Source organism: Streptomyces sp. CA189 (genome assembly GCF_056428985.1).
In genome coordinates this window covers 1-55948 of the sequence record NZ_JBWJVM010000038.1, presented here as the reverse complement: position 1 = coordinate 55948, position 55948 = coordinate 1, and the positions used below count along the sequence as shown (strand labels likewise).

General features: G+C 70.8%; 55 protein-coding genes and 1 tRNA gene (1 of these 56 cut by a window edge). 40 read left to right on the top strand and 16 right to left on the bottom strand.

Going from position 1 to position 55948, the window contains the following annotated elements:
* On the bottom strand, positions 1-275 hold the 5' portion of the coding sequence (locus AC061S_RS25695; RefSeq protein ID WP_478688251.1) for a methyltransferase type 11. The gene continues 403 nt to the left of window position 1, outside the view; the window shows 275 of its 678 coding nt (coding positions 1-275); its start codon is at positions 273-275; its stop codon lies beyond the left edge, outside the window.
* 142 nt (positions 276-417) lie between these two features.
* Between AC061S_RS25695 and proS the strand changes: the two genes are divergently transcribed.
* The 18 genes from proS to AC061S_RS25605 all read left to right on the top strand — a co-directional run bounded on the left by proS (position 418) and on the right by AC061S_RS25605 (position 15080).
* Positions 418-1830, top strand: coding sequence for a proline--tRNA ligase (gene proS / locus AC061S_RS25690; protein ID WP_385433993.1), 1413 nt, complete (start codon positions 418-420; stop codon positions 1828-1830).
* Between the two features lie 223 nt (positions 1831-2053).
* A complete protein-coding gene (locus tag AC061S_RS25685) occupies positions 2054-2650 on the top strand; it encodes a hypothetical protein (protein ID WP_250743890.1) in 597 nt (198 codons plus the stop codon).
* 191 nt (positions 2651-2841) lie between these two features.
* On the top strand, positions 2842-3285 hold the full coding sequence (gene rpsP / locus AC061S_RS25680) for a 30S ribosomal protein S16 (RefSeq protein WP_243337676.1): 444 nt from the start codon (positions 2842-2844) through the stop codon (positions 3283-3285).
* Between the two features lie 2 nt (positions 3286-3287).
* On the top strand, positions 3288-3527 hold the full coding sequence (locus tag AC061S_RS25675) for an RNA-binding protein (protein WP_030011889.1): 240 nt from the start codon (positions 3288-3290) through the stop codon (positions 3525-3527).
* A 163-nt stretch (positions 3528-3690) separates the two neighbouring features.
* Entirely contained in the window at positions 3691-4296 is a 606-nt protein-coding gene (gene rimM / locus AC061S_RS25670) for a ribosome maturation factor RimM (protein ID WP_478688250.1), read from the top strand.
* Positions 4296-5117 (top strand): tRNA (guanosine(37)-N1)-methyltransferase TrmD, encoded by an 822-nt coding sequence (gene trmD, locus AC061S_RS25665; RefSeq protein ID WP_478688249.1) that lies wholly within the window; start codon positions 4296-4298, stop codon positions 5115-5117. The genes rimM and trmD overlap by 1 nt, the downstream gene beginning before the upstream one ends.
* A gap of 134 nt (positions 5118-5251) precedes the next feature.
* Positions 5252-5602, top strand: a complete 351-nt coding sequence (gene rplS / locus AC061S_RS25660; protein ID WP_214947866.1) for a 50S ribosomal protein L19 — start codon at positions 5252-5254, stop codon at positions 5600-5602.
* Positions 5603-5646: 44 nt separating this feature from the next.
* The gene (gene lepB / locus AC061S_RS25655) at positions 5647-6429 is read left to right on the top strand and encodes a signal peptidase I (RefSeq protein ID WP_478688248.1); all 783 of its coding nucleotides are present in this window, start codon (positions 5647-5649) and stop codon (positions 6427-6429) included.
* On the top strand, positions 6422-7291 hold the full coding sequence (gene lepB, locus AC061S_RS25650) for a signal peptidase I (RefSeq protein ID WP_478688247.1): 870 nt from the start codon (positions 6422-6424) through the stop codon (positions 7289-7291). Before lepB (AC061S_RS25655) ends, lepB (AC061S_RS25650) begins: the two co-directional genes overlap by 8 nt.
* 113 nt (positions 7292-7404) lie before the next feature.
* Positions 7405-8319 carry a signal peptidase I gene (gene lepB / locus AC061S_RS25645; protein WP_478688246.1) on the top strand — a complete coding sequence of 305 codons (915 nt, stop codon included), beginning with the start codon at positions 7405-7407 and terminating at the stop codon, positions 8317-8319.
* A gap of 44 nt (positions 8320-8363) precedes the next feature.
* The gene (gene lepB / locus AC061S_RS25640; RefSeq protein ID WP_478688245.1) at positions 8364-9140 is read left to right on the top strand and encodes a signal peptidase I; all 777 of its coding nucleotides are present in this window, start codon (positions 8364-8366) and stop codon (positions 9138-9140) included.
* On the top strand, positions 9130-9648 hold the full coding sequence (locus AC061S_RS25635) for an NUDIX hydrolase (RefSeq protein ID WP_478688244.1): 519 nt from the start codon (positions 9130-9132) through the stop codon (positions 9646-9648). Before lepB (AC061S_RS25640) ends, AC061S_RS25635 begins: the two co-directional genes overlap by 11 nt.
* 55 nt (positions 9649-9703) lie before the next feature.
* Complete coding sequence (locus tag AC061S_RS25630; RefSeq protein WP_005311352.1) at positions 9704-10012, top strand: DUF2469 domain-containing protein; 309 nt, start codon at positions 9704-9706, stop codon at positions 10010-10012.
* Between the two features lie 153 nt (positions 10013-10165).
* Entirely contained in the window at positions 10166-10537 is a 372-nt protein-coding gene (locus AC061S_RS25625) for a YraN family protein (RefSeq protein WP_243337661.1), read from the top strand.
* On the top strand, positions 10537-12159 hold the full coding sequence (locus tag AC061S_RS25620; protein WP_478688243.1) for a YifB family Mg chelatase-like AAA ATPase: 1623 nt from the start codon (positions 10537-10539) through the stop codon (positions 12157-12159). The genes AC061S_RS25625 and AC061S_RS25620 overlap by 1 nt, the downstream gene beginning before the upstream one ends.
* Positions 12156-13352, top strand: coding sequence for a DNA-processing protein DprA (gene dprA / locus AC061S_RS25615; protein WP_478688242.1), 1197 nt, complete (start codon positions 12156-12158; stop codon positions 13350-13352). Before AC061S_RS25620 ends, dprA begins: the two co-directional genes overlap by 4 nt.
* Before the next feature lie 239 nt (positions 13353-13591).
* Positions 13592-14425: an RNA polymerase sigma factor WhiG gene (gene whiG, locus AC061S_RS25610; protein WP_250743879.1), complete on the top strand. Its 834-nt coding sequence runs from the start codon at positions 13592-13594 to the stop codon at positions 14423-14425.
* Between the two features lie 97 nt (positions 14426-14522).
* Positions 14523-15080, top strand: a complete 558-nt coding sequence (locus tag AC061S_RS25605) for a TetR/AcrR family transcriptional regulator (protein ID WP_250743946.1) — start codon at positions 14523-14525, stop codon at positions 15078-15080.
* Between the two features lie 119 nt (positions 15081-15199).
* Here AC061S_RS25605 and AC061S_RS25600 read toward each other — a convergent pair whose 3' ends face one another.
* Complete coding sequence (locus AC061S_RS25600; RefSeq protein ID WP_478688241.1) at positions 15200-15934, bottom strand: M23 family metallopeptidase; 735 nt, start codon at positions 15932-15934, stop codon at positions 15200-15202.
* Positions 15935-16185: 251 nt separating this feature from the next.
* On the opposite strand from AC061S_RS25600, the gene rpsB reads away from it, so the two are divergent.
* The 9 genes from rpsB (at position 16186) to AC061S_RS25555 (ending at position 25981) form a co-directional block, all read left to right on the top strand.
* Positions 16186-17127, top strand: coding sequence for a 30S ribosomal protein S2 (gene rpsB / locus AC061S_RS25595; RefSeq protein WP_478688240.1), 942 nt, complete (start codon positions 16186-16188; stop codon positions 17125-17127).
* A gap of 135 nt (positions 17128-17262) precedes the next feature.
* Complete coding sequence (tsf, locus tag AC061S_RS25590; RefSeq protein ID WP_478688239.1) at positions 17263-18099, top strand: translation elongation factor Ts; 837 nt, start codon at positions 17263-17265, stop codon at positions 18097-18099.
* Positions 18100-18261: 162 nt separating this feature from the next.
* Positions 18262-19041, top strand: coding sequence for a UMP kinase (gene pyrH, locus AC061S_RS25585; RefSeq protein ID WP_243337648.1), 780 nt, complete (start codon positions 18262-18264; stop codon positions 19039-19041).
* Positions 19042-19091: 50 nt separating this feature from the next.
* Complete coding sequence (frr, locus tag AC061S_RS25580; protein ID WP_112453867.1) at positions 19092-19649, top strand: ribosome recycling factor; 558 nt, start codon at positions 19092-19094, stop codon at positions 19647-19649.
* On the top strand, positions 19649-20728 hold the full coding sequence (locus tag AC061S_RS25575; RefSeq protein WP_478688238.1) for a phosphatidate cytidylyltransferase: 1080 nt from the start codon (positions 19649-19651) through the stop codon (positions 20726-20728). The genes frr and AC061S_RS25575 overlap by 1 nt, the downstream gene beginning before the upstream one ends.
* A gap of 93 nt (positions 20729-20821) precedes the next feature.
* The gene (gene rlmN, locus AC061S_RS25570) at positions 20822-21934 is read left to right on the top strand and encodes a dual-specificity RNA methyltransferase RlmN (protein ID WP_243337645.1); all 1113 of its coding nucleotides are present in this window, start codon (positions 20822-20824) and stop codon (positions 21932-21934) included.
* A 251-nt stretch (positions 21935-22185) separates the two neighbouring features.
* Positions 22186-23283, top strand: coding sequence for a thiamine ABC transporter substrate-binding protein (locus AC061S_RS25565; protein ID WP_478688237.1), 1098 nt, complete (start codon positions 22186-22188; stop codon positions 23281-23283).
* 59 nt (positions 23284-23342) lie between these two features.
* A complete protein-coding gene (locus tag AC061S_RS25560) occupies positions 23343-24959 on the top strand; it encodes an ABC transporter permease (protein ID WP_478688266.1) in 1617 nt (538 codons plus the stop codon).
* Positions 24959-25981, top strand: a complete 1023-nt coding sequence (locus tag AC061S_RS25555; protein WP_478688236.1) for an ABC transporter ATP-binding protein — start codon at positions 24959-24961, stop codon at positions 25979-25981. Before AC061S_RS25560 ends, AC061S_RS25555 begins: the two co-directional genes overlap by 1 nt.
* A gap of 271 nt (positions 25982-26252) precedes the next feature.
* Here the strand turns inward: AC061S_RS25555 and AC061S_RS25550 are convergent, their stop codons facing one another.
* From AC061S_RS25550 to AC061S_RS25525, 6 genes are all read right to left on the bottom strand, one after another.
* A complete protein-coding gene (locus AC061S_RS25550; protein ID WP_478688235.1) occupies positions 26253-27158 on the bottom strand; it encodes a DMT family protein in 906 nt (301 codons plus the stop codon).
* 101 nt (positions 27159-27259) lie between these two features.
* Entirely contained in the window at positions 27260-28357 is a 1098-nt protein-coding gene (locus tag AC061S_RS25545; RefSeq protein ID WP_478688234.1) for an LOG family protein, read from the bottom strand.
* Positions 28358-28383: 26 nt separating this feature from the next.
* Positions 28384-29457: a hypothetical protein gene (locus AC061S_RS25540; protein WP_478688233.1), complete on the bottom strand. Its 1074-nt coding sequence runs from the start codon at positions 29455-29457 to the stop codon at positions 28384-28386.
* On the bottom strand, positions 29439-30239 hold the full coding sequence (locus AC061S_RS25535; protein ID WP_478688232.1) for an ABC transporter ATP-binding protein: 801 nt from the start codon (positions 30237-30239) through the stop codon (positions 29439-29441). The genes AC061S_RS25540 and AC061S_RS25535 overlap by 19 nt, the downstream gene beginning before the upstream one ends.
* Before the next feature lie 185 nt (positions 30240-30424).
* On the bottom strand, positions 30425-31804 hold the full coding sequence (locus AC061S_RS25530) for an aspartate aminotransferase family protein (protein WP_250743863.1): 1380 nt from the start codon (positions 31802-31804) through the stop codon (positions 30425-30427).
* The gene (locus AC061S_RS25525) at positions 31789-32292 is read right to left on the bottom strand and encodes an Lrp/AsnC family transcriptional regulator (protein WP_073910973.1); all 504 of its coding nucleotides are present in this window, start codon (positions 32290-32292) and stop codon (positions 31789-31791) included. The genes AC061S_RS25530 and AC061S_RS25525 overlap by 16 nt, the downstream gene beginning before the upstream one ends.
* 171 nt (positions 32293-32463) lie before the next feature.
* Between AC061S_RS25525 and AC061S_RS25520 the strand changes: the two genes are divergently transcribed.
* The 3 genes from AC061S_RS25520 to AC061S_RS25510 all read left to right on the top strand — a co-directional run bounded on the left by AC061S_RS25520 (position 32464) and on the right by AC061S_RS25510 (position 35797).
* Positions 32464-33903 (top strand): gamma-aminobutyraldehyde dehydrogenase, encoded by a 1440-nt coding sequence (locus AC061S_RS25520; RefSeq protein ID WP_478688231.1) that lies wholly within the window; start codon positions 32464-32466, stop codon positions 33901-33903.
* Between the two features lie 119 nt (positions 33904-34022).
* Complete coding sequence (locus AC061S_RS25515) at positions 34023-35201, top strand: ABC transporter substrate-binding protein (RefSeq protein ID WP_478688230.1); 1179 nt, start codon at positions 34023-34025, stop codon at positions 35199-35201.
* 98 nt (positions 35202-35299) lie between these two features.
* Positions 35300-35797 (top strand): hypothetical protein, encoded by a 498-nt coding sequence (locus AC061S_RS25510; protein WP_478688229.1) that lies wholly within the window; start codon positions 35300-35302, stop codon positions 35795-35797.
* On the opposite strand, the gene AC061S_RS25505 is transcribed toward AC061S_RS25510, so the two are convergent.
* Together AC061S_RS25505 and AC061S_RS25500 are read right to left on the bottom strand one after the other, a co-directional pair.
* Positions 35790-36992: a serine hydrolase domain-containing protein gene (locus tag AC061S_RS25505; RefSeq protein ID WP_478688228.1), complete on the bottom strand. Its 1203-nt coding sequence runs from the start codon at positions 36990-36992 to the stop codon at positions 35790-35792. The two genes, AC061S_RS25510 and AC061S_RS25505, sit on opposite strands and share 8 nt — an antisense overlap.
* 147 nt (positions 36993-37139) lie before the next feature.
* Entirely contained in the window at positions 37140-37829 is a 690-nt protein-coding gene (locus AC061S_RS25500; protein WP_478688227.1) for a response regulator transcription factor, read from the bottom strand.
* 159 nt (positions 37830-37988) lie between these two features.
* Here AC061S_RS25500 and AC061S_RS25495 point away from each other — a divergent pair, with 159 nt between their 5' ends.
* Positions 37989-39218 carry an RNA-guided endonuclease InsQ/TnpB family protein gene (locus AC061S_RS25495; RefSeq protein WP_478688265.1) on the top strand — a complete coding sequence of 410 codons (1230 nt, stop codon included), beginning with the start codon at positions 37989-37991 and terminating at the stop codon, positions 39216-39218.
* A 12-nt stretch (positions 39219-39230) separates the two neighbouring features.
* On the opposite strand, the gene AC061S_RS25490 is transcribed toward AC061S_RS25495, so the two are convergent.
* The 3 genes from AC061S_RS25490 to AC061S_RS25480 are packed head-to-tail and all read right to left on the bottom strand — an operon-like array spanning position 39231 to position 42180.
* A complete protein-coding gene (locus AC061S_RS25490; RefSeq protein WP_478688226.1) occupies positions 39231-40448 on the bottom strand; it encodes a sensor histidine kinase in 1218 nt (405 codons plus the stop codon).
* Entirely contained in the window at positions 40445-41134 is a 690-nt protein-coding gene (locus AC061S_RS25485) for a glycerophosphodiester phosphodiesterase (RefSeq protein ID WP_478688225.1), read from the bottom strand. Before AC061S_RS25485 ends, AC061S_RS25490 begins: the two co-directional genes overlap by 4 nt.
* Positions 41135-41154: 20 nt before the next feature.
* The gene (locus AC061S_RS25480) at positions 41155-42180 is read right to left on the bottom strand and encodes an adenosine deaminase (RefSeq protein WP_478688224.1); all 1026 of its coding nucleotides are present in this window, start codon (positions 42178-42180) and stop codon (positions 41155-41157) included.
* A 121-nt stretch (positions 42181-42301) separates the two neighbouring features.
* Here AC061S_RS25480 and AC061S_RS25475 point away from each other — a divergent pair, with 121 nt between their 5' ends.
* The gene (locus AC061S_RS25475; RefSeq protein WP_478688223.1) at positions 42302-43030 is read left to right on the top strand and encodes a DUF4190 domain-containing protein; all 729 of its coding nucleotides are present in this window, start codon (positions 42302-42304) and stop codon (positions 43028-43030) included.
* A 91-nt stretch (positions 43031-43121) separates the two neighbouring features.
* On the opposite strand, the gene AC061S_RS25470 is transcribed toward AC061S_RS25475, so the two are convergent.
* From AC061S_RS25470 to AC061S_RS25460, 3 genes are all read right to left on the bottom strand, one after another.
* The gene (locus AC061S_RS25470; RefSeq protein ID WP_478688222.1) at positions 43122-44750 is read right to left on the bottom strand and encodes a vWA domain-containing protein; all 1629 of its coding nucleotides are present in this window, start codon (positions 44748-44750) and stop codon (positions 43122-43124) included.
* A gap of 338 nt (positions 44751-45088) precedes the next feature.
* Positions 45089-45150: transfer RNA gene (locus tag AC061S_RS25465), tRNA-Ser, on the bottom strand.
* A gap of 61 nt (positions 45151-45211) precedes the next feature.
* Positions 45212-45763 (bottom strand): NADAR family protein, encoded by a 552-nt coding sequence (locus AC061S_RS25460; protein WP_478688221.1) that lies wholly within the window; start codon positions 45761-45763, stop codon positions 45212-45214.
* 194 nt (positions 45764-45957) lie between these two features.
* Between AC061S_RS25460 and AC061S_RS25455 the strand changes: the two genes are divergently transcribed.
* The 8 genes from AC061S_RS25455 to AC061S_RS25420 all read left to right on the top strand — a co-directional run bounded on the left by AC061S_RS25455 (position 45958) and on the right by AC061S_RS25420 (position 55859).
* Positions 45958-47502 carry a gamma-aminobutyraldehyde dehydrogenase gene (locus AC061S_RS25455; RefSeq protein ID WP_478688264.1) on the top strand — a complete coding sequence of 515 codons (1545 nt, stop codon included), beginning with the start codon at positions 45958-45960 and terminating at the stop codon, positions 47500-47502.
* 74 nt (positions 47503-47576) lie between these two features.
* Positions 47577-48827, top strand: coding sequence for a polyamine ABC transporter substrate-binding protein (locus AC061S_RS25450; RefSeq protein ID WP_478688220.1), 1251 nt, complete (start codon positions 47577-47579; stop codon positions 48825-48827).
* A gap of 85 nt (positions 48828-48912) precedes the next feature.
* Positions 48913-50064 carry an ABC transporter ATP-binding protein gene (locus tag AC061S_RS25445; RefSeq protein WP_478688219.1) on the top strand — a complete coding sequence of 384 codons (1152 nt, stop codon included), beginning with the start codon at positions 48913-48915 and terminating at the stop codon, positions 50062-50064.
* The gene (locus AC061S_RS25440; RefSeq protein WP_243337601.1) at positions 50061-50990 is read left to right on the top strand and encodes an ABC transporter permease; all 930 of its coding nucleotides are present in this window, start codon (positions 50061-50063) and stop codon (positions 50988-50990) included. Before AC061S_RS25445 ends, AC061S_RS25440 begins: the two co-directional genes overlap by 4 nt.
* Positions 50990-51796, top strand: coding sequence for an ABC transporter permease (locus AC061S_RS25435; protein WP_478688218.1), 807 nt, complete (start codon positions 50990-50992; stop codon positions 51794-51796). Before AC061S_RS25440 ends, AC061S_RS25435 begins: the two co-directional genes overlap by 1 nt.
* A 22-nt stretch (positions 51797-51818) precedes the next feature.
* Positions 51819-53237, top strand: a complete 1419-nt coding sequence (locus tag AC061S_RS25430; RefSeq protein WP_478688217.1) for an NAD(P)/FAD-dependent oxidoreductase — start codon at positions 51819-51821, stop codon at positions 53235-53237.
* 191 nt (positions 53238-53428) lie between these two features.
* Positions 53429-53893 carry a hypothetical protein gene (locus AC061S_RS25425; protein WP_478688216.1) on the top strand — a complete coding sequence of 155 codons (465 nt, stop codon included), beginning with the start codon at positions 53429-53431 and terminating at the stop codon, positions 53891-53893.
* A 151-nt stretch (positions 53894-54044) separates the two neighbouring features.
* A complete protein-coding gene (locus AC061S_RS25420; protein ID WP_478688263.1) occupies positions 54045-55859 on the top strand; it encodes a chitinase in 1815 nt (604 codons plus the stop codon).
* Positions 55860-55948: the final 89 nt, after the last annotated feature.

The following is a 55948-nucleotide window of genomic DNA, read 5'->3' as shown; positions in this document are numbered from 1 at the left end:
GGCACCGCGGGTGCGGGCGGAGCCGGGAGGACCTCCAGGAGGCGCTCCCGGGCCAGCGTCCGGCGTGCCGGATCCGTCTCCACACCCGTGGCCAGGGCTCCCCGGCCCGAGGCCAGCAGAAGGGCCAGTCCGGCCCCGCAGCCGAGGCCCAGCAGCCGGTCGCCCGGCCCGACCTCCAGCCGGTCGTAGACCGCCTCGTACAGCGGTACCAGCATCCGTTCCTGGATCTCCGCCCAGTCCCGCGCGACAAGCGTCGCCGTCGGCGTCGGTGTCATCGAAAGAGCGCTCCTGATTCCGTGTCGCCCCCATGCCCCCGTTGCCAGGGAACTCCCGATTCGCCCCCGCGTCCAGAGGAGCGCGCCACCCGATTCGCACCCGATTCACGTTCGGCACTCCGGGCGCCGTACCATTCGCGCCATGGCAAAGGCACCCGTTCTCACCCCTCAGGCGGAGGATTTCCCCCGCTGGTACCAGGATCTGATCAACAAGGCCGAGCTGGCCGACAACGGTCCGGTACGCGGCACCATGGTCATCCGACCGTACGGCTACGGGCTGTGGGAGCGGATGCAGCAGGAGATGGACGCGCGCATCAAGGACGCGGGCGCCCAGAACGCGTACTTCCCGCTGTTCATCCCGCAGTCCTACCTGACGCGGGAAGCGGAGCACGTCGAGGGCTTCGCCCCCGAGCTCGCGGTCGTCACGCACGGCGGCGGCAAGGAGCTGGACGAGCCGGTCGTCGTCCGCCCCACCTCCGAGACGATCGTCAACGAGTACTTCTCCAAGTGGGTCCAGAGCTACCGCGACCTGCCCCTGCTGATCAACCAGTGGGCGAACGTGGTCCGCTGGGAGATGCGCCCGCGCGTGTTCCTCCGTACGAGCGAGTTCCTCTGGCAGGAGGGCCACACGGCCCACCTCTCGTACGAGGACGCCCGCGACTACGCCGCCCGCATCCACACGGACGTGTACGGCGACTTCATGACCAACGTGCTCGGCATCGACGTCGTGCTCGGCCGCAAGACCGCCAAGGAGCGCTTCGCCGGCGCCATCAACACCCTCACCCTCGAGGGCATGATGGGCGACGGCAAGGCCCTGCAGCTCGGCACGAGCCACGAGCTCGGCACCAACTTCGCCAAGGCCTTCAACACGCAGTACCTGTCGAAGGAAGGCAAGCAGGAGCTCGTCTGGCAGACCTCGTGGGGCGTCTCCACCCGCATGGTCGGCGGCCTGATCATGTCGCACGGCGACGACAACGGCCTGCGGGTCCCGCCGCGCCTCGCGCACGTCCAGGTCGTCGTCATGGCGATCAAGGGCGACGAGGCCGTGGCGAAGGTCCGCGAGCTGGGCGCCCAGCTCAAGGCCGCGGGCCTGCGGGTGTTCGTCGACGACCGCGTCGACACCCCCTTCGGCCGCCGCGCCGTGGACTGGGAGCTCAAGGGCGTACCGGTCCGCGTCGAGATCGGCCCCCGCGACCTGGAGGCCGGCACCGCGATGCTGGCCCGCCGGATCCCGGGCGGCAAGGAGGCCGTGCAGATCTCCGACCTCGCCGCCCTGCTGCCCAAGGTGCTGGAGGAGGACCAGGAGCAGCTGCTGCGCGAGTCCCGCGAGCGCCGCATCTCCCGTACCTCCGACGTCTCGACCATCGAGGAGGCCGCCGAGGCCGCCATCGCCGGTGGCTGGGCGCGGATCCCGTGGGCCGACCTCGGCCCCGAGGGCGAGGCCAAGCTCGCCGAGCAGGCCGTCTCCGTGCGCTGCCTGATCGCCGAGGACGGGTCGGTGCCGCAGGCGGACGACGCCCCGGGCAACCTCGCGATCGTCGCGCGCTCGTACTAGCCGGTCCGGCTGACGGCTCTCACACCCCGGCGTGCGGCACTCGCCGCACGCCGGGGGCGTGCGCGTCGCCGCCGGCCGGTAGGCCGCGTTACGTACCGACTCCTCCTGAGATATGCGCACCCGTCCTCGTCGGGACGCATGAGACTGAACTGACTGGTACGTGCAAAAAATTTGGAATGGCCCGGAATCGGAACACCGGGGCACCCCGGCTCGTTGTCACGACGTGAGCACGACACCACCTGTTCTCGCCGCAGAGCTGGCGCAGGCGTGGGCCGATATTCAGCGGTACCACTCCGAGCTGCCTGACCTTGCCGCGCCCGAGTCCCTGATCGGAGAGTCCTCGTCCGCCTGCGGCGCCGAGCTCTCCTTCGAGCGACTGCTCCACGAGGCAGTCCACGGCATCGCCGCAGCCCGCGGAGTGCGTGACACTTCGCGCGCCGGCCGCTACCACAACCGCAGGTTCCTCGCGATCGCCGAGGAGATGGGGCTGGACCACACCGACGAGCCGCACGCGAGCAGCGGCTTCTCCCTGGTCTCGCTCAATCCCGAGGCGAAGAAGCGCTACCGCCCCACCATGGAGCGCCTCCAGCGCGCGCTGAAGGCCCACACGGTCGCCACGGCCGCCGACACCAAGCGCAGCTTCCGCGGTCCGGCCGCCCGGCACGGGTCCTCCGGCGGCGGCGTCCGCGTCAAGGCGGTCTGCGACTGCGGGCGCAATGTGCGCGTGGTCCCGTCCGTGCTGGCTCAGGCCCCGATCGTGTGCGGAGGCTGTATGAAGCCCTTCCGCATCCCGGACGTGGCCATCGCGGTGGCCTCCTGACCCGGCGGGCACGCTCCGCCACCTCCCGGCCGAGCGCGCCGCGGGCGTGTGGCACAATGGACAGCTGTACTCGACAGTCGCATAGGACCCCTCTCTCCTCCGGCTGACGCGTCCATCGGGCACCCGAGTACCGCAACCCCACGTGGCATCTCATGTGCCCAACCACGTCAAGTTCAGGAGACACCACTCCAGTGGCAGTCAAGATCAAGCTCAAGCGCCTCGGCAAGATTCGCCAGCCGCACTACCGCATCGTCGTCGCCGACGCCCGTACCCGTCGGGACGGTCGCGCGATCGAAGAGATCGGTATCTACCACCCGACGTACAACCCGTCGCGCATCGAGGTCAACGCCGAGCGTGCGCAGTACTGGCTGTCGGTCGGCGCCCAGCCCACCGAGGCTGTGCTCGCCATCCTGAAGCTCACCGGTGACTGGCAGGCGCACAAGGGCCTCCCGGCCCCCGCGCCGCTGCTGCAGCCGGCGACGAAGGAGAACAAGCGTCGCTCCTTCGACGAGTTCGCCAAGGCCCTCGAGGGCATCGGCGAGGGCAAGGGCGAAGCCATCACCCAGAAGGCGAAGAAGGCCGACAAGAAGGCGGACGAGGCTGAGGCCGAGACCGCCGAGTCGACCGAGGCCTGAGCATGCTCGAGGAGGCTCTTGAGCACCTCGTGAAGGGCATCGTGGACAACCCCGACGAAGTGCAGGTCGCCTCGCGCAACCTGCGCCGTGGGCAGGTGCTGGAGGTCCGGGTCCACCCCGACGACCTCGGCAAGGTGATCGGCCGCAACGGCCGCACCGCACGTGCTCTGCGTACCGTCGTGGGCGCCATCGGCGGCCGGGGGATCCGCGTCGACCTCGTCGACGTGGACCAGGTTCGCTGAGCAGTTGAATCACCGGCACGGGCCGGGGAGGGCGTTGGTTGCCCCCCCGGCCCGAGTCGTTTTTCCCACGGGTGAGAGCAACCATTAATTGAGCAACCACGACGGAGAGGTACCACCTCCGCGAGAGCGGCGGCGGTTTAGCCGCAAAAAGGGGAGAAATGCAGTGGAGCTGGTAGTCGCGCGGATCGGCCGCGCCCACGGGATCAAGGGTGAGGTCACCGTCGAGGTGCGGACCGACGAGCCCGAGCTGCGGCTCGGACCCGGCGCCGTACTCCGGACCGACCCGGCGTCGGCGGGACCGCTGACGGTCGAGACGGGACGGGTGCACAGCGGGCGGCTGATGCTGCGCTTCGCCGGGGTCAAGGACCGCACCGGCGCCGAGGCCCTGCGCAACATCCTGCTCATCGCCGACGTGGACCCGGCGGAGCTGCCGGCCGAGGACGACGAGTACTACGACCACCAGCTGATGGACCTCGACGTGGTCCTCGCGGACGGCACCGTGATCGGCCGGATCACCGAGATCTCCCACCTGCCCTCGCAGGACCTGTTCATCGTCGAGCGGCCGGACGGCACCGAGGTGATGATCCCCTTCGTCGAGGAGATCGTCGCCGAGATCGACCTCGACGAGCAGCGCTGCGTCATCACCCCGCCGCCCGGTCTCATCGACGAGCGCGAGGCGATCGTCGTCTCCACGCGGGACGAGGACGAGGACGAGGGCGCCGACGCGGATGCGGACGGGGACGCCGACACGGACGGGGAAGACGCCTGATGCGTCTCGACGTCGTCACGATCTTCCCCGAGTACCTGGAACCGCTCAACGTCTCCCTGGTCGGCAAGGCGCGGGCGCGCGGCCAGCTCGACGTACACGTCCACGACCTGCGGGACTGGACGTACGACCGGCACAACACGGTGGACGACACCCCGTACGGCGGCGGTCCCGGCATGGTCATGAAGACCGAGCCCTGGGGCGAGGCCCTGGACGCGGCGCTGGCCGACGGCTACGAGGCGGGCGCGCACGGGCCCGTCATCGTCGTCCCCACTCCCAGCGGCCGGCCGTTCACCCAGGAACTTGCCGTCGAGCTCTCCGAACGCCCCTGGCTGATCTTCACGCCGGCCCGGTACGAGGGCATCGACCGCCGGGTCATGGACGAGTACGCCACGCGCCTCCCGGTCTACGAGGTGTCCATCGGGGACTACGTCCTGGCCGGCGGCGAGGCGGCCGTCCTGGTCGTCACCGAGGCCGTGGCCCGGCTGCTGCCCGGGGTGCTCGGCAACGCCGAATCGCACCGCGACGACTCCTTCGCGCCCGGGGACATGGCCAACCTGCTGGAGGGGCCCGTCTACACCAAGCCCCCGGAGTGGCGCGGCCACGGGATCCCGGACGTGCTGGTCAGCGGCCACCACGGCAAGATCGCCCGCTGGCGCCGTGACGAGGCCTTCCGCCGCACGGCCGCCAACCGCCCGGATCTGATCGAGCGTTGCGAGGCCACCGCCTTCGACAAGAAGGACCGCGAGCTGCTGAGCATCCTCGGCTGGAAGCCGTCTCCCGACGGCCGATTTTGGCGCAGGCCCCAGACCGTGGAAGAATAGGCGGCTGCTGTGTGCTCGCGGACGCCCCTGCCACAGGGGGACCGTCGCCCGCCGAGTCCCGCAGCTCCCGAATTCTCTCCGGAAACCCCGCATCGGCGACCTGTGGCGTCATGCGAAGAAAGCAGACGAATCTCATGTCTCACCTGCTCGATGGCGTCAACGCCGCCACCCTGCGCTCGGACGTCCCGGCCTTCCGCCCGGGTGACACCGTCAACGTTCACGTCCGCGTGATCGAGGGCAACCGCTCCCGTATCCAGCAGTTCAAGGGTGTCGTCATCCGCCGCCAGGGCGCCGGCGTCTCCGAGACCTTCACGGTCCGCAAGGTCTCCTTCAGCGTCGGCGTGGAGCGTACCTTCCCGGTCCACTCCCCGATCTTCGAGAAGATCGAGCTCGTCACCCGCGGTGACGTGCGTCGCGCCAAGCTGTACTTCCTCCGTGAGCTCCGCGGCAAGGCCGCGAAGATCAAGGAGAAGCGCGACCGCTGATCTGCTCCCGGGGTTCAGGGGAAGGCCGGATAGGCTCGCCCCCGATGGACACCGAAGCACCTCACACGCAGCGCGGCCACTCTTCCCCCGACGAGGGGGAGGGGGGGTCGCGTTTCGTGCTTTCCGGAGCGGATCCTGCCCCGGGTCCCGGCCCGGGTCCTGCCCCGGGTCCCGGCCCCGACAAGGCCGGCTGGCTGACCTGGCGGCGCGTCGGGCTGATCGGCGTGGCCTGCGCCGTCTTCCTGCTGCTGTTCAGCAACTTCGTGCTCCAGCCCTTCCTGATCCCGAGCCGCTCGATGGAGCCCACGCTCGCCGTCGGGGACCGGGTGCTGGTCAACAAGCTGGCGTACCGTTTCGGCGGCGCTCCGGAGCGAGGGGACGTCGTGGTCTTCGACGGCACGGGCTCCTTCGTACGGGAGGACCCGGACGGGAATCCGATCGGCGAGGCCCTGCACGGGGCGGCCTCGGCGCTCGGGCTGGCCGAGCCCTCGGACACCGATTTCGTGAAGCGGGTCGTGGGCGTCGGCGGCGACGACGTGGTGTGCGACGAGAACGGCCGGATCGAGGTCAACGGGGTGCTGCTGGACGAGCCGTACCTCTTCCCCGGCGACTCCGGATCGAGAGTGCCGTTCCGTGTCGTCGTGCCCCTCGGGACGCTGTGGGTCATGGGTGACCACCGTTCCCAGTCCCGGGACTCCCGGGACCACCTGGGGGAGCCGGGTGGGGGGATGGTACCGGTGGAGAAGGTGATCGGGCGGGCCGACTGGATCGGCTGGCCGGTGTCGCGCTGGGGTGACGCGGGTTCCGTGGGCGGTGGCCGTGGGTAGCCGCGGGCGCCCGCCGGGCGACCGGTACGAGGACGCGGCCGCCGACCCGGAGCCGGAGCGGGACGCGGGAGCCGAGCCCCCGGAGCCCGGCGGCCGGGCCGAACGGCGTCGCCTCGCCCGCCGCGTCAAGCGCAGACGGCGTACCCGCCGCGTGGGCGAGCTGCCCCTGCTCGTGGTGGTCGCGCTGTGCATCGCCCTGATCCTCAAGACCTTCCTCGTCCAGGCCTTCTTCATCCCGTCGGGATCCATGGAGCAGACGATCCGGATCGGCGACCGGGTCCTGGTGGACAAGCTCACCCCGTGGTTCGGCTCCGAGGTCGAGCGCGGGGACGTCGTCGTGTTCAAGGACCCGGGAGGGTGGCTGGGCGGCGAAAGCGTCCAGCCCGCCGAGGACCCGGTGGGGATCAAGCAGATCAAGCAGACCCTCACCTTCATCGGCCTGCTGCCCTCGGCGAACGAACAGGACCTGATCAAGCGGGTCATCGGCGTCGGCGGGGACAGCGTGAAGTGCTGTGACTCCCGGGGCCGGGTCAGCGTCAACGGATCGCCGCTCGACGAGCCGTACGTGAACCCGGGCAACGCGCCCTCGGAGATCCGCTTCGAGGTGCAGGTGCCGGCCGGACGGATCTTCGTCATGGGCGACCACCGGGCGAACTCCGCCGACTCCCGCTACCACCTCGACGAGGCCTTCCACGGCACGATCGACGAGAAGGACGTGGTCGGCCAGGCCGTGGTGATCGCCTGGCCGTTCGGGCACTGGCACCGGCTGGAACAGCCCGCCACCTTCCGCATGGTTCCCGACCAGGCGCGCGCCGGTCGCCGCGCGCCCCGTGGGCGCCGGAGCGGCTCCTCGTTCGCATAGTGTGTCCTTGGTCTCCCGCGCCTTCGGGAACTCCCGCTCGTTAGGGGAGGGGAGGGCCCGTGCCTCATCAGGCCCGGGCGTCGATTTCCGAACGAGGAGTGGATGTGGGGGACGTGGCGGTTGGTGCACGGTCCGGACGCGACGAGGGTGGCGAGGAGCCGAACGACTCCTCCGGGCCCGATGCCGTAGAGAACGACGGCGACGCGCAGGACGGTGCCGGGGCACGCCCGCACCGTTCGTTCTGGAAGGAGCTGCCGCTCCTGGTCGGCATCGCCCTGTTGCTCGCTCTGCTGATCAAGACCTTCCTGGTGCAGGCGTTCTCGATCCCCTCCGACTCGATGCAGAACACCCTGCAGCGCGGTGACCGGGTCCTCGTGGACAAGCTGACGCCGTGGTTCGGATCCGAGCCCGAGCGCGGTGAGGTCGTGGTCTTCCACGACCCGTCGAACTGGCTGAGCGGGGAGCCCACCCCGGACCCCAACATCGCGCAGAAGGCCCTCAGCTGGATCGGCCTCATGCCGTCCGCCGAGGAGAAGGACCTGATCAAGCGGACGATCGCCATCGGCGGCGACACGATCGAGTGCAAGAAGGGGGGACCGGTCATCGTCAACGGCAAGGAGCTCGACGAGCCGTACATCTTCCCCGGCAACACCCCGTGCGACGACTTCCCCTTCGGTCCGCTCACCGTGCCCCAGGGCAAGATCTGGGTCATGGGCGACCACCGGCAGAACTCGCAGGACTCCCGCTACCACCAGCAGGACGCCACCCAGGGCTTCGTACCCGTCAGCGATGTCGTCGGACGCGCCGTGGTGGTCGCCTGGCCGATCACCCGCTGGTCCACCCTGCCGATTCCGGACACCTACGACCAGCCGGGCATCGGCACGCAGACCAAGGCCGCCGCGCTCGGCCTGGACGCCGCCGGGCTGGCGCCGGTCGGGCTCGGCCCGGCCGCGCTCGGGTTCGCCGGCGCGGTGCCGGTCGTGCTGTGGCGCAGGCGGAGGCTGACCGCGGGGCGTACCGGCAGGTAGGGTGCCGCCCAGGTCGACGATCTCCGAGTGTGGGGGCGCTTGCAATGGGCGGAACACGAGCAATACGAGCAGGTGACGGCGATGGCCGCGGTGCTCTCGGCAGCCTGCTGTCGGGAATCGCCGTGGCCATCGGCTTTGTGCTCTTCCTGGGCGGATTCGTGTGGGGAGCCGTCGTGTACCAGCCGTACACGGTGCCGACCGACTCGATGGTGCCGACCGTGAAGCCCGGAGACCGGGTGCTGGCACAGCGCATCGCCGGCGGGGACGTGCGCCGCGGGGACGTGGTGGTCTTCAAGGACGCGCAGTGGAGCGATTCGCCGATGGTCAAGCGGGTCGTCGGCATCGGCAGGGACACGGTCAAGTGCTGCGGTGACGGCGGCCGGCTCACCGTGAACGGCAAGGAGCTGGACGAGCCGTACATCGAGGCGGAGAAGCTCGATGCGGCGGGCGCTCCGGGCGGGTCCGCCTCCCGGACGGCGTTCGAGGTGACGGTGCCCGAGGGCAACCTCTTCCTGCTCGGCGACCGGCGCGGAGCCTCGCTGGACTCCCGGGCGCACCTGGAGGAGGCCGGCCAGGGGACGGTGCCCCGCACGGCGGTGAACGCCCGTGTCGACGCCCTCGCGTGGCCCGACATGGCGATGCTTGAGCGGCCCCAGGCCTACGCGGCCCTGCCCGGCGGGACCTCGACGGCGGGGCCGCTGCTGCTCCAGGTGGCCGCGGTGGTGGTCGGAGCCGCCCTGGTGGTGCTCGGAGCCGCGTACGGGCCGGTCGTACGGGTGCTCGGGCGCGGGCGGAGGCGGGAGCGGGCCGATGTCCGCTGACGCGACGGCGGGGGCGGGTGGGGCGGGTGGGCCGCGCAAGGTGGCGCGGGTGATCCTGATGGACCCCGAGGACAGGATCCTGCTGCTGCACGGCTTCGAGCCGGGCAACCCGGCGGACGACTGGTGGTTCACCCCGGGCGGCGGTCTGGAAGGGGCCGAGACCCGCGAACAGGCCGCGCTCCGCGAGCTCGCGGAGGAGACCGGGATCACCGACGTGGAACTGGGGCCGGTGCTGTGGCACCGCTACTGCTCGTTCCCCTTCGACGGGCGCCGCTGGGAGCAGGACGAGTGGTACTTCCTCGCCCGGACCACCCAGACGGCGACCGTGCTGGGAGGCCTCACCGAGCTGGAGCGCCGCAGCGTCTCGGGTACCAGGTGGTGGACCTCCGAGGAACTTCTTGCGGCCCATGAGACGGTGTACCCGACCAGACTCGCAGAGCTGCTCCGCAGGCTGCTCGACGACGGTCCCCCGGGTGCGCCCGTGAACCTGGCCCCGGAAATCGTTTAGGGGCGCACGGGCCTGGCGCACAATAGGGGGACGCACGGCTGAAGGGGAACATGCCATGAGTGCCGAGGACCTCGAGAAGTACGAGACCGAGATGGAGCTGAAGCTCTATCGCGAGTACCGCGACGTCGTCGGGCTGTTCAAGTATGTGATCGAGACCGAACGACGCTTCTACCTCACCAACGACTACGAGATGCAGGTGCACTCGGTGCAGGGGGAGGTCTTCTTCGAGGTCTCGATGGCCGATGCGTGGGTCTGGGACATGTACAGACCGGCTCGGTTCGTCAAGCAGGTGCGGGTGCTGACCTTCAAGGACGTGAACATCGAGGAGCTCAACAAGAGCGATCTCGAACTTCCGGGCAGCTGATTTCCCCGTCCGGCTCTTCGCTTGATTCCTTCGCCGGTTCTTCGCCTGATTCCCTCGCCGGGGTGACGCGGCCGTCCACATCGCCCCGACTGTCCACCAAGATCCACTAGGTGGGCGGGGACGCGGGATCGTCGGTGCCGGAGGTGGTGCCGGATGAACGCGAAGGGCGTGGCACAGCAGGCATTGGGGCGGTACGGCGAGGACCTCGCGACGCGGCGGCTCACCGAGGCCGGGATGACCGTGATCGCGAGGAACTGGCGGTGTCGCGGCGGGGAGATCGACATCGTCGCCCGGGACGGGGACGCCCTCGTCGTGTGCGAGGTCAAGACCCGGCGGGCGGGGGAGTTCGAACATCCCATGGCCGCGCTGCGGCCCGCCAAGGCGGAGCGCCTGCGCAGGCTGGCCGGGCGCTGGCTGGCCGACCACGGGGGACCACCTCCGGGCGGGGTGCGCATCGACCTCGTCGGCGTCCTCCTGCCGCGGCGCGGCGGCCCCGTGGTGGAGCACGTCAGGGGGGCGGCCTGATGGGGTTCGCACGAGCCTGCTCGGTCGCCCTCGTGGGCGTCGACGGCGTGGTGGTGGAGGTCCAGGCCGACCTGGAGCCCGGGGTGGCCACCTTCGCCCTGGTGGGCCTGCCCGACAAGACCCTGGTCGAGAGCCGGGACCGGGTCAGGGCGGCCGTGGTGAACTCCGGCGCCGCCTGGCCGCAGAAGAAGCTCACCGTCGGCCTCAGCCCGGCGTCGGTCCCGAAGTCGGGCGCCGGCTTCGACCTGGCCGTGGCCGCCGCCGTCCTGGGCGCCGCCGAAGTGGTCGACCCGAAGGTGATCGCCGATCTCGTCCTCATCGGGGAGCTGGGGCTGGACGGCCGGGTGCGTCCCGTCCGCGGGATCCTGCCGGCCGTGCTCGCCGCCGCCGAGGCCGGATACCGGCAGGTCGTGGTCCCGCAGCAGTGCGCGGCCGAGGCCATGCTCGTCCCGGACGTCTCGGTGCTCGGGGTGCGCAGTCTGCGGCAACTGATCGCGGTGCTCACCGAAGGGGAGGTCCCCGAGGAGGATCCGCCGGATCCGCCGGGGCGCCCGGACCCGATGCTCGCCGGGCTGGTCGTTCCCGGCGCCGGACTCGGCACGGGGGTGGCCCGCGACGGCGACGGGCGGGACTTCCCCGATCTCGCCGACGTCGCCGGACAGCACGCGGCGCGCCGGGCCCTGGAGGTGGCGGCCGCCGGGGGCCACCACCTCTTCCTGAGCGGGCCGCCGGGCGCGGGCAAGACGATGCTGGCCGAGCGGATCCCCTGGATCCTTCCCCCGCTCACCCGACAAGACTCCCTGGAGGTGACGGCCGTCCACTCGGTCGCGGGAATCCTGCCCCCGGGCGAACCGCTCCTCGCCCGGCCCCCGTACTGCGCCCCGCACCACTCGGCGACCATGCAGTCGCTCGTCGGGGGCGGAGCCGGTGTGGCCAGGCCCGGAGCGGTGTCCCTGGCCCACCGGGGGGTGCTGTTCCTCGACGAGGCCGCGGAGTTCAGCACCAAGGCCCTGGACGCCCTGCGGCAGCCCCTCGAGGCGGGACACGTGGTCATCGCCCGGGCCGCCGGGGTGGTACGCCTGCCGGCCCGGTTCCTGATGGTGCTCGCAGCCAACCCCTGTCCGTGCGGGCGGCACACCCTGCACGGGACCGGATGCGACTGTCCGGCCTCGGTGATCCGCCGCTACCAGGCCCGGCTGTCGGGGCCGCTGCTCGACCGGGTGGACCTGCGGGTCGAGGTCGAGCCGGTCACCCGCTCCGATCTGCTGGGGTGCGGCGGCCGCGGCGAAGCCACCGCGGTGGTCGCCGCGCGGGTCCGGGAAGCCCGGGACCGGGCGGTGGCCCGGCTCGGCGGCACACCCTGGAGGCTCAACGCTGAGGTCCCCGGCCACGAGCTGCGGACCCGCTGGCCGGCCGCCCCGGGTGCGCTGGCGCAGGCCGAGCGGGACCTGGAGCGCGGCCTGCTGACCGCGCGGGGGCTCGACCGGGTGCTCCGGGTGGCCTGGACGGTGGCCGACCTGAGGAGCCGGGACCGCCCCGACGCGCTGGACGTGGCGGTCGCCCTCGAACTGCGCACCGGAATCGCCCGCGGAGCCGGGGCGCACCTGGACGCGGCCTCATGACGGCCCCCACGTCGGCTCCCGCGTCGGCCCCGGAACCCGGCCCGGAGCCGGAGGCGGAAATGGAGGGCGAGGTGCTCGCGCGGGCCGCGCTCACCCGGGTCCTGGAGCCCGGGGAGGAGCACGGCGGGCGGTGGCTGCGGGAGTACGGGGCCGTCGGGCTGATACGGCTGCTGACCGGGCCCGCGCCGGAGCCCGGGGTGCTGACCGGGGTCGGCGGCGAGCGGCTCGCCGGATACCGGCGCCGGGCCGCGTCGGCCGCCCCCCGGCGGGACCTGGCGGTGGCCGCCGAGACCGGGTCGCGGTTCGTCTGCCCGGGGTCGGCGGAGTGGCCGAGTCAGCTGGACGACCTCGGTGACGCCCGGCCCGTCGGGCTGTGGGTGCGGGGCAGGCCGAGCCTGCGGGCCTGGGCGCTGCGCTCCGTGGCGGTGGTCGGGGCCCGCGCGTGCACCCCGTACGGGGCACACATGGCCCAGAGCCTGGCCGGTGAACTCGCCGAGCACGGCTGGGTGGTCGTCTCGGGTGCCGCCTACGGGATCGACGGCGCCGCCCACCGCGGGGCCCTCGCCGCCGGCGGAGCCACGGCCGCCGTGCTGGCCTGCGGGGTGGACGTGCCCTACCCGCGCGGGCACGCCGGACTGCTCGGCCGGATCGCCGCCCAGGGGCTGCTCCTCGGCGAGCTGCCGCCCGGCAGCCACCCCACGCCGAGCCGGTTCGTCCTGCGCAACCGCGTCATTGCCGCCCTGACCCGGGGCACGGTCGTCGTGGAGGCGGCCCACCGCAGCGGGTCCCTGGTCACCGCCCGGCGGGCCCAGGCGCTGGGGAGGATCACGATGGGCATCCCCGGCCCGGCCACCAGCGGGCTCTCGGCCGGCGTGCACGAACTGCTGCGCGGCGAGGCCTCACTGGTCACGGACGCGGCGGAGGTCATCGAGCTGGTCGGGAGAATGGGCGAGCTGGCCCCCGAGCGGCGGGGCCCCGTGATCGCCCGGGACCTGCTGGGCCCCGACACGGTCCGGGTGCTCGAAGCCCTCCCGGCGGGGCGCCTCGCCGACCTGGAGGAACTGGCCCTCGCGGCGGGCGCCGGCACTGATGAAGTCATCGGCAGACTGTACGAACTTCACTCTCTGGGGTTTGTCGAACGGCAGGGCGACGGCTGGCAGTTGACCCCGAAGTGGCCGAGAGGAGGCGCATAAAGCGGAGTCACCCGGCGAGGCGGTCGTTGACCTGGGGCGTTCCGGTGAAAGAGTGAAGCCGATGAGAGACGCGGTCTTCCCGGTGGCACCCGCCGGGACCGTGCGCCAGGCGCCGGTCCCGGGTCGCCCGCGCGAGTCGGGGCGCCTTTGCGGGCCCGCGCGATCCCGTACTCTTCGCGCACCGCGACACTTCCGTCACGCTACGCTCCCAAGGAATCCGGCTCCGGCAAAGGCGAAGCATGCCCCAGCACACCTCAGGGTCCGACCGCGCTGCGGTGCCCCCCGCTGCGCGCGGCAGCGAGCGGTCCACCGCGCCCTCGTCCCTGGAGGTGCTGTGGCGCTCGTACAAGGACTCGGGTGACGAGCGGCTGCGGGAGCAGCTGATCCTGCACTACTCGCCCCTCGTGAAGTACGTGGCGGGCCGGGTCAGCGTCGGCCTGCCGCCCAATGTGGAACAGGCCGATTTCGTCTCCTCGGGAGTCTTCGGACTGATCGACGCCATCGAGAAGTTCGACATCGAACGGTCCATCAAGTTCGAGACGTACGCGATCACGCGCATCCGCGGAGCGATGATCGACGAGTTGCGGGCGCTGGACTGGATCCCCCGCTCGGTGCGGCAGAAGGCGCGCGCCGTGGAACGGGCCTACGCCACGCTGGAGGCCCAGCTGCGGCGCACCCCGACCGAGCACGAGGTCGCCGGGGAGATGGGCATCGGCGTGGAGGATCTCCACGCCGTTTTCAGCCAGTTGTCGCTGGCCAACGTGGTCGCCCTCGAAGAGCTGCTGCACGTGGGCGGGGAGGGCGACCGCCTCTCCTTGATGGACACCCTGGAGGACACCGCCGCCGACAACCCGGTGGAGGTCGCCGAGGACCGGGAGTTGCGGCGGCTGCTGGCGCGGGCCATCAACACGCTGCCCGAGCGGGAGAAGACGGTGGTGACGCTCTATTACTACGAGGGCCTCACGCTCGCCGAGATCGGCAACGTCCTCGGGGTCACCGAGAGCCGCGTCAGCCAGATCCACACCAAGTCGGTCCTGCAGCTGCGGGCGAAGCTGGCGGACGTCGGGCGCTGATCCGGGCCACCGGGGCGTGGGGGCGGGGCCGAGAGCGTGCGACGGCCTTGCGGTACATCCGTAGAGTGGACGCGTGCCCAGGATTCGAGCGGCCTCCGTGGCCGAGCACCGGTCGATGCAGCGCGGCGCTTTGTTGGACGCCGCGCGTTCCCTGCTGTCCGAAGGGGGGACGGAAGCACTGACCTTCCCCGCCCTCGCTGAGCGGACCGGCCTCGCCCGGTCCTCCGTGTACGAGTACTTCCGGTCCCGTGCGGCCGTCGTCGAAGAGCTGTGCGCGGTGGACTTCCCCGTGTGGGCGGCCGAGATCGAGGCGGCGATGTCCGAGGCGGAGGCGCCGGAGGCGAAGATCGAGGCGTATGTGCGCAGCCAGCTCGGGCTGGTGGGGGACAAGCGGCACCGGGCGGTGGTGGCGATCTCGGCGAGCGAGCTGGACGCCGGGGCGCGCGAGAAGATCCGCGCGGCGCACGGGAGCCTGATCGCGATGATCGTGGAGGCGTTGGGCGCGCTGGGGCAGGCGGAGCCGAGGCTGGCCGCGATGCTGCTCCAGGGTGTGGTGGATGCCGCCGTCCGGCGGATCGAGGCGGGGGCGGGGGAGGATCCCGTCGTGGTCACGGACGCGGCGGTGGCGATGGCCCTGCGGGGCGTCGGGGGCTGACCCGGCCTGGCCCCGGCTCCGGCCTCGGCCCCGGTTGCCGGTTCTGGCCCCGGCCAGGGGGACCGGTTCTGTGTCGTGGCGGGCCGGTGTAGTGGTCGGCTGCCCTGCGGGGCCGTCCCCTACCCGCCCTTCCTCCGTTCCCAGGGCTCTGCCCTGACCTGGTCCTCAAGCGCCGGACGGGCTGGGAGGGGTGCCGGGCTGCGCCCGGACCCCCTGGGGCTCCGCCCCAGACCCCGGTCCTCAAACGCCGGACGGCTGGAAAGCCTCGGACCCCGGTTCTCAAGCGTCGGACGGCTGAGATGCCCCGGACCCCGGTCCTCAAGCGACGGACGGCTGAGATGCCCCGTCTGGGGCGCCGGACGGCTCAAGGGGAGGAGGCGGGGGGTCGGGTGGGGGAGGAGGGTCAGGGGGTTGAGGTAGGTCTGGGCGTGGAGGAGGCCCCAGTGGAGGCAGGGGCGGGGGCAGTGGGGGCCGTCCGTGAGGAGGGCCACGACCTGGCCCGTCGTGACCTCGGCGCCCTCCGACACCAGGGGGCGGACCGGTTCGTACGTCGTGCGCAGGCCGTTCGGGAGGGTCAGCGAGAGGACTCCGCGGCCCGCGACCGGGCCGGCGTAGTGGACCCGGCCCGGGCCGACCGCGCGGAGCTCCGCGCCCACCGGGGCCGCCAGGTCCACCCCGCGGTGGCCCGCCGCGTACGGGGTCGGGGGCGGGTCCCACCAGCGGACCACCGTCAGGGGTGACGGGAGCGGGCGTCCGCCCGGGGCCTCTGCGGTGCTCGGAGCGCGCCGCAGCTCCGGCGGTGGGGCCAGGGTGAGGCCCAGGGCGAGGATCAGGGTGAGCAGCAGCTTCGTCATGGGGGAAGGGTCCCGTTTCCGGAGCCGGTCCGTCCGGGCCTGTGGACCGGCGGGGCGGTGTGGATGACCGCGTCACCCGGCATACCACCGGGTCCCGTACACTTCTTGTGGCGATCCGGGTCACCGGGTCGACTTCGCACGCCCCAGCACCAGCCCGAAAGGGCCAGGTGACAGCGTCTCTCGGTCCCCTCTTCGGGGGCAGGGCGCGACAGGGGCGTCAGGAACCAAACCGAGAAAACAAGGAGATGGCCATGGCCGTCGTAACGATGCGGGAGCTGCTGGAAAGCGGCGTCCACTTCGGTCACCAGACCCGCCGCTGGAACCCGAAGATGAAGCGCTTCATCTTCACGGAGCGCAACGGCATCTACATCATCGACCTGCTGCAGTCGCTGTCGTACATCGACCGCGCCTACGAGTTCGTGAAGGAGACCGTCGCCCACGGCGGTTCCATCATGTTCGTCGGTACCAAGAAGCAGGCCCAGGAGGCCATCGCCGAGCAGGCGACGCGCGTTGGTATGCCCTACGTCAACCAGCGCTGGCTGGGTGGCATGCTCACCAACTTCTCCACCGTCTACAAGCGCCTTCAGCGTCTGAAGGAGCTTGAGGCGATCGACTTCGAGGACGTCGCCGCCTCGGGTCTCACCAAGAAGGAGCTCCTGGTCCTCTCTCGCGAGAAGATCAAGCTGGAGAAGACCCTCGGTGGTATCCGCGAGATGTCGAAGGTCCCCAGCGCCGTCTGGATCGTCGACACCAAGAAGGAGCACATCGCCGTCGGTGAGGCGCGCAAGCTCCACATCCCGGTCGTCGCGATCCTCGACACCAACTGCGACCCCGACGAGGTCGACTACAAGATCCCGGGCAACGACGACGCGATCCGCTCCGTCGGTCTGCTCACCCGCGTGATCGCCGACGCCGTCGCCGAGGGCCTCATCGCCCGTTCCGGTGCCGCCACTGGCGACTCGAAGCCGGGCGAGAAGGCCGCTGCCGAGCCGCTCGCCGAGTGGGAGCGCGACCTGCTCGAGGGTGAGAAGAAGGCTGACTCCGACGAGTCGGTCGAGGCCGAGGCCGCCCCGGCCGCCGAGGCTGTCGTCGACGCCCCCGCCGTCGAGGCCGAGGCCGCTCCGGCCGCCGAGGCCGAGGTTGTCGCCGAGCCCGTCGTCGAGGCTCCGGCCGCCGACGCCGAGCAGGCCTGACCCACTGAGAGCGCCCGGCGTTCATGCGCCGGGCACTCACAGCACGGACGATGACGGCGGGGGAGCCGCGCCACAAGCGCGCCTCCCCCGCCGTTCACCCGTAGATCTACGACTTCGAGAGAGAATCACAGACTCATGGCGAACTACACCGCCGCTGACGTCAAGAAGCTCCGCGAGCTCACCGGCGTCGGCATGCTGGACTGCAAGAACGCGCTGGTCGAGTCCGACGGCGACGTCGACAAGGCCGTCGAGGCGCTCCGTATCAAGGGTCAGAAGGGCGTCGCCAAGCGCGAAGGCCGTTCTGCCGAGAACGGTGCCGTCGTCTCCGTGATCGCCGACGACAACACCTCCGGTGTCATCGTCGAGCTGAAGTGCGAGACGGACTTCGTCGCCAAGGGCGAGAAGTTCCTGGCCGTCACCAACCAGCTGGCCGAGCACGTTGCCGCGACCTCCCCGGCCGACATCGAGGCGCTCCTCGCGTCCGAGATCGAGCCCGGCAAGACCGTCCAGGCGTTCGTGGACGAGGCCAACGCCAACCTCGGCGAGAAGATCGTCCTGGACCGCTTCGCGCAGTTCACCGGCGGCTACGTCTCGGCGTACATGCACCGCACGATGCCCGACCTGCCGTTCCAGATCGGCGTCCTGGTCGAGCTCGACAAGGAGAACGCCGAGGTCGCCCGCGGCGTCGCGCAGCACATCGCCGCGTTCGCGCCGAAGTGGCTCTCCAAGGACGACGTCCCCGCCGACGTCGTCGAGTCCGAGCGTCGCGTGGCCGAAGAGGTCACCCGCGCCGAGGGCAAGCCGGAGGCCGCGCTGCCGAAGATCGTCGAGGGTCGTGTCAACGGCTTCTTCCGCGACAACACGCTGCTTGGCCAGGCGTACGCCCTGGACGCCAAGAAGTCCGTCCAGAAGGTTCTGGACGAGGCCGGTGTCACCCTGGTGCGCTTCTCGCGCATCAAGGTCGGCATCTGAGTCCGTCCGTACGCGACGGACACCGGACCCCGGTAGGGTCTGAAGCAGTCGCCCGCGTTCGCGCAGGGCGACCGCAGATCTGACGAGGAGGCCATTGCCGTAGAGGGAACCGCGAGGACCCACCGGCAATGGCCTTCTTCGTATGTGCACGAGGAGATCTCCATGAATCAGGGCGTGGACACCCACACCGCTTCCGACGACAAGAGCGACCAGGACAAGAAGGGCCGCCGCTTCATGCTGAAGCTGTCGGGCGAAGCCTTCTCCGGTGGCGGAGGACTGGGCGTCGACCCCGACGTAGTCCACGCCATCGCCCGCGAGATCGCCGCGGTGGTCCGCGACGGCGCGGAGATCGCGATCGTGATCGGCGGTGGCAACTTCTTCCGCGGCGCCGAACTCCAGCAGCGCGGCATGGACCGGGCCCGGTCCGACTACATGGGCATGCTCGGCACGGTCATGAACTGCCTCGCCCTCCAGGACTTCCTGGAGAAGGAAGGCATCGACTCCCGCGTCCAGACGGCCATCACCATGGGCCAGGTCGCCGAGCCGTACATTCCGCTGCGCGCCGTGCGCCACCTGGAGAAGGGCCGCGTGGTCATCTTCGGCGCCGGCATGGGCATGCCCTACTTCTCCACCGACACCACGGCCGCCCAGCGCGCCCTGGAAATCGACGCGGAAGCCCTGCTCATGGGCAAGAACGGCGTCGACGGGGTCTACGACTCCGACCCGAAGAAGAACCCGGACGCGGTGAAGTTCGACGCGCTGGAGTACAGCGAGGTGCTGTCGCGCGACCTCAAGGTCGCCGATGCCACCGCCATCACGCTGTGCCGCGACAACAAGCTGCCCATCCTGGTCTTCGAGCTGCTCGCCGAGGGCAATATCGCGCGCGCCGTCAAGGGTGAGAAGATCGGCACGCTCGTGAGCGACCAGGGCACCCGGGCCTGAGCAGGCCCCGTCCGCCTGAACCATCCATTTCTGACATGCAGGAGCACGTGGTGACCGAAGAGATCCTCCTCGAGGCCGAGGAGAAGATGGAAAAGGCCGTCGTCGTCGCCAAGGAAGACTTCGCCGCGATTCGCACCGGTCGTGCGCACCCGGCGATGTTCAACAAGATCGTGGCGGAGTACTACGGCGCCATCACGCCCATCAACCAGCTCGCCTCCTTCTCGGTCCCCGAGCCGCGCATGGCGATCGTGACCCCGTTCGACAAGAGCGCCCTGCGCAACATCGAGACGGCCATCCGCGACTCGGACCTGGGCGTCAACCCCAGCAACGACGGCAGCATCATCCGGGTGACCTTCCCCGAGCTGACGCAGGACCGCCGCAAGGAGTACATCAAGGTCGCGCGCACCAAGGCCGAGGACTCCAAGGTGTCGATCCGCGCCATCCGCCGCAAGGCGAAGGACGCCCTCGACAAGCTCGTCAAGGACAAGGAAGCCGGCGAGGACGAGGTGCGCCGCGCCGAGAAGGAGCTCGACGACACCACCGCGAAGTACGTCGCGCAGGTGGACGAGCTGCTCAAGCACAAGGAAGCCGAGCTCCTCGAAGTCTGATGAACGACTCTTCCTGGCAGCCGGAGCCGGTTCCGGCGGGTCCCGCCTACGATGCGCTGGTGGGCCCGCACACTCGGCCCATGCCCATCGTGCCCGATGCCGCCGGCCGTGACTTCGACGACCGGGAAGCACGCGATCGGGGGGCCGCCGCTGACGGCGGCCCCCTCTTCCGCGCCGATACGCCGCCGCAGGAGCCCATGCCCAGCCCCCCGCCGACCCCGCCTTCGCCGGCACCGCAGGATGCCTCGCCACCGCCTCAGAAGAAGCGTGCCGGGCGGGACCTGCGTGCCGCCATAGGGGTCGGAGTGGGCCTCGGTGCGGTGATCTTCGCCTCGCTGCTCATCGTCAAGGCGGTCTTCGTCGGCGTCGTCGTCGTGGCGGTCGTGGTCGGCCTGTGGGAGCTCACTTCGCGGCTCCAGGAGAAGAAGGGCATCAAGGCCCCGCTGGTCCCGCTCGCGATCGGCGGTGCGGCGATGGTCATCGCCGGGTACGTCCGCGGGGCCGAGGGCGCCTGGGTGGCCATGGCGCTGACGGTGCTGGCCGTCCTCGTCTGGCGGATGACCGAGCCGCCCGAGGACTACCTCAAGGACGTCACTGCGGGTGCCTTCGCGGCGTTCTACGTGCCCTTCCTGGCCACCTTCGTCGCGATGCTGCTCACCGCCGACGACGGGCCGCAGCGGGTGATCACCTTCCTGCTCCTGACCGTGGTCAGCGACACCGGGGCGTACGCGGTCGGCTGGCGCTTCGGCAAGACCAAGCTCGCCCCGCGCATCAGCCCCGGAAAGACCCGCGAGGGGCTCTTCGGAGCGGTGGCCTTCGCGATGGGGGCCGGCGCGCTGTGCATGGAGTTCCTGATCGACGGGGGCGTCTGGTGGCAGGGCCTGGTGCTCGGCCTCGCCGTCGCGGTCAGCGCCACGCTCGGCGACCTCGGGGAATCCATGATCAAGCGGGATCTCGGGATCAAGGACATGGGCACGCTGCTGCCGGGCCACGGCGGCATCATGGACCGGCTGGACTCCCTGCTTCCGACGGCCCCGGTGGTCTGGCTGCTGCTCGCGGCCTTCGTCGGCACCGGCTGACCTGCGAAAAGGCGCCCGTACAGGCGGGGCGGTTACTCTTGGAAGGCGCGCTGCTTCTGCGGCGCGCCTTTCGTCTTACAAGGAGTACCTGCCATGGCCCGCCCAGTCCCGGGAGAGCTCACTTTCGTCGCCCCTCGTGGAGCGAAGAAGCCGCCCCGGCACCTCGCCGACCTCACCCCCGAGGAGCGCCGGGAGGCGGTCGCCGCGATCGGTGAGAAGCCCTTCCGGGCCAAGCAGCTCTCCCAGCACTACTTCGCCCGGTACGCGCACGACCCGGCCGAGTGGACCGACATCCCCGCCGGCTCCCGCGAGAAGCTCCAGCAGGAGCTGCTGCCGGACCTGATGAACGTCATCCGCCACATCTCCTGCGATGACGACACCACGCGCAAGACCCTGTGGAAGCTGCACGACGGCACGCTCGTCGAGTCCGTGCTGATGCGCTACCCGGACCGGGTCACCATGTGCATCTCCTCGCAGGCGGGCTGCGGCATGAACTGCCCGTTCTGCGCCACCGGCCAGGCCGGTCTCGACCGCAACCTGTCGACGGCCGAGATCGTGCACCAGATCGTCGACGGCATGCGCGCCCTGCGCGACGGCGAGGTCCCCGGCGGGCCCGCCCGGCTGTCGAACATCGTCTTCATGGGCATGGGCGAGCCGCTCGCCAACTACAACCGCGTCGTCGGCGCCATCCGCCGCCTCACCGACCCGGAGCCCGACGGCCTGGGCCTGTCCCAGCGCGGGATCACCGTCTCCACCGTGGGCCTGGTCCCGGCGATGCTGCGCTTCTCCGACGAGGGCTTCAAGTGCCGTCTCGCCGTCTCCCTGCACGCCCCGGACGACGAGCTGCGCGACACCCTGGTCCCCGTGAACACCCGCTGGAACGTCCGCGAGGTGCTCGGCGCGGCCTGGGAGTACGCGGAGAAGTCCGGCCGCCGGATCTCCATCGAGTACGCCCTGATCCGCGACATCAACGACCAGGCCTGGCGCGGCGACCTGCTCGGCAAGCTGCTCAAGGGCAAGCGCGTGCACGTCAACCTGATCCCGCTGAACCCGACGCCGGGCTCGAAGTGGACCGCCTCGCGGCCCGAGGACGAGAAGGCGTTCGTGGATGCCATCGCCCGTCACGGGGTGCCGGTGACCGTACGCGACACCCGTGGTCAGGAGATCGACGGCGCGTGCGGCCAGCTCGCCGCCTCGGAGCGCTGATTTCCGCCAGTTAAGGTTTGCATTCGGCCACGGGGTACCCTGTGGCCGAACCAATTTCATATTCCGACAGGGGAGCGCCACAGCGCTGAGAGTGCGGTAACCGTCACCGCAGACCCTCTGAACCTCGCCCCGGTCATTCGGGGTAGGAAGTTCGGTCACCACTCAAGCTGTTGCGCCCTGCCCGGCGTCCGCTCCACAGAGCGCCGGGCAGGGCCGCGTCTTCTCCTGGACATCCCAGGAGGAATGCACCAATGAGCACCACCAAGAAGATGGCGGGCGTCGCGCTCGTGGCCGCGCTCGGCGTCACCACGCTCAGCGCCTGCGGCGGCGGCGCCAAGGACAAGTCCGCAGGGGCGAGCGACGTCCCGAAGTCCAAGACGATCACCCTGGTCTCGCACGACTCCTTCAACGTGACCGACACGGTCCTCAAGGAGTTCGAGGCGCAGAGCGGCTACACCGTCAAGGTCCTGAAGTCGGGCGATGCGGGCGCGGCCCTGAACCAGGAGATCCTCACCAAGGGCTCCCCGCGCGGCGACGTCTTCTTCGGCGTGGACAACACGCTCCTCTCCCGGGCCCTCGACAACGGCATCTTCACGCCGTACGAGGCCAAGGGGCTGGCCGACGTGAAGCCCGAGTTCGTGCTCGACAAGGAGCACCGGGTCACCCCCGTCGACTCCGGCGACATCTGCGTGAACTACGACAAGGCCTACTTCGCCGACAAGAAGCTCGCCCCGCCGCAGACGCTGGACGACCTGATCAAGCCGGAGTACAAGAACCTGCTGGTCACCGAGAACGCCGCGACCTCCTCGCCGGGCCTCGGCTTCCTCCTCGCCACCGTCGGCAAGTACCAGGGCGAGGGCTGGAAGGACTACTGGACCAAGCTCAAGGCCAACGGCGTCGAGGTCGTCGACGGCTGGGAGCAGGCCTACAACGAGCGCTTCTCCGGCTCGGCGGGCGGCAAGAAGGCCAAGGGCGACCGCCCGCTGGTCGTCTCGTACGCCTCCAGCCCGCCGGTCGAGGTGCTCTACGGCGAGCCGCAGCCGGCCGAGGCCCCGACGGGCGTCGCGACGGGCACCTGCTTCCGGCAGACCGAGTTCGCGGGCCTGCTCAAGGGCGCGAAGAACGAGGAGGGCGGCAAGGCGCTCCTGGACTTCCTGATCTCCAAGAAGTTCCAGGAGGACATGCCGCTCCAGATGTTCGTGAACCCGGTGACCAAGGACGCGGCGCTGCCGGAGCTGTTCACCAAGCACGGCGTCGTCATCGAGAAGCCCGAGACGGTCACCCCCGAGGACATCGCCAAGAACCGCGACCAGTGGGTCAAGACGTGGACCACCCTCGTCGTGAAGTAGGACGAGTGAGCAGGGTTCCGAAGGAGAGCGGGCGGGCCACGGCCGCCAGGCTCGGTCTGATGGCCGTGCCGCTCGCCTTCTTCGGGCTGTTCTTCGCGTACCCCGTCGCCGCGATCGTCGGGCGCGGGCTCAAGACCGACGACGGCTGGCAGTTCGGCCGGATCGGCGAGGTGCTGGCCCGGCCCGACATCGGCGACGTGCTCTGGTTCACCACCTGGCAGGCGCTCGCGTCCACGGCGCTCACGCTCCTGATCGCGCTCCCCGGCGCGTACGTCTTCGCGCGCTTCGAGTTCCCCGGCAAACAACTGCTGCGGGCGCTCGTGACGGTGCCGTTCGTGCTGCCGACGGTCGTGGTCGGCACCGCGTTCCTGGCGCTCGTGGGGCGGAACGGCCTTCTTGACGAGGTGTGGGGGATCCGCCTCGACACGACCGTCTGGGCGATCCTGCTCGCGCACGTCTTCTTCAACTACGCCGTGGTCATCCGCACGGTCGGCGGACTGTGGGCGCAGCTCGATCCGCGCCAGGAGGAGGCCGCCCGGGTGCTGGGCGCCGGGCGGTTCGCCGCCTGGCGGCGGGTGACGCTGCCCGCGCTGGTCCCGGCGGTGGCCGCCGCCTCGCTGATGGTGTTCCTGTTCACGTTCTCCTCCTTCGGCGTCGTGCAGATCCTGGGCGGGCCTGCGTACTCCACCCTGGAGGTGGAGGTCTACCGGCAGACCGCGCAGCTCCTGGACCTGCCGACGGCCGCCGTGCTGACGATGGTGCAGTTCGCGGCCATCGGCGCGATCCTCGGCGTGCACGCCTGGACCGTGCGCAAGCGGGAGACCGCGCTGCGGCTCGTGGACCCGGCCCGGACCACGCACCGGGTGCGCGGCTGGGCCCAGCGCACCCTGCTCGGCGGGGTGCTGCTGACGGTGGCGCTGCTGATCGTGCTCCCGCTCGGGGTGCTCGTGGAACGCTCCCTCGACGCCCCCGGCGGCTACGGCTTCGGCTTCTACCGGGCGCTCCAGGAGGTGGGCGCCGGCGGCGGAACGTTCCTGGTGCCGCCGCTGGAGGCCATCTGGAACTCCCTGCAGTACGCGCTCGCCGCCACCGCCATCGCGCTGGTCGTCGGCGGGCTCGCGGCCGCGGCGCTGACCCGGCGCGCGGGCCGCTTCGTACGGGGCTTCGACGCGCTGCTGATGCTCCCGCTGGGGGTGTCGGCCGTGACCGTGGGCTTCGGCTTCCTCATCACCCTCGACGAGCCGCCGCTGGACCTGCGGACCTCGTGGATCCTGGTGCCGCTGGCGCAGGCGCTGGTGGGCGTTCCCTTCGTCGTACGGACCATGCTGCCGGTGCTCCGCGCGGTGGACGGGCGGCTGCGGGAGGCCGCCGCCGTGCTCGGGGCCTCACCGCTGCGGGCCTGGCGGGAGGTGGACCTGCCGATGGTGCGGCGGGCCCTGCTGATCGCGGCGGGCTTCGCCTTCGCGGTGTCCCTCGGGGAGTTCGGGGCGACCGTCTTCATCGCGCGGCCCGACCACCCGACGCTGCCGGTCGCCGTGGCCCGGCTGCTGGGGCGGGCCGGGGAGATGAACTACGGGCAGGCGATGGCCCTGAGCACGATCCTGATGCTGACGTGCGCGGTGTCCCTGCTCCTGCTGGAGCGGCTGCGACCCGACAAGACCTCCGGAGAGTTCTGATGACCCTGCTTCAGCTGGAAGGGGTGTCGGTCCGCTTCGGTGAGCGCGCGGTCGTGGACGCCGTCGACCTGGCGGTCACCGAGCACGAGATCGTGTGCGTGCTGGGCCCGAGCGGGAGCGGCAAGTCCACCCTGCTCCGGGTAGTGGCCGGGCTCCAGCCCGTCGCCGCCGGGAGGGTGCTCCTGGGCGGCGCCGACCAGGCCGCAGTGCCCGTACACCGGCGCGGGGTGGGCCTGATGTTCCAGGACCACCAGCTGTTCCCGCACCGGGACGTGGGCGGGAACGTCGCGTTCGGGCTGCGGATGCGGGGGGCTTCGCAGCAGGCCTCCGAGGCCCGGATCACCGAGCTCCTGGAGCTGGTCGGTCTCCCCGGGGCGCAGGGCCGGGCGGTGGCTTCGCTGTCCGGCGGCGAGCAGCAGCGGGTCGCGCTGGCGCGGGCGCTGGCGCCTTCGCCGCGGCTGCTGATGCTGGACGAGCCGCTCGGGCAGCTGGACCGGGGGCTGCGGGAGCGGCTCGTGGTGGAGCTGCAGGGGCTGTTCTCGCGGCTGGGCACGACGGTGCTGGCCGTCACGCACGACCAGGGCGAGGCGTTCGCGCTGGCCGACCGGGTGGTCGTGATGCGGGACGGGCGGATCGCGCAGGCGGGGACCCCGCTGGAGGTGTGGCAGCGGCCGGCGTCGGAGTTCGTGGCGCGGTTCCTGGGCTTCGAGAACGTCGTCCCGGCGGTGGTGTCGGGCGGGGTCGCCGCTACTCCGTGGGGGAAGGTGGCCGTTCCGGCGGGGGCCGTGGCGGGGGAGTGCCAAGTCCTGATCCGGCCGGCGGGGGTTCTGCTGTCGCCCGGGGGGCTGGGGTGCGAAGTGGTGTCGCGGACCTTCCGGGGGACGCACGTCGCGCTGCTGCTGCGGCCCGAGGTGGGGCCGCAGCTGGAGGCCGAGTGTGATTTGGCCGGGGCGCCGGCGGTCGGGGAGCGGGTCGCGGTGATCTTCGCCCCGGGCGAGGTGGTCGTGCTGCCGGGGGAGTAGGGCCGCTGCGCGGGGCGGATTTTCCCGCCGCGACTCTTGCCGCTGCGCGGGGCGGAATTCCCCGCCGCGACTCTTGCCGCTGCGCGGGGCGGAATTCCCCTACCCGCCCTTCCACCGTTCCCCGGGCTCGGCCCGGAGCCCGGTCCTCAAGCGCCGGACGGGCTGGATGGGGAGAGGTCAGGGCTGCGCCCGGACCCCCTGGGGCTCCGCCCCAGACCCCGGTCCTCAAACGCCGGACGGCTGGGAAGACCAACCGCCGGCGATGCCGCCTTCAGCCGACCGGGGCCGGTTCCGGGGTGGGGACGTCTCCGTGGGCGCCCTCGTGGTTGCCGTACCAGGCGACCGCCACCGCGCCGGTCACCGCCAGGACGAAGCCGAGGACCGCGAGCCAGGCCATGCCGGGGCGGGACGCGTCGCCGAGCCAGAGCACGCCGATCGCGCCGGGGAGCACGGTTTCACCGACCACCAGGGCGGCGGTGGCGCCGTTCACCGAGCCGATCTGGAGCGCCACGGTGTGCAGGTACATGCCGCCGACCCCGGCCAGGAGGATGGCGTACAGGGCCGGGTCGGTGAGGAGCGCGGTGAGGGAGAACGGCTCGATGCCGTTCAGGATCCGGACCCCGACGCCCAGCGCGCCGAACGCCAGACCCGACAGCAGGCCCGCCAGGATCGCGGCCCGGGCGCCGAGGAAACGTACCGCCACCGTGCCGCCCACGATGATCAGCATGGTGACCGCCAGGAGCCACCAGTGCGTGGCGGGCGGCGCGTAGTGGCCGCCCTCGTGGCCCGCCGCCGTCGCCAGCAGGACCAGCGCCGCGCAGACGACCCCGATCGAGGTCCATTCCTTGCGGGTCAGCCGGATGCCGAGCAGCTTGACGCTCAGCACGGCCGTGATCACCAGGTTGGCGCTGATGACGGTCTGGGACAGGAAGAGCGGCAGGAGGCGGGCGGCCAGGGCGCCCAGGCCGAAGCCCACGAAGTCCAGGATCGTGCCGACGATGAACTCCCAGGTCATCGCGGCCTTCGCCGTGGAGGTGAGGTTCGGTCCGCCGTGCTGGGTGACCCCGGCGGCGGCGGGCGACATACGGGCCGCCCGCCGTGAGCCCACGGCTTGCAGGACGGATCCCGTGCCGTAGCAGATGGACGCCGCGATAGCGGTCAGCAGGCCTATGAGCACCCGAGGGCTCCGTTCACGTCTGGCAGGTTTTACGTAGTGCGTACCTCTTCCAGACGTGGAAAAGGGGAGCGGAGTTGCCTGACCGGGTCAGGTTGTCCAAGTCAGTTCATCGCGGCGAGGGCCGCCGGGACCTCGGACACCGAGTCGACCAGGGCGATCCGGGACTCCATCGCCCGGCCCCGGGCCAGCGCCTGGAGCAGTGGCCAGGCGGGCAGCCGTTCGGTCCAGTGGGGGCGGTCGACGAGGACCATCGGGGTGGGCTCGCCCCGGGAGGCGTAGTAATTGGGCGTCGCGTTGTCGAATATCTCCTGGACCGTGCCGGCCGCGCCGGGCAGGAACACCACGCCCGCGTTGGACCGGGCGAGCAGCCCGTCCTCCCGGGTGGCGTTCGCGAAGTACTTCGCGATGTGCCCGGCGAAGGGGTTCGGCGGCTCGTGTCCGTAGAACCAGGTCGGGATGCCCACCGAGTCGCCGCCCGTGATCGCCGGCCAGCGTTCCCGTACGGCGAAGGCCGCGCGCGCCCAGTCGGAGACGGACGGGGTGAACGAGGGGGCCTTGGCCAGCATCCGCAGGGCTTCGGGCAGGGCCTCGTCGGGGGCCGGGGCGAGGTACGCGCCGAGGTTGGCCGCCTCCATCGCGCCGGGGCCGCCACCGGTGGCCACGGTCAGCCCGGAGCGGGTCAGGGTCCGGCCGAGCTCGGCCGCGCCCCGGTACGCGTCGCCGCCGCGGGCCATGGCGTGGCCGCCCATCACACCGACCACGCGGGCGCCGGAGAGGTGTTCGTCGAGGGCGTCGGAGATGGCGTCGTCGTGGATGGCTCGCAGCATCGAGGAGTAGATGTCGCCGTCCGCCTTGGTCTCCTGGAACCAGGCGTACGCCTCGGCGTCCGGAGTGGTCTCGTAGCCGGCGGACAGCCCGGTGAAGAGCTCCTCGGCCGTGTAGAGCAGGCCCCGGTACGGGTTGAACGGGAGGTCGGGGACGGGCGGGAAGACCAGGGCGCCGTCCGCGCGCACCTTGACCGAGGCGTCCGGTTCCATCGCGCAGCCCAGGAACACGGCGGCCGAGGTGTCGGCGGACAGCAGCGCGAAGGTCCGCTCCAGCAGGTTGACCGACTGGATCCGGTACCCGCTGAGCGAGCCGCGCGCCACGACCTGGTCGAATTCGGCGAGGGTCTCGATCTCGATGTCTGCGTTGACCATTCGGCCCACCCTAAGGGCTGCTGCCCTCAGCGGGTCGATGCCAGCGACGTCAGCTGTGACACACCCCAGCTGAGCGGCAGGCACACGGCCACCAGTGCCGTGGCCCGTACGGTCGCGGCCGTACGGAGGACCTTGCCGGGGGCGCCGAGCGCGGTCAGGGTCTCGCGGGTGGCGGACCGGGCCTGGCGGACCTCGACGGCCGAGGTGAGCAGGGTGGCGGCCGCGCACAGCGCCACCAGGGCGGCGGCGGGCGCGGTCAGCGGGCCGAGCGGGACCTGGAGCCCGCCGTGATCACGCAGGGCCAGGGCGCTGAGGGCGCCCGCCCCGATGGCGCACAGGACGCCGAGGGGTGCGCCCAGACGGGGGGCCTCCTCCTGGAGGGCCCGCCCGGCCAGCAGCCGGAGCGCGCCCGGGCGGACGGCCTGGACGAGCGCCCCGCAGGCGTAGGCCAGACCCGGACCGGCGAGGGCGAGGCCGAGGGCGGTCAGTGCCCAGCCCGTCGGCACGCCGGCTCCGCCGGGGCGGGCGAAGGCCAGCGCGGCGAGTCCGCAGGCGGTGAGGGCGATGCCCCAGGGCAGTGCGGTCTGCGGCGCGGGCCGGGGGTGCGGGCGCAGGGCGAGGGCGGTGGCGATCGAGGCGGCCAGCGGGAGCAGGGCCAAGAGGGTGAGGGCGGCCGCCACGGGCAGGGGCTGGTCGGCGTGGAGCAGCCGCGCCCCGGCGCCGTCGAAGGGCAGCCCGGTCACGTCCCCGCGCAGGTGGAGGAAGACGGCCAGGGCCACGGCGCTGCCGAGGGCGCAGGCCACGGCGGTGGAGATCGTCGCGACCAGGGTGAGCCGTACGGGTCCCAGCCCGGCGGCGTCCAGCCCTTCGAGGGGCCGGGTCGCGGGGTCGGTACGGGCCACGGCGACGGCGAACTGGACGGTGACGGCGAGGGGGACCAGCGCCCACAGCAGCTGAGGGAACGATCCGGCGGGCCGGGCCGTGGCCTGCGCGAGCACGTACAGCAGCAGGAAGCCGCTGCCGGCCGAGGCGGCGGCGACGAGCAGCCGGCGCAACTGGACCAGCGGCCGGGAGCCGCGGGCTAGGCGGAGAGCGAGCACGCGGCCTGGTCCTCCGGGGGCTGGGGGAAGGAGGTCGGGGAGAGCCCGGCGGCGGCCGCCGGCCTGCCGTCGAGCAGGGCGAACCGCCGGTCGGCGACGGCCGCGGTCTCCTCTTCGTGGGTGGCCAGCAGCACGGTGATGCCGTGGGAGCGGGCGGCCGTGGTGAGCGTGCGCAGCAGCAGGGAGCGCTCGGCGCGGTGCAGTGGGGCCGTGGGCTCGTCGGCGAAGATCACGGCGGGCAGGTTCGCGAGGGCCCGGGCGAGGGCGACGCGCTGGGACTCGGATCGGTTGAGGGCGCCGGGGTGCTTGCGGGCGAAGGCGCCGATGTCGAGGCGGTCCAGCCATTCGCAGGCGGCCCGTTTCGCGGTGCGGTGGGGCACGCCCGCGATCAGCAGCGGCAGGGCGGCGTTCTCCCACACCCGGAGCTCGGGCAGCAGCCGCGGCTCGGGGCCGATCCAGCCGAAGCGGTCGCGGCGCAGCCGCTCGCGGGCCAGGGTGCCCATGGTGTGCACGGGGACGCTGTTGAACCAGACCTCGCCCTGCTCGGGGCGCACCTGTCCGGACAGGCAGCTCAGCAGCGTGGTCTTGCCGCTGCCGCGGGGGCCCGTGACGGCGAGGATCTCTCCCGCGCGGACGCCGATCGAGACCCCGATGAGTCCCGGCGAACCTCCGTGGGAGTAGTGAAGGGACCGTGCCCAGAGCAGATCGTCCTGGGGCAGGGCGTTGTCCGGCCGAGCATGGTCCGGTGGAGCGTTGTCCCGTGGAGCCACCATGGCGTACACCTCCGTCCGGGGGAACGAAGCGGAGCCCGCTTGGTCACTGGCACCGCAATGAGATGTAAAGAGATGAACGTCTTGGATGGTGACAGCACACGGCCCGGACCCCCGCGTTCTCACTCGAACGGGGGATCCGGGCCGTGTGGTCCGGCAGTTTGCCGCCTGCGGGACGGTGGGAGGACGCCGGCTGGTTAGAGCTTGGTCCAGGCCTCGGTGAGCACGCGGCGCAGGATGCCCTCGATCTCGTCGAAGGTGCCCTGGTCGGCGGTCAGCGGCGGGGCCAGCTGGATGACCGGGTCGCCACGGTCGTCGGCGCGGCAGTACAGGCCGTTCTCGAAGAGCGCCTTGGAGAGGAAGCCGTAGAGCACGCGCTCCGTCTCCTCGTCCGTGAAGGACTCCTTGGTGACCTTGTCCTTGACGAGCTCGATGCCGTAGAAGTAGCCGTTGCCGCGGACGTCGCCGACGATCGGCAGGTCGTGCAGCTTCTCCAGCGTCGAGCGGAAGGCGTCCTCGTTGTCCAGCACGTGCTGGTTGAGGCCTTCCTTGTCGAAGATGTCGAGGTTGGCGAGCGCCACCGCGGAGGACACCGGGTGTCCACCGAAGGTGTAGCCGTGCAGGAAGGTGTTGTCACCCTTGTAGAACGGCTCGGCGAGGCGGTCCGAGATGATGCAGGCACCGATCGGGGAGTAGCCCGAGGTCATGCCCTTCGCACAGGTGATCATGTCCGGGATGTAGTCGAACTTGTCACAGGCGAACATCGTGCCGAGACGGCCGAAGGCGCAGATCGTCTCGTCGGAGACGAGCAGCACGTCGTACTCGTCGCAGATCTCGCGGACCCGCTGGAAGTACCCGGGCGGCGGCGGGAAGCAGCCGCCGGCGTTCTGCACCGGCTCCAGGAAGACGGCGGCGACGGTGTCGGCGCCCTCGAACAGGATCTCCTGCTCGATCTGGTCGGCGCACCAGCGGCCGTAGGCCTCGGGGTCGTCACCGTAGATCGGGGCGCGGTAGATGTTGGTGTTGACCACCTTGTGCGCGCCGGGGACCAGCGGCTCGAAGGGGGCCTTGAGGGCCGGCAGGCCGGTGATGGACAGGGCGCCCTGCGGGGTGCCGTGGTAGGCGACCGCACGCGAGATGACCTTGTACTTGGTGTGCTTGCCCTGCAGCTTGAAGTACTGCTTGGCGAGCTTCCAGGCGGTCTCGACCGCTTCGCCGCCACCGGTGGTGAAGAAGACCTTGTTCAGGTCGCCCGGGGCGTAGTGCGCGAGGCGCTCGGCGAGCTCGACTGCCTTGGGGTGCGCGTACGACCAAATGGGGAAGAACGCGAGTTCCTGGGCCTGCTTGTACGCGACCTCGGCCAGTTCCTTGCGGCCGTGACCGGCGTTGACCACGAACAGGCCGGCAAGACCGTCCAGGTAGCGCTTGCCCTTGTCGTCGAAGATGTAAGTGCCCTCGCCCCGCACGATGGTGGGTACGGGCGAGTTCTCGTACGACGACATGCGGGTGAAGTGCATCCACAGGTGGTCGTAGGCGGTCTTGGAGAGGTCCTGGCTCACGGCTATCGCGTTCCCCACATGTAGGTCTGCTTCTTCAGCTTCAGGTAAACGAAGCTTTCGGTTGATCGCACGCCGGGGAGCGCACGGATCTTCTTGTTGATCGTTTCGAGCAGGTGGTCGTCGTCCTCGCAGACGATCTCCACCATCAGGTCGAACGAGCCCGCGGTCATCACCACGTACTCGCACTCGGCCATCGCGGTCAGCGCGTCGGCCACCGGGTCGAGGTCTCCCTCGACGTTGATGCCGACCATCGCCTGGCGCCGGAGCCCCACGGTGAGCGGGTCGGTGACGGCGACGATCTGCATGACGCCCTGGTCGAGCAGCTTCTGGACCCGCTGGCGCACCGCCGCTTCGGACAGGCCCACGGCCTTGCCGATCGCCGCGTACGGACGCCGGCCGTCTTCTTGCAGTTGCTCGATGATCGCCAGGGACACAGCATCGACCGAAGGGGACGGTTGTCTGTTCCTGGAATCTGCGCTTCGACTGACCACGACCTCACTGTGCACGAGGAGTCGTCTGTTCCGCAAGGCGAGAACGATGTAATTCGTTGTTTGGGGAGTCAGATCTCACTGATTCCGTAGTTCGTGATGTGTAGGCCTGTCGAAAACGGCGTCTGAGAGGCTAGGCTGAGTAGCTGTCTCAACCACTGGACATGTGATCACAGGAGTGTGGCTGTAGTGACCACCGAACTGCGTCGTCTGCGCAACTACATCGGCGGGGAGTTCAAGGACGCCGCCGACGGGCGGACCACCGAGGTGGTCAACCCCGCCACGGGCGAGGCGTACGCGACCGCTCCCCTCTCCGGCCAGGCGGACGTCGACGCCGCCATGGCCGCCGCCGCGGCGGCCTTCCCGGCCTGGCGCGACGCGACCCCCTCCGAGCGCCAGAAGGCTCTGCTGAAGATCGCGGACGCCTTCGAGGCCCGCGCGGACGAGCTGGTCGCCACCGAATCGGAGAACACCGGCAAGCCCCTCGGCCTCACGGCCAGCGAGGAGCTGCCGCCGATGGTGGACCAGATCCGCTTCTTCGCGGGCGCCGCGCGCCTGCTGGAGGGCCGCTCGGCCGGCGAGTACATGGAGGGGATGACCTCGATCGTCCGCCGTGAGCCGGTCGGCGTCTGCGCCCAGGTCGCGCCGTGGAACTACCCGATGATGATGGCCGTCTGGAAGTTCGCCCCGGCGCTGGCCGCGGGCAACACCGTGGTCCTGAAGCCCTCGGACACCACCCCGGCCTCCACCATCCTGATGGCCGAGATCATCGGCTCGATCCTGCCCGCGGGCGTCTTCAACGTCGTCTGCGGCGACCGCGACACCGGCCGGGCCATGGTCGAGCACCGCACTCCGGCGATGGCCTCCATCACCGGCTCGGTGCGCGCGGGCATGCAGGTCGCCGAGAGCGCCTCCAAGGACGTCAAGCGCGTCCACCTGGAGCTGGGCGGCAAGGCCCCCGTCGTCGTCTTCGAGGACGCCGACATCGCCAAGGCCGCCGAGGACATCGCCGTCGCGGGCTTCTTCAACGCAGGCCAGGACTGCACCGCGGCCTGCCGCGTACTGGTCCACGAGTCGATCCACGACGAGTTCGTCGCGGCGCTGGCCAAGAACGCAGCCGACACCAAGACCGGTCAGCCGGACGACGAGGACGTGCTCTACGGCCCGCTGAACAACCCGAACCAGCTCAAGCAGGTCGCGGGCTTCATCGAGCGCCTCCCCGCCCACGCCAAGGTCGAGGCGGGCGGCCACCGGGTCGGCGAGAAGGGCTACTTCTACGCCCCGACCGTGGTCTCCGGCCTCAAGCAGGACGACGAGATCATCCAGAACGAGGTCTTCGGCCCCGTCATCACGGTCCAGTCCTTCACGGACGAGGACCAGGCCCTGGCGTACGCGAACGACGTCGAGTTCGCCCTCGCCTCGTCCGTGTGGACCAAGGATCACGGCCGCGCGATGCGGATGTCCAAGAACCTCGACTTCGGCTGCGTGTGGATCAACACCCACATCCCGCTCGTCGCCGAGATGCCGCACGGCGGATACAAGAAGTCCGGCTACGGCAAGGACCTCTCCGCCTACGGCTTCGAGGACTACACGCGCATCAAGCACGTCATGACCTCGCTCAACGGCTGACCCAGGGCCGGGCGGGCGGCCTGCCGGCCGCCGCATCGACCAGGTCACAGCCTTGAAGGGGCGGGTAGTAGACACCTTGTCTATTGCCCGCCCCTTCGGCGTTCCACAAGGCTCCTCCCATGCCTGAACTCGCCTTTTCCCGTCGCGCGGCGCTGCGCGGCCTCGGTGCCGCGGGGCTGCTGGCCACCCTTCCCGGCTGTGGTGTCCCCGCCGCGTACGTCCCCGAGAGCCGGCGGGAGGGACAGGACCACTCCGAGAGCGACCGGAGCGTCTCCTTCTCCAACTGGCCCCTCTACATCGACACCGACGAAGAGGACGAGAGCAGGCGCCCGACGCTGGACGCCTTCGCGGAGAAGACCGGCATCGAGGTCCGGTACACCGAGGAGATCAACGACAACGACGAGTTCTTCGGCAAGATCAGCCCGTCGCTGATGAACCGCCGGCAGACCGGTCACGACCTGGTCGTGGTCAGCGACTGGATGGCCGCGCGCTTCGTACGCCTGGGCTGGGCCCAGAAGATGGACCGCTCGGCGCAGGCGAACGTGGCCAAGCACCTGGACCCGCAGCTGCGCTCCCCGGCCTTCGACGAGGGCCGGCTGCACACCGTCCCCTGGCAGTCGGGGATCACCGGCATCGCCTACAACCGAAAGGCCCTCGGCCGGGAGATCAAGTCCGTCAAGGACCTGTGGCACCCGGACCTGGCCGGCAAGGTCACGCTCTTCTCCGGCCTCGACGAGTCCTTCTCCCTGCTGATGCAGGGCAACGGCGTCGACGTGACCCAGTGGACCGAATCCGACTTCCACCGGATGTGCGACCAGGTGGAGAGCATGGTGAAGAAGAAGCACATCCGCCGCTTCACCGGCAACGACTACACCTCCGATCTCGGCAAGGGCGACGTACTGGCCTGCCAGGCCTACTCCGGAGACGTGATCCAGCTTCAGGCCGACAACCCCGACATCGAGTTCGTGGTTCCCGAGGAAGGCGGCGAGCTCTGGGCGGAGAGCCTGCTCGTCCCCAACCTCGCCCGGCACAAGGCCAACGCGGAAGCCCTGATCGACTTCTACTACGACCCGGAGGTCGCCGCGCTGCTCGCCGCCTACGTCAACTACGTCTGCCCGGTCCCGGCCGCCCGCGACGTACTGGCCGCCTCCGACGACCAGGAGACCGCCGAACTGGCCGAGAACCCGCTGATCTTCCCGGACGAGGACATGCGCAAGCGGCTCGTCGTGGCCCGCGACATCTCCTCCGCCGAGCGCTCGTCCTTCGCCAAGCGCTGGAACGGCATCGTCGGTCTTTGAGAGCAGGGGCCAGGGGCCTGCTCTCGATCCCGCGTAAGAACTGAACATGTTCAGCAATGCGGTTGAACATGTTCATAAAGCTGCGTAGGCTTCCTTCCATGAGCGAGAGAAGAGCCCTTGAGCAGCGAATCCGTGCCTGGCTTGCCCTGTTCCTCGTCTGCCTGGTGCTGAGCGGACTCACCGCCTTCCCCCTGGTGAGCGAACTCCAGTGGGCCAATGCCCTGGTGGACAACGAGTGGCTCCGCCGTGTCGGCGACGGGCTGGAGCGGGCGGACTCCGAATACCCCTTCCTCCTCTACGGCACGGACTGGCTCGCCTTCGCCCACCTGGTGATCGCCGTCTTCTTCTACGGAGTCCACCGCGACCCCGTCCGCAACATCTGGATCGTCGAGGCCGGAATGATCGCCTGCGCCGGCATCGTTCCGCTGGCCCTGATCTGCGGGCCCATCCGGGGCATCCCGGTCTGGTGGTCGGTGATCGACATGTCGTTCGGCGTCTTCGGGGTGATCCCCCTGCTGGTTCTGCGACGCATGATCAAGCGCCTGGAGGCCATGTCCGAGACGGAGCCGGGAGTCGTGCCCGCCCTGGCTACTTAGCCATGGAGGCGGCGACTATCGCCCCGGTCACCGGACTCGGGTCATCGCTCTTGGCGTCCTTGGAGTTGACCGTGAAGACCACGAGCCGCGACCCGTCCTTGGCGCCGCCGATTCCGGTGCTGTAGCCGGGACGGGCCCCGGACTTGCCGTAGACCACGGTGCCGTCCGGGAGCTTCATCCGCTGCATCCCCGCAGTGCGCCAGGCGGGCGTCTCGGTGGTCCCGAACACCAGGGCCTTCTCCGGGACGGTGAACATCTCCTCCAGTTGCGGTCGGGGCACGACCCGCCCGGCGAACAGCTCCTGAGTGAACCGCTCCAGGTCCGCCGTCGAGGAAATGAGGTCACCCGCGGCCCAGCGGTCGGACTGGTTCCACACGCTGACATCGCGCAGTTCCGTGTTCCCGTCCGGCAGCGGCACCGCCTGGTAGCCGAGATTGTGCCGACCGGGGATCCGCGTCTGCGTCCGGCCGGGGAGCGAGGTCTGGTGCAGACCCAGCGGCTTCAGGATCCGCCTCTCGACCGCCTTCTCGTACGTCGAGCCCGTCACCTTCTCGATCAGGACGCCCAGCAAGGTGTAGTTGATGTTCTGGTAGTGCTGGAACTCTCCGGGATCGCTCTCCGGACCCTTCGCCAGGGCGTTCGCGATCTGCGCGTGCGGGTCGATCACGTCGAAGCGGTGCGCCCACTGGCCGGAGAAGGGCCCCGGACCGTCGGCGGCCTGGATGCCGCTCGTGTAGTCCAGCAGCCGGCGCACGGAGATCGGCTGGAAGGCACCCGGGAACAGGCCCGGCAGGTACTCCTGGACCGCCCTGTCGAGGTCGATCTCTCCCTCGGCCGCGAGTTGCAGCACCACCGCCGCCGTGAAGGTCTTGGTCACCGAGCCGGCCCGGAAGCGGCCGTCGGCGATCACCGGCTGCCCCGTGCGGAGGTCCGCGGTGCCCGAGCTGCCCCGCCAGCTGCCGCTCGGACCGCTCACGCGGACCGACGCGGCCGTGGCGTACGGATGGTCCGCTCCGAGGCCGGCGATCGCCCCCCTCAGGGCCGCGGCGTTCGGCGGCGTCGAGATCTGCGGCGCCGGCATCGATGCCGCGACCGAAACCGCGCCCGGCGCCTGCGCGGCCCGGGCGACGGCCGGTCCGGCCGAGACGCCCAGGACCAGCGCGGCGGCGATCAGCGTGCGGGTCGTTGCGTTCATGGTGGGATCCCCCTGTCGGCTCTCCGGGCGACTTCCGCCCCGATGACCTCAATGCTGCTGGTCACAGGGGTAGTTGCGGATCACCACCGAGAGGGGTCTTTGCCGGTACGACAACTCGCCCCCGAGAGCCAGGAGGTACGCCGCGTCTCACTCCCCAGAGGGAGATACCTGAGAGCCAGCCGCGATCAGACCCGTCTCGTACGCGCAGATCACCGCCTGGATCCGGTCCCGCAGCCCCAGCTTCGACAGCACGTTGCCCACATGCGATTTGACCGTGTGCTCGCTCACCATCAGCTCCACCGCGAGCTCCGCGTTCGACAACCCCCGCCCCAGGTGCAGCAGCGTCTCCCGCTCCCGGGCCGTCAGCACCTCCAGCCGCTCCGCGGACAGCGCCTCTCCGGCCGCCGGCCGGGCCGTCGCCGCCGTGTACTCCGCGATCAGCCGCCGGGCCACCGAAGGCGCCAGCAGGGACTCGCCCGCCGCCACCACCCGTACGGCGTGCACCAGATCGTCCCGCCGCACGTCCTTGAGCAGGAACCCGCTGGCCCCCGCGTGCAGCGCCTCGTACACGTACTCGTCCGAGTCGAAGGTCGTCAGCATCACCGTCCGGCAGGAACTCGTCCCCGAGATCTCCCGGCACGCCTCGATCCCGTCCAGCACCGGCATCCGTACGTCCAGCAGCGCCACGTCGGGCGCGAGGGACCGTACCGCCGCGACCGCCGCCGCCCCGTCCCCGACCTCGGCCACCACTTCGATGTCCTCCTGGACGTCCAGGATCATCGCGAAGCCGCTGCGCACCAGTTCCTGGTCGTCGGCCACCACCACACGGATCGTCACCGGATCTCTCCCAGGCTGCCCCAGGCTTCAGCTCGGGGAGGGATGGGTCCTTGGGGTGGAGCCGCGTAGCGGCGGAGTTCGTTGCTCATCTGTTCTGACCTGCACTCTCTTTCGTTGTCAGTGGGGGCGGTTAGGTTGGGGAGCGTGCAGACAGCAGCGATGGACGATGGGGGATCCGGGCAGGCCCGGTACACCTTCCGGCTTCGCGTGTCGTCCACCGCGCTTACCCGGCTTGAAGCGGAGTGGGCGCGGTGCCGGTGGGTGTGGAACGAGTGCGTGGCGATGTCCCGCAAGGTCCACGCCCACAACATGACGGCCGGCGAGAAGGTGACGTGTGGTCCGTCGCAGCTCGACAAGCTGCTGACCGGGGCCCGATGCGCGATGGCGTGGCTGCGTGAGGGCAGCAGCGTTCCGCAGCAGCAGCTCATCCGCGACTTCGCCAAGTCCCGCGCGAAGGCCCTCAAGGACATCAAGGCCCGCTTGCCGATGCGGCAGCGCGCAGGGATGCCGAAGTACAAGAGGGAGCACCTGGTGGATCCGACGCTCAACTACACGCAGCGCGGCTTCCGGTTGAAGGACGGGCGTCTGCATCTGGCCGGGGGTATCAGCGTGACCGTGGTGTGGTCGCGGGATCTGCCCGAGCCGCCGTCGTCGGTGCGCGTGTACCGGGACAGCCTCGGGCACTGGTACGCCAGTTTCGTCGCCCCCACGACCACCGAGACGCTTCCCTCCACGGGCGCGGTGATCGGCATCGACTGGGGCGTGCGGGAGATCGCGACCACCACGTCCGACGACCACGACCTGCTTCACGCCGAACATGGCAGGAAGGCCGCCGGCCGCCTTGCGCACTACCACCGGATGATGGCCCGCCGCCGCGTACCCAAGGGCAAGGCCCAGTCGAAGGGCTACCGTCAAGCGCGGCGGCAGGCCGCGAAGGTGCAGAAGAAGATTGCCCGGCAGCGTCAGGACACCGCCCGCAAGTGGGCCAAGAAGGTGGTCCGTGACCATGACGCCCTCGCGGTGGAGGACTTCAAGCCGAAGTTCCTCGCTAAGTCCACCATGGCCCGTAAAGCGGCAGACGCCGCGATCAGCGGCACGAAGACGGCGCTGATCGAGATGGGCCGCAAGCACGGTCGTGCCGTGCACCTTGTCCACCCCGCGCACACCACCATGGACTGCGCGCAGTGCGGAGCGAGAACCAAGCACGCACTACCCCTCTCGGAACGTACCTATTCGTGCACCGCGTGCGGAGCCGTGTCCCCCAGGGACAAGAACTCCGCACACGTGATGCTCGTCCGGGCTGGTCTCAACCCGGCTGGTGCTGATCGTGTAAGAGCGTGCGGACCGCCGGTCCGCCGCCGACGTGAGCCAGGAATCCCCTCCCTTTAGGGAGGGGAGGATTCAATTCCCCACCTCCGCGCCCGACGTTACAAGCACCACCCGCACCTCGAAGCCGCTGCCGTCCGGGCCGGGACCCGTCCGGGCGGTGCCCCCGTGGGCTGCGGCCCGCTCCTGGATCCCGATCAGGCCGTGCCCGCCCGGTCGAGCCCGCGGCACGGAGCCGGCGCTCGCACCCGCAGCCGCCCCCGTGTCAGGACCCCGCCCGTCGTCCGTGACTTTCACCGTGAGCTCCCGCTCCCCGTACTCCAGGCGCACGGCCACCGCCGAAGCCCCGGCGTGCTTGACCACATTGGTCAGCGCCTCCTGCACCACCCGGTGCACCGTCGCCTCCAGCGCCGCCGGCAGGGCGCGCACCGAGCCCGTGCGCTCGTAGGTCACCTCCGGCCCGCTGCCCCGGACCCGCTCCAGCAGCCCCGCCAGCTCCCCGATGCCGGGCTGCGGGGAGCGGGGCGCCGCCTCGTCCGTGCGCAGCACCCCCAGCATCGTGCGTAGCTGGGCCATCGCGTCCCGGCCCGTCTCCGCGATGGCCTCGAACGCGGCCTCGGCCCGCTCGGGGGCCCTGCGCACGGCCACCGGGCCGGCCTCCGCCTGCACGATCATGATGCTGACCGCGTGCGAGAGGATGTCGTGCATCTCCCGTGCGATCCGGGCCCGTTCGCGTGCGGCCGCCTGCTCCGCCTCGATCCGGTTGGCCCGCTCCAGCTGGGCGGCCCGGTCCAGAAGGGCCGCCGTGTACGCCTGCCGGGTGTGCTGGAGCCGCCCCAGCGCGTACGCGGCGCCGGAGACGAAGAAGGTGAAGAGCAGTTCGCGCGCGGTTCCGGTGTTCCAGTACACCGACAGGGCGACCGTGAGGACCGTGAGCCCGCCGACCGCCAGCCGTACCCGGGTCGTGCACTGCAGGGCGACCGTGTAGAAGGCGAGCAGTCCCGCGTACGGCAGAGGCTGCCCCGGGCCGTCGACCCCCAGGTTGTACACCCCGCCGGCCACCAGGATCGCGGCCAGCACCGTCACCGGAGCCCGCCGCCGCCAGACCAGCGGCAGCACGCCGAGCGTGGTCATCGCGTACGAGGCCCAGTCCGCGGGCGGAGACCCGGCCGGCCGGGGCACCACGAAGGGCATCGTGACGGCCAGTTGCACCAGCAGGGTCAGCCCCAGGTCCTGCCGGCGCGGACCGGCCCGCCGGATCCTTGCTCCGAGCTCCCCCCAGGCCCGTATCACCGGCCGAGCTCGGCCCGTACGGCTCCCAGCGCGTCCACGCGGTTCGTCGTGATCGAGTCCACCCCGGCCCTGACCAGCGCACGCATCGAGCGCTTCGTGTCCGGGGTCCAGGCCGACACCAGCAGGCCGTCCCGGTGCAGGGCGTCCACCAGCTCCGGGCCGACCAGCCCGAAGCGGTAGTTGAGCCAGGTCGGGGCCACCGCGTCGATCAGCACCCGGCGCGGGGGCGCCAGGGTGGTCCACGTGAGCGCGATCTCGGCGCCCGGATCGGCGGCGCGCACCGCCAGCATGGTGGCCGGACCCGCGCAGTAGTACGTACGGTCGCGGGCCCCGCACTCGCGGACCTGGCCGACGACGGTCCGTACGGTCTCGGCCGTCGCACCCGGCAGGTCGACCATGACCCGGCCCGCGCCGGCGGCCGCCAGGGCCTCGCGCAGGGTCGGGATCCCGCCGTCCGTCAGCTCCCGCAGCTGCGGGGCCGTGACGTCTTCGAGCCGCACGTCATGGCCCCACAGCCGCTGGAGATCCTCGTCGTGGAGCAGTACGGGGACCCCGTCGCGGGTCATCCGCACGTCGATCTCCACCGCGTCCGCCCCCCGGTCGAAGGCGGAGCGGATCGAGGGCAGGGTGTTCTCGCGGACGCGGTAGGGATCCCCGCGGTGGCCTACGGCAGTCAGGGTGCGCATGCACCCATTCTGCGCAAGCGTCAGGAAGCCAGCCAGGCGGAGGTGTACGTGTCGATCTCGGCGGTGAGCTTCGCCTTGCCGGCCGGGTCCAGGAAGGAGGCCTCGACGGCGTTCTTCGCGAGCTGGGCGAGGCCGCGCTCGTCCAGGTCCAGCAGCCGCGCGGCCACCGCGTACTCGTTGTTGAGGTCCGAGCCGAACATCGGCGGGTCGTCGCTGTTGATGGTGACGAGCACGCCGGCCGCCACCATCTCCTTGACGGGGTGCTCGTCGAGGGTGGCGACGGCGCGGGTGGCGATGTTGGAGGTGGGGCAGACCTCCAGCGCGATGCGGTGCTCGGCGAGGTAGGCGAGCAGCTCCGGGTCCCGGGTGGCGCTGGTGCCGTGGCCGATGCGCTCGGCGCCCAGCTCGCGGATCGCGTCCCAGATGGTCTCCGGGCCGGTGGTCTCGCCGGCGTGCGGCACGCTGTGCAGTCCGGCGGCGCGGGCGGCGTCGAAGTACGGCTTGAACTGCGGGCGCGGCACCCCGACCTCCGGGCCGCCCAGGCCGAAGGAGACCAGGCCCTCGGGGCGCAGGTCCAGGGCGAGGCGGGCGGTCTCCGCGGCGGCCTCCTGGCCGGCTTCGCCGGGGATGTCGAAGCACCAGCGCAGGATCACGCCGAGCTCGGCCTCGGCGGCCTTGCGGGCGTCCTCGATGGCCTCCATGAAGGCCTTCTCGTCGATCCCTCGGCGGGTGGAGGAGTACGGGGTGATGGTGAGCTCCGCGTACCGGATGTTCTGCCGGGCCATGTCGCGGGCGATCTCGAAGGTGAGGTGGCGCACGTCGTCGGGGGTGCGGACCAGGTCGACGACGGAGAGGTAGACCTCGATGAAGTGCGCGAAGTCGGTGAACGTGAAGTAGTCGGCGATGGCCTCGGGGTCCGTGGGGACCTTGGAGTCCGGGTGCCGGGAAGCGAGTTCGGCCACGATGCGGGGGGAGGCCGAGCCGACGTGGTGGACGTGCAGTTCGGCCTTGGGCAGCCCCGCGATGAAGGGGTGCAGGTCGGACATGAGGGTGCCTCCGGAGGACGCGGTGCGGATGGAGCGGCCTTCATCGTAGGCAGGACCCGCACCGCGGAAGGGGCCTGTCGGAGGGAGCGCTTAGCATGGCCGTACGAGAGGGGGGCGCCGTATGACCGATCAGAGCCCCGAGTCGCGAGACCCCTGGGCGCCGCTGGAGCAGCCCGCGGTCGAACTGGGCAAACAGCAGGGCGGGCCGGGGGCGTCGGGGGCGCCGGTGGTTCCGGGGGTGCACGACCAGCAGACCGTCACGGGGATGCCGGGGGCGGGCGGCCACCCGGGCGGCCACCCGGGCGGCCACCCGGGAGCCCCGCTTCCGGGGCAGACGCCGCCGGCCGGGACCGGCCCGATACCCGCCGGGGCGCCCGCGCCCCAGCCGGGGCAGACGCCCGCCTACGGGTACCCGGCCCAGCCGGATCCCGCGGGGTACGGATATCCCGCCGCGCAGCAGCCGGTTCAGCAGCCCGGATACCAGGGCTACCCCGGTTACGCGGGCTACGCCGGATACCCGGGGGGCGGCGGATACCCGGTGTACCCGCCCAGGAGCAACGGCTTCGGGGTCACCGCGCTCGTGCTCGGGATCCTCTCCGTGGTCACGTGCTACTTCGGCCTCCTGTTCGGCGTTCCGGCCGTCATCTTCGGCGTGCTGGGCCGCGGCAAGGCCAAGCGCGGCGAGGCCGACAACGAGGGCATGGCGCTGGCCGGCATCATCACCGGCGCGGTCGGCATCGTGATCAGCTGCCTGATCATCGCGCTAATCACCTTCGGCGTCATGTTCGGAGACAGCAGCTCCGACTCCGACTCGGGGCCGCGCAATTCGCAGGTCCTCGAAAAGGCCTGAGCCACGCCGGATCCACGGGAGGGCCGGGAGGGGGACAGGTTTATACCTGCCCCCTCCCGGCCCCCCGTCAGGCGTTCCGTCAGACGTCCTGTCAGGCCGCGCTCTCCGCCTGCCCGGTCACCCACGGCCACGTGGCGTCCCGGCCGTCCTCGATCAGGGACACCATGCGGAAGGCCGCGTCGGTGAGCCCGCCGAAGGTGTGCCGGTTCGCGGACCCGGAGGGCGCGTGGCCCACCCGGTATCCGGCGAGGTTCCAGGTGTAGACCGGGACCGTGTCCGGCACCAGGACCGTCGGATCGCCGCCGTAGGCGTACGTGGCCTGCTCGTCGGTGACGATCAGGACCCGGTCGTGCCCGGCGTAGTGCGCGCGCACCGCCTCCGCCGTGCAGGTGCCGCCGAGGTCCTGGAACCGCTCCAGCACCTTCAGCACCGACTCGCCCCGCCGGAACCCGACCACCTTGCTGGTGGTGCCGAACTGCACCAGGTCGGCGTCCTCGGCGCGCAGCGCCAGCGCCGTCCCGAAGACGGCCGCCGCGTCGGCCCGGTTGAGCTGCGAGCGGTCCGACAGCGGCGACCACATCGACCCGGACCGGTCCACCAGGATCAGCGTCCGCCCGGGCAGCGCCGGTACGTGGGCCAGGGAGTGGCCCAGCGCCCGCTCCAGCGGGTACGCCCAGCGCAGCGAGGGGGCGTGCTGGTGGGCGGCCAGGTAGCGGAAGGGGAACTGCCGGGCCCGGGCGACGGTCTCCGCGTCGGAGATCTTCGCCGCGACCCGCTCGGCCACCGCGTCCGACACCCCGGCCTCGTCGAAGTTGCGCAGGTTGCGCAGCAGCGCCATCGCGCCCATGGACGGGATGACCGCCTCCCAGGCGGTCGCGTCCATCGGCCCCTGAAGCCAGCCGGCCAGCGCCTCCCAGGTCATGCCCGCCGCGGCGAGCCGCTCGGCTCCGTCCGCCGCGGTGACCACGGCCCGGCGCTCCGCCACGGGCAGCTCCATCAGGGCCCGGTGCGCGAGCAGGGTGCGGTTGCCCGGCGGGACCTCGGCGGTCTCCGGGTTGTGCCGTCGGTCGAGGGCGTGCCGGAACAGCTCGCCCTGCCAGGGCTTGTCCGGGTCGGGGGAGGCGTGCACGAGGTTGAGGACGTCGCCGAAGCGGTATCCCCGGGAGGCGGTGTCGTACTTCAGCAGGGACTTCCCGGAGTACAGGCGGCGCACCGCGTCGGCGATCCCGCGCTTGACGGGCTTGGGCACGTTCCGCCCGTACGCGGCCGTCCAGTAGGCGAGCAGCTCGCCCGGCTCGTCCGCGCGCAGCAGCACGGAGTCCACGACCTGCCGGTTCGAGGGCCCGCCGGTCGCTCCGGCGTCGAGCCGCGCCTTGACGTACTCGGCGGCGCCGACGAGCGAAGCCGTCCGCATGTTGCCGTCGCGGCGCAGCCAGCCGAGCAGGCCGGCGGTCCACTCGGGATCCTCCACGGCAAGGGTGCGCACGAGCGCGCCGAACCGGCCGTCGCGGGCCTCGCCGGACTCGTAAGCGGTCTGCTGCGTCACGAAGTTGGCGACGGCGAGCAGGAACAGCTCGGAGCGCGGATCGCGGACGAAGCCGGGGCTGCCGTGCGCGTTGGCGGCGCGGCGGCCGGTGGAGCGGACGGGCGAGGCGGGTGCGGTGGACGCAGCGGGTGCGGTGGGCGCCGCCTTGGAGCGGAGCAGGTTGAAGCGAGCCATGAGAATCCCCCCGAATTCAGTGGAAAGCGGGGGAGGCGTGACGTGCGGAATGCCCGAGATCGAAGTCGGCGACGGACTGTGTCGACTGCTCTATCCGACTGAGCTACCGGCCGGAGCCGGGCGGGACTCGAACCCGCGACCTGTTGATCCGGAAGTAACCGTTGCCTGCGCACCGGGCACTCCGCACGTGCGCCTCCCGAGGAAGAAGTGGCCGCGGCGTTGTTTCGTGGAAGAAGTAGCCGTGGCCCGCGCACCGGGAGGTGCGTGAACGTAGGTGTCCAGAGATCGAGTTCGGCGAAACCGCAAGGCGCTCTGCCAACTGAGCTACACCGGCCCGAAGCCGGTGACGGGACTCGAACCCGCGGCCACCCCATTAACAGTGGAAGTAGGTCTCACCTGCGCACCTGGACAAGGATCACGCTAGACGTCCGCTCCGGCGTGCGCGATCGATTAACGCGGCACTACAGCTCCGCCCGCAGCCGCTCGCGCGCCTCCATGAGCGCGAAGCCCAGCAGGTTCAGGCCGCGCCAGCGCGCCGGGTCCAGCGCGCGCTCGTCGTCGGCGGCCAGTCCTATGCCCCAGATCCGGTCCATCGGGCTGGCCTCCACCAGGACCCGCTTCCCGGTCGAGAGCAGGTACGAGGCCAGCGCCGGATCGGAGCCGAACTTGTGCACGCTGCCCTCCACCACCAGCGCGAACCGCTCCCGCTCCCACACCACGTCGTCGAAGCCGCGCACCAGCCGCCCGGCCTTCTTCGCGGCCGCCGGACTCTTCGCCTCCAGAGCCGCCCGCTCGGCCTCGGCATCCTCGAACAGGCGCGCCTTTCCGGCCATCATCCAGTGCTCGGCGGTGGCGTACCGCACGTCACCCACGGTGAACTCGGACGGCCACCACTGACTGAGGCAGCTCGGTCCGAGCGTCCCGTCGGGCCGCGGCCGGTGTCCCCAGAACGGCAGGAACTTCAGCCTCTCACCCCGGCTGACCTGCCCGATCAGTTCCTCGATGTTCTCCATGCATGCGAGTCTCGCAGGAGCACCGGACACTTCGTACGGGATTTCGGGCGCGCCTCGACACATGGTCGACCGATTCCGTCGCGTAATCAAAAGGCAACAACGGAATCACTTGGCCGAGGGGTGTACCTCTGCCAGGATCGGCACTCAATTCGAGCTGTAGCTCGAACTGTAGCTACGGAGAGCGTGAGAGCGTGATGGGCAACCGCTTCCAGGTCAAGGTCCAGGTCAAGGACCGATTCGCCGAAGGCGCGCAGTACATCGACGGGCAGCTGCGGCCCGGCACCTCGGGCCGGTCACACACCGTGATCGACCCCGCCACGGGCGAGGAGGTGCTCACCTACGAGCTGGCCTCCACCGCCGACGTGGACGCCGCCGTCGCCGCCGCCAAGCGGGCCTTCCCGGGCTGGTCCGGGGCCACCCCCGGGGAGCGCTCCGACGCGCTGCACCGGCTGGCCGGAGTGCTGGCCGAGCGGGCCGAGGAATTCGCGTACGCGGAGTCCCTGCAGTGCGGCAAGCCGGTCAAGCTGTCGACCGAGTTCGACGTCCCGGGGACCATCGACAACACCGCCTTCTTCGCGGGCGCCGCGCGCCACCTCCAGGGGCAGGCCGCCGGCGAGTACTCCGGGGACCACACCTCGTACGTGCGCCGCGAGGCGATCGGGGTCGTGGGCTCCATCGCGCCGTGGAACTACCCGCTGCAGATGGCCGCCTGGAAGATCCTTCCGGCGATCGCCGCGGGCAACACCATCGTCCTCAAGCCCGCCGAGCTCACCCCGCTGACCTCCCTGATGTTCGCCCAGGCGGCCAAGGAGGCGGGCCTGCCCGACGGCGTGGTCAACATCGTCACCGGCGCCGGCCGGGACGCGGGCGAGCACCTGGTCGGCCACCCGGACGTGGTCATGACCTCCTTCACCGGGTCCACCGCCATCGGCAAGCGGGTCGCCGAGATCGCCACCGCCACCGTCAAGCGGCTCCACCTGGAGCTCGGCGGCAAGGCCCCCTTCCTCGTCTTCGACGACGCGGACCTGGAGGCCGCCGCCAACGGCGCCGTCGCCGCCTCCCTGATCAACACCGGCCAGGACTGCACGGCCGCCACCCGTGCCTACGTCCAGCGCCCCCTCCACGACGCCTTCGTCGCCCGGGTCGCCGAGCTGATGGAGACCGTCCGCGTCGGAGACCCCTTCGATCCGTCGACCGACCTCGGCCCGCTGGTCTCGCACGCGCACCGCGACCGGGTCGCCGGTTTCGTCGAGCGCGCCCGTGCGTACGCCACCGTCGTCACCGGCGGTGAGATCCCCGGAGCCAGGGAAGAGGAACGCCACCTCGCGGACGGCGCGTACTACCGGCCCACGCTGATCGCCGGCGCCGCCCAGGACAGCGAGGTGGTCCAGTCCGAGATCTTCGGGCCGGTCCTCGTGGTCCTGCCCTTCGACACCGACGACGAGGGCATCGCGCTGGCCAACGACACCCCGTACGGGCTCGCCGCCTCCGCCTGGAGCCGTGACGTGTACCGGGCGAACCGCGCCACCCGCGAGATCCAGGCGGGCTGCGTCTGGGTCAACGACCACATCCCGATCATCAGCGAGATGCCGCACGGGGGCTACAAGGCCAGTGGCTTCGGAAAGGACATGAGCACGTACTCCTTCGAGGAGTACACGCAGGTCAAGCACGTGATGTACGACAACACCGCGGTGGCCGCGAAGGACTGGCACCGCACGATCTTCGGGGACAGAACCTAACACTTCGCGGCTACCGCCGCGGGGCAGTTGCCGCCCGACCAGCGGCCCGCACCCATCCCGAAAGGGCACCTCCCATGGAGCAGTTCGAGCCCGCCCGCCTCTCGGCGGCGCAACTCGCCGCGATGCGGCGCAGCCTCACCACCGGGCGCGGCGCCCTCACCCGCCGCTCCGTGCTGCGCGCCTCCGGAGTCGGAGCGCTCACCCTCGGCGGCCTCTCCGCGCTCGCCGGCTGCGGCATCCCGCCGGCCAAGCGCGCGGAGGGCAACGCCGCGGCCTCCGACGACCACTCGGCCCAGGAGAAGGAGATCAACTTCTCCAACTGGACCGAGTACATGGACACCAGCGAGGACGAGAAGTCCCGTCCCACGCTGGAGGAGTTCACCAAGCGGACCGGTATCAAGGTCAAGTACACCGAGGACATCAACGACAACGTCGAGTTCTTCGGCAAGATCAAGCCCCAGCTCGCGGCCGGCCAGGACACCGGCCGCGACCTGATCGTCGTCACCGACTGGCTCGCCGCGCGCATCATCCGGCTCGGCTGGGCCCAGAAGCTGGACCCCTCCCAGCTCCCGCACGCCTACGCCAACCTGATCCCGCAGTTCCGCAGCCCCGACTGGGACCCGGGCCGCGCGTACAGCTATCCGTGGACCGGCATCAACACCGTCATCGCCTACAACACCAAGGCGACCGGCGGGAAGAAGGTCGACTCCGTCACGCAGATGCTGGACGACCCCTCCCTCAAGGGCCGCGTCGGCTTCCTCACTGAAATGCGCGACAGCGTCGGCATGACCCTGCTCGACCAGGGCAAGGACCCGGCGAAGTTCACCGACGCCGACTACGACGAGGCGATCGGCCGGCTCCAGAAGGGCGTGGACAAGAAGCAGATCCGCCGCTTCACCGGCAACGACTACACCGCGGACCTCGACAAGGGCGACCTCGCAGCCTGCCTGGCCTGGGCCGGCGACGTCATCCAGCTCCAGGCCGGCAACCCGGACATCCAGTACGCGATCCCGGCGCCCGGCTACATCACCTCCAGCGACAACCTGCTGGTCCCCGTGAAGGCCCGGCACAAGGCCAACGCGGAGCGGCTCATCGACTACTACTACGAGCCCCCGGTGGCCGCCCAGCTGGCCGCGTACATCAGCTACGTCTGCCCCGTCGAGGGCGTCAAGGACGAGCTGGCCAAGATCGACCCGGAGCTCGCGGACAACGTCCTGATCGTCCCCGACAAGGCGATGGCCGCCAAGTCGCACGCCTTCCGCTCCCTCACCGGTGAGGAAGAGACGGCGTACGAAGAGAAGTTCGCCAAGCTCATCGGAGCCTGACGGGTCCCGCCGCCGTCCCCGCCGGCGACAGGCACCCGTACCGGCACCTGCCCCTTCCACGACACACCACCGAAGGCCCAGGCCCATGACTGACAAGACCGAAGGCGGCGACGTCCGCCTCGCCGGGATCAGCAAGCACTACGGATCCTTCACCGCCGTGCACCCGCTGGATCTCACCATCCCCCAGGGATCCTTCTTCGCCCTGCTCGGCGCCTCGGGCTGCGGGAAGACCACCACCCTGCGCATGATCGCCGGCCTGGAGGAGCCCTCCACCGGCACCGTCAGCCTCGGCGACCGCGAGGTCACGCACCTGCCGCCGTACAAGCGCCCGGTCAACACGGTCTTCCAGAGCTACGCCCTCTTCCCGCACCTCGACGTCTCGGAGAACATCGCCTTCGGGCTGCGCCGCCGCGGCATCAAGTCGGTCAAGAAGCAGGTCGACGACATGCTGGAGCTGGTCCAGCTCGGCCAGTTCGCCCGGCGCAAGCCGCACCAGCTCTCCGGCGGCCAGCAGCAGCGCGTGGCCGTCGCCCGCGCGCTCATCAACCACCCGCAGGTGCTGCTCCTCGACGAGCCGCTCGGCGCCCTCGACCTCAAGCTGCGCCGCCAGATGCAGCTGGAGCTCAAGCGCATCCAGACCGAGGTCGGCATCACCTTCGTGCACGTCACGCACGACCAGGAGGAGGCCATGACCATGGCCGACACGGTCGCCGTGATGAACGGCGGCCGCGTCGAGCAGCTCGGCGCCCCCGCCGACCTGTACGAGAACCCGAAGACGACCTTCGTGGCGAACTTCCTCGGCACCTCGAACCTCATCGAGGCCGAGGTGCTGGAGGCCGGCGCGTCCGACGTAGTCGTCTCCTCGGCCGGTACGAAGCTGCGCGTCCCGGCGACGCGATGTTCGACCACACCCCGCGCCGGCGGCAAGCTGCTGGTCGGGGTGCGCCCGGAGAAGATCTCCCTGGTCCACGCGGACGCGGAGGGCACGGTCGCGGCCGGCCGCAACAAGGTCGCCGGCAAGATCGCGGCCACCTCCTTCATCGGAGTCTCCACCCAGTTCGTCATCGACAGCCCGGTCTGCCCGGAGCTGGAGGTGTACGTGCAGAACATCGAGCGCGACGCCCGCCTCGTCCCCGGCGCCGACGTCATACTGCACTGGAACCCGGACCACACCTTCGGCCTGGACGCGGCACAGGACATCGACGCCGGCATCGAGACGGTCGAGGAGAGCGCGTGACCGCCCCCGCGACCCTGCCCGAGGTCGCCGTTTCCGCCGAGCCCCCGGTGCACAAGCCGTCCCTGAAGAAGCGCCTGGTCCCGTACTGGCTGCTGCTCCCGGGCATCCTGTGGCTGCTCGTCTTCTTCGTGCTGCCGATGATCTACCAGGCCTCGACCTCGGTGCAGACCGGCTCCCTCGAAGAGGGATTCAAGGTCACCTGGCACTTCCAGACGTACTGGGACGCCTTCACCGAGTACTACCCGCAGTTCCTGCGCTCCCTGCTCTACGCCGGCACCGCGACCGCGCTCTGCCTGCTGCTGGGCTATCCGCTGGCCTACCTGATCGCCTTCAAGGCGGGCCGCTGGCGCAACCTGCTCCTGGTGCTGGTCATCGCCCCGTTCTTCACCAGCTTCCTGATCCGCACCCTGGCCTGGAAGACGATCCTGGCCGACGGCGGCCCGGTGGTCGACGTCCTCAACACGGTCGGCTTCCTGGACGTCACCAGCTGGCTCGGCATGACCGAGGGCGACCGCGTCCTCGCCACGCCGCTCGCGGTCGTCTGCGGTCTGACGTACAACTTCCTCCCCTTCATGATCCTTCCGCTCTACACCTCGCTGGAGCGCATCGACACCCGCCTCCACGAGGCGGCCGGGGACCTGTACGCCCGTCCCGCCACGGTCTTCCGCAAGGTGACCTTCCCGCTGTCCATGCCGGGCGTCGTCTCCGGGACCCTGCTCACCTTCATCCCGGCGAGCGGCGACTACGTCAACGCCGAACTGCTCGGCTCCACGGACACCCGCATGATCGGCAACGTCATCCAGTCGCAGTACCTGCGCATTCTCGACTACCCGACGGCGGCCGCCCTGTCCTTCATCCTCATGGCCATCGTGCTCGTCATGGTCACCATCTACATCCGCCGAGCGGGGACGGAGGACCTGGTCTGATGAAGAGCGCCACCACCTGGCTGCGCCGCAACCTCGTCGTGATCGCGGGGCTCGGCACGCTCGCCTACCTGATCCTGCCGAACGTCGTCGTCACGGTCTTCTCCTTCAACAACCCCACCGGACGGTTCAACTACGCCTGGCAGGAGTTCTCCCTCGACGCGTGGAAGGACCCCTGCGGGGTCGCCGACATGTGCGGGTCCCTGTCCCTCTCGCTCCAGATCGCCCTGTGGGCCACCCTCGGCGCGACCGTGCTGGGCACCGCGATCGCCTTCGCGATGGTCCGCTACCGGTTCCGCGGGCGCGGCGCGGTCAACTCGCTGATCTTCCTGCCGATGGCCATGCCCGAGATCGTGATGGCGGCCTCGCTGCTGGCCCTCTTCCTCAACATGGGCATCCAGCTCGGCTTCTGGACGATCCTGATCGCCCACGTCATGTTCTGCCTCAGCTTCGTCGTCGCCGCCGTCAAGGCCCGGGTGCTCTCCATGGACCCCCGCCTGGAGGAAGCGGCCCGCGATCTCTACGCCGGACCCGTGCAGACCTTCCTGCGCGTCACCCTGCCGATCGCGGCCCCGGGCATCGCGGCGGGCGCGCTGCTCTCCTTCGCGCTCTCGTTCGACGACTTCATCATCACCAATTTCAACTCGGGCAACACCGTCACCTTCCCCATGTTCGTGTGGGGATCGGCCCAGCGCGGTACGCCTGTACAGATCAACGTCATCGGCACCGCGATGTTCGTCATCGCGGTCCTGGTGGTGCTGGCCGGCCAGATGGTCGCCAACCGCCGCAAGAAAGCACAGCCCAAGTAACACCTGTAGGGAGTTGGAAGACATGGCCCCAGACGCCATGCGCACCGCTGCACGATCTCTTTCCGAAGCGAAGCCGGTCTCGTACTGGCTGGACGACCCGGGCAAGCCCGCCGCCGAGCCCGCCCTCACCGGGGACGAGCACTGCGACCTGCTCGTCATCGGCGGCGGCTACAGCGGCCTGTGGACCGCGCTGCTCGCCAAGGAGCGCGACCCCGCCCGGGACGTCGTCCTCATCGAGGGCCACGAGGCGGGCTGGGCCGCCTCGGGCCGCAACGGCGGCTTCTGCGCCGCCTCCCTCACCCACGGCCTCGCCAACGGGATGGCCCGCTGGCCGGACGAGCTCGCCAAGCTGGAAGACCTCGGAGCGCAGAACCTCGACGCCATCGAGGAGGCTGTCGCCCGCTACGGCATCGACTGCGACTTCGAGCGCAGCGGTGAGATCGACGTGGCCACCGAGCCGCACCAGGTCGCGGAGCTCCGCGAGTTCCACGCCGAGGCCGAGCGGCTCGGCCTGGCCGGCCGCTCCGAATGGCTGGATGCGGACGCCGTACGGGCCGAGGTCGACTCCCCGACCTTCCTCGGCGGGATCTGGGACCGCGACGGCGTCGCCATGCTCAACCCGGCGAAGCTCGCCTGGGGCCTGAAGCGGGCCTGCCTGGAGCTGGGCGTACGGATCTACGAGAACACGCGCGGGCTGGACCTGGCCGGCTCGGGGGAGGGGATGGCCGTGCGCACCCCGTACGGCCGGGTCTTCGCCCGCCGGGTGGCGCTGGGCACCAACATCTTCCCGTCGCTGGTCAAGCGGGTGCGCCCGCTGACCGTCCCGGTCTACGACTACGCGCTCATGACGGAGCAGCTCACCGAGGAGCAGCTCGCCTCGATCGGCTGGAAGAACCGGCAGGGCCTCGGCGACAGCGCCAACCAGTTCCACTACTTCCGGATCACCCCCGACCGGCGGATCCTGTGGGGCGGATACGACGCGATCTACCCCTACGGCGGCAAGCTCGACGCCGAGCACGACCACCGGCCCGAGACGTACCTCAAGCTCGCCGAGCACTTCTTCACCTGCTTCCCGCAGCTGGAAGGGGTGAAATTCAGCCACGCCTGGGGCGGGGCGATCGACACCTGCTCGCGCTTCTCCGCCTTCTTCGGCACCGCGCACGCCGGCAAGGTGGCCTACGCGGCCGGCTACACCGGGCTGGGCGTCGGGGCCACCCGCTTCGGCGCCGACGTGATGCTCGACCTGCTCTCCGGGGAGAAGACCGAGCGCACCGAGCTGGAAATGGTCCGCTCCAAGCCGATGCCCTTCCCGCCCGAGCCCTTCGCCTGGACCGGCATCACGATGACGAAGTGGTCGCTGGCCCGGGCCGACCGGCTGGGCGGGCACCGCAACCTGTGGCTGAAGACGCTGGACCGCTTCGGTCTCGGCTTCGACAGCTGAGGCCGCGCGGTCGGCTGCGCACCGGTGTGGTGATCGGGTAAGAGACGCCCGCACGCCCCTGGCGCACCCCGGCCCCGGCGGTGTGACCCGGTTCACCACCAAGGGGTAGGGAAACCCGCGTCATACCTGCGCCCGGCCCCGCTCTCTCCTGTGAGAACGCTTCACCTCACACAGAGAGCGGAGGCCGGGCGATGACGATCCCGGGGGACAAGACGGCAGTGGAATGGCTGGTCTCGGTGGCGCCCGATCCGGACGCCTGCCGGTGGGAGTGGGAGCGCAACCCCCTCGGGGTCGCCCTGCTGCCCGCCGGCCGCCGGTGGGACGTGCTGATCCTGCCGGGGGAGCTGGGACACGCCACCCTCGAAGTACTGGACGCGCTGCTGGACCGGCCCGGCCCGGTGCTCGCCGATTTCGGCGACTCCAGGCTGGGCTTCTTCGTGCCCCCGGGCACGGCGTCCCGCTGGGTCGGGACGGGCGTACGGGGAGTCGGGCACGGGACCTGGATCGTGGTCCCGTACCCCGGCCGGGCCACGGGCGGGGTCCGCTGGCTCGTGGTCCCGGACGGGCAGGGCACGCTCACCGATCCGGTGGTGCTGGAACTCGCGATGCACGAGGCGGCGGCGCGCGTCGTGGGGCGGGGAGGCGGGAAGTCTTGACAAGGGCATTGGTCTGGACCATCTTGGGCGCCGCTGTGCCTTCCCCCACCGCTTCCCCACCCGCGGCCCGGCTCCATCCCCCCATGTACCGGAGGCAGTTGTGCGCTCCAACCGTTCCCATCGCCCCACCCGCCCCGCCAGACCCACCGTCATACGCTCCGCGCTGTCCCTCCTTACCGCCGCCGCCCTCGCGGCCGCCGGCCTCCTCGCCGCCGGCCAGCCGGCCGCGGCGGCCGACGCCGACCTCATCCGCAACGGCGGCTTCGAAGCCGGCCTCGACGGCTGGAGCTGCTCGGCCGGCAGCGGAGCCGCCGTCAGCACCCCCGTGCACGGCGGCGCTTCCGCCCTCAAGGGCACCCCGGCCGGGCAGGACAACGCCCGCTGCTCCCAGACCGTCACCGTCAAGCCCGACTCCGCGTACACGCTGAGCGCCTGGGTGCAGGGCGCGTACGTCTACCTCGGCGCGACCGGCACCGGGACCACGGACCCGCAGACCTGGACGCAGAGCCCGGGTGCCTGGAAGCAGCTCAGCACCAGCTTCCGTACCGGCGCGAGCACCACCTCGGTGACCGTGTACACGCAGGGCTGGTACGGCCAGCCGCCGCAGTTCACCGACGACGTGACCCTCATCGGCCCCGACCCCGGCGGCTCCGGACCCGGCGAGCCCCAGATCCCGGCCGTCCCCGCCGGGCTCACCGCGTCCGCCTCCTCCGCCACCACCGTCGGCCTCTCCTGGGCGGCCGCGACGGGGGCCGCCTCGTACAAGGTCTACCGGGACGGCGCGAACCCGACCACGGTCAGCGGCACTTCGGCGACGGTCACCGGCCTCACCGCCTCCACGACGTACTCCTTCCAGGTCAGCGCGGTCAACGCGGCCGGGGAATCCCCCAAGAGCGCGGCCGTCCCCGTGACCACGCCGAGCGGCGGCGGCAACCCCGGCAACCCGGGCCTGCCCGCCCACGCGCTGGTCGGCTACCTGCACGCCAGCTTCGCCAACGGCTCCGGATACGTCCGGATGGCCGACGTGCCCGCCTCCTGGGACGTCATCAACCTGGCCTTCGGCGAACCCACCTCGGTGACCTCGGGCGACATCCGCTTCCAGCTCTGCCCGGTCAGCGAGTGCCCGACCGTCGAATCGGCCGCGGAGTTCAAGGCGGCCATCAAGGCCAAGCAGGCCGCGGGCAAGAAGGTCCTGATCTCGATCGGCGGCCAGAACGGACAGGTCCAGCTCGGCACCACGGCGGCCCGCGACGCCTTCGTCGCCTCCGTCGGCAAGATCATCGACGAGTACGGGCTCAACGGCCTCGACATCGACTTCGAGGGCCACTCCCTCTCCCTGGCCACGGGCGACACCGACTTCCGCGCCCCCACCACACCGGTGATCGTCAACCTGATCTCGGCCGTGAAGACCCTGAAGGCCAAGTACGGCCCGGACTTCATCCTGACGATGGCCCCCGAGACCTTCTTCGTCCAGCTCGGCTACCAGTTCTACGGATCCGGCCCCTGGGGCGGCCAGGACCCGCGCGCCGGCGCCTACCTCCCGGTCATCCACGCCCTGCGCGACGACCTCACCCTGCTCCACGTCCAGGACTACAACTCGGGCCCGATCATGGGCCTCGACAACCAGTACCACTCCATGGGCGGAGCCGACTTCCACATCGCGATGACGGACATGCTGCTCACGGGCTTCCCGGTGGCCGGCAACACCGCCCGCGTCTTCCCCGCGCTGCGCGCGGACCAGGTGGCCATCGGCCTGCCGGCCACGACCAACGCGGGCAACGGCCACACCCCGCCGGCGGAGGTCGACAAGGCACTGGACTGCCTGACCAAGAAGACCAGCTGTGGGTCGTACCAGACCCACGGCACCTGGCCCGCCCTGCGCGGACTGATGACCTGGTCGATCAACTGGGACCGCTTCGGCAACTGGGAGTTCTCGAAGAACTTCGACGCCTACTTCGGCGGCTGACCGGCGGCTGAGCGGCCATCGGACGTGGGGGGGGCGGGGGGGGGGGGCCCCCCCCCCCCCCCCCAGCGCCCCGCGAGCCCCCGGGGCGG

Bases quoted from the DNA above. Each gene is read 5' to 3' on its own strand.
- AC061S_RS25430 (WP_478688217.1), top strand. From the start codon at position 51,819: ATGGCCCCAGACGCCATGCGCACCGCTGCACGATCTCTTTCCGAAGCG.
- AC061S_RS25485 (WP_478688225.1), bottom strand. From the start codon at position 41,134: ATGCGCACCCTGACTGCCGTAGGCCACCGCGGGGATCCCTACCGCGTC.
- AC061S_RS25625 (WP_243337661.1), top strand. From the start codon at position 10,166: ATGAACGCGAAGGGCGTGGCACAGCAGGCATTGGGGCGGTACGGCGAG.
- rlmN (WP_243337645.1), top strand. From the start codon at position 20,822: ATGGCCCGCCCAGTCCCGGGAGAGCTCACTTTCGTCGCCCCTCGTGGA.
- AC061S_RS25565 (WP_478688237.1), top strand. From the start codon at position 22,186: ATGAGCACCACCAAGAAGATGGCGGGCGTCGCGCTCGTGGCCGCGCTC.
- AC061S_RS25575 (WP_478688238.1), top strand. From the start codon at position 19,649: ATGAACGACTCTTCCTGGCAGCCGGAGCCGGTTCCGGCGGGTCCCGCC.
- whiG (WP_250743879.1), top strand. From the start codon at position 13,592: ATGCCCCAGCACACCTCAGGGTCCGACCGCGCTGCGGTGCCCCCCGCT.
- AC061S_RS25470 (WP_478688222.1), bottom strand. From the start codon at position 44,750: ATGGCTCGCTTCAACCTGCTCCGCTCCAAGGCGGCGCCCACCGCACCC.
- AC061S_RS25425 (WP_478688216.1), top strand. From the start codon at position 53,429: ATGACGATCCCGGGGGACAAGACGGCAGTGGAATGGCTGGTCTCGGTG.
- AC061S_RS25505 (WP_478688228.1), bottom strand. From the start codon at position 36,992: ATGAACGCAACGACCCGCACGCTGATCGCCGCCGCGCTGGTCCTGGGC.
- AC061S_RS25620 (WP_478688243.1), top strand. From the start codon at position 10,537: ATGGGGTTCGCACGAGCCTGCTCGGTCGCCCTCGTGGGCGTCGACGGC.
- AC061S_RS25460 (WP_478688221.1), bottom strand. From the start codon at position 45,763: ATGGAGAACATCGAGGAACTGATCGGGCAGGTCAGCCGGGGTGAGAGG.
- AC061S_RS25635 (WP_478688244.1), top strand. From the start codon at position 9,130: ATGTCCGCTGACGCGACGGCGGGGGCGGGTGGGGCGGGTGGGCCGCGC.
- AC061S_RS25445 (WP_478688219.1), top strand. From the start codon at position 48,913: ATGACTGACAAGACCGAAGGCGGCGACGTCCGCCTCGCCGGGATCAGC.
- lepB (WP_478688248.1), top strand. From the start codon at position 5,647: ATGGACACCGAAGCACCTCACACGCAGCGCGGCCACTCTTCCCCCGAC.
- tsf (WP_478688239.1), top strand. From the start codon at position 17,263: ATGGCGAACTACACCGCCGCTGACGTCAAGAAGCTCCGCGAGCTCACC.
- AC061S_RS25600 (WP_478688241.1), bottom strand. From the start codon at position 15,934: ATGACGAAGCTGCTGCTCACCCTGATCCTCGCCCTGGGCCTCACCCTG.
- AC061S_RS25555 (WP_478688236.1), top strand. From the start codon at position 24,959: ATGACCCTGCTTCAGCTGGAAGGGGTGTCGGTCCGCTTCGGTGAGCGC.
- trmD (WP_478688249.1), top strand. From the start codon at position 4,296: ATGCGTCTCGACGTCGTCACGATCTTCCCCGAGTACCTGGAACCGCTC.
- AC061S_RS25450 (WP_478688220.1), top strand. From the start codon at position 47,577: ATGGAGCAGTTCGAGCCCGCCCGCCTCTCGGCGGCGCAACTCGCCGCG.
- AC061S_RS25480 (WP_478688224.1), bottom strand. From the start codon at position 42,180: ATGTCCGACCTGCACCCCTTCATCGCGGGGCTGCCCAAGGCCGAACTG.
- AC061S_RS25475 (WP_478688223.1), top strand. From the start codon at position 42,302: ATGACCGATCAGAGCCCCGAGTCGCGAGACCCCTGGGCGCCGCTGGAG.
- AC061S_RS25545 (WP_478688234.1), bottom strand. From the start codon at position 28,357: ATGGTCAACGCAGACATCGAGATCGAGACCCTCGCCGAATTCGACCAG.
- AC061S_RS25455 (WP_478688264.1), top strand. From the start codon at position 45,958: ATGGGCAACCGCTTCCAGGTCAAGGTCCAGGTCAAGGACCGATTCGCC.
- AC061S_RS25630 (WP_005311352.1), top strand. From the start codon at position 9,704: ATGAGTGCCGAGGACCTCGAGAAGTACGAGACCGAGATGGAGCTGAAG.
- proS (WP_385433993.1), top strand. From the start codon at position 418: ATGGCAAAGGCACCCGTTCTCACCCCTCAGGCGGAGGATTTCCCCCGC.
- AC061S_RS25560 (WP_478688266.1), top strand. From the start codon at position 23,343: ATGGCCGTGCCGCTCGCCTTCTTCGGGCTGTTCTTCGCGTACCCCGTC.
- AC061S_RS25510 (WP_478688229.1), top strand. From the start codon at position 35,300: ATGAGCGAGAGAAGAGCCCTTGAGCAGCGAATCCGTGCCTGGCTTGCC.
- pyrH (WP_243337648.1), top strand. From the start codon at position 18,262: ATGAATCAGGGCGTGGACACCCACACCGCTTCCGACGACAAGAGCGAC.
- AC061S_RS25435 (WP_478688218.1), top strand. From the start codon at position 50,990: ATGAAGAGCGCCACCACCTGGCTGCGCCGCAACCTCGTCGTGATCGCG.
- dprA (WP_478688242.1), top strand. From the start codon at position 12,156: ATGACGGCCCCCACGTCGGCTCCCGCGTCGGCCCCGGAACCCGGCCCG.
- rpsB (WP_478688240.1), top strand. From the start codon at position 16,186: ATGGCCGTCGTAACGATGCGGGAGCTGCTGGAAAGCGGCGTCCACTTC.
- AC061S_RS25675 (WP_030011889.1), top strand. From the start codon at position 3,288: ATGCTCGAGGAGGCTCTTGAGCACCTCGTGAAGGGCATCGTGGACAAC.
- rplS (WP_214947866.1), top strand. From the start codon at position 5,252: ATGTCTCACCTGCTCGATGGCGTCAACGCCGCCACCCTGCGCTCGGAC.
- AC061S_RS25515 (WP_478688230.1), top strand. From the start codon at position 34,023: ATGCCTGAACTCGCCTTTTCCCGTCGCGCGGCGCTGCGCGGCCTCGGT.
- lepB (WP_478688245.1), top strand. From the start codon at position 8,364: ATGGGCGGAACACGAGCAATACGAGCAGGTGACGGCGATGGCCGCGGT.
- AC061S_RS25495 (WP_478688265.1), top strand. From the start codon at position 37,989: ATGGACGATGGGGGATCCGGGCAGGCCCGGTACACCTTCCGGCTTCGC.